Annotated in this window: 50 protein-coding genes and 1 pseudogene (1 of these 51 running past the window's edge); 33 read left to right on the top strand and 18 right to left on the bottom strand. The window is 71.9% G+C overall.

Annotated elements, in window-relative coordinates:
* Nucleotides 1-2329: the 3' portion of a DNA polymerase III subunit alpha gene (locus ACIBQ6_RS05540; protein WP_397210387.1), read on the top strand. The gene continues 1325 nt to the left of window position 1, outside the view; only the last 2329 of its 3654 coding nucleotides appear in the window; its start codon lies beyond the left edge, outside the window; it ends in the stop codon at nt 2327-2329.
* 22 nt (nt 2330-2351) lie between these two features.
* On the opposite strand, the gene ACIBQ6_RS05535 is transcribed toward ACIBQ6_RS05540, so the two are convergent.
* Together ACIBQ6_RS05535 and ACIBQ6_RS05530 are read right to left on the bottom strand one after the other, a co-directional pair.
* Nucleotides 2352-3023: a DUF4328 domain-containing protein gene (locus ACIBQ6_RS05535; RefSeq protein WP_397210386.1), complete on the bottom strand. Its 672-nt coding sequence runs from the start codon at nt 3021-3023 to the stop codon at nt 2352-2354.
* 115 nt (nt 3024-3138) lie between these two features.
* Entirely contained in the window at nt 3139-3786 is a 648-nt protein-coding gene (locus ACIBQ6_RS05530; protein WP_352323489.1) for a response regulator transcription factor, read from the bottom strand.
* Between the two features lie 91 nt (nt 3787-3877).
* On the opposite strand from ACIBQ6_RS05530, the gene ACIBQ6_RS05525 reads away from it, so the two are divergent.
* A complete protein-coding gene (locus ACIBQ6_RS05525) occupies nt 3878-4555 on the top strand; it encodes an ABC transporter ATP-binding protein (RefSeq protein ID WP_352323488.1) in 678 nt (225 codons plus the stop codon).
* Nucleotides 4552-6489: an FtsX-like permease family protein gene (locus ACIBQ6_RS05520; protein WP_397210385.1), complete on the top strand. Its 1938-nt coding sequence runs from the start codon at nt 4552-4554 to the stop codon at nt 6487-6489. The genes ACIBQ6_RS05525 and ACIBQ6_RS05520 overlap by 4 nt, the downstream gene beginning before the upstream one ends.
* Before the next feature lie 31 nt (nt 6490-6520).
* On the opposite strand, the gene ACIBQ6_RS05515 is transcribed toward ACIBQ6_RS05520, so the two are convergent.
* Nucleotides 6521-7522, bottom strand: coding sequence for an LLM class F420-dependent oxidoreductase (locus ACIBQ6_RS05515; protein ID WP_387678918.1), 1002 nt, complete (start codon nt 7520-7522; stop codon nt 6521-6523).
* A 74-nt stretch (nt 7523-7596) separates the two neighbouring features.
* Here ACIBQ6_RS05515 and ACIBQ6_RS05510 point away from each other — a divergent pair, with 74 nt between their 5' ends.
* Entirely contained in the window at nt 7597-9027 is a 1431-nt protein-coding gene (locus ACIBQ6_RS05510; RefSeq protein WP_358294810.1) for a sulfatase, read from the top strand.
* On the opposite strand, the gene ACIBQ6_RS05505 is transcribed toward ACIBQ6_RS05510, so the two are convergent.
* Nucleotides 9021-9710: a FadR/GntR family transcriptional regulator gene (locus tag ACIBQ6_RS05505; protein WP_358294808.1), complete on the bottom strand. Its 690-nt coding sequence runs from the start codon at nt 9708-9710 to the stop codon at nt 9021-9023. The genes ACIBQ6_RS05510 and ACIBQ6_RS05505 overlap by 7 nt on opposite strands.
* 84 nt (nt 9711-9794) lie before the next feature.
* Between ACIBQ6_RS05505 and ACIBQ6_RS05500 the strand changes: the two genes are divergently transcribed.
* From ACIBQ6_RS05500 to ACIBQ6_RS05490, 3 genes are read left to right on the top strand one after another with little or no spacing between them, the layout of a single operon-like run.
* Entirely contained in the window at nt 9795-10526 is a 732-nt protein-coding gene (locus ACIBQ6_RS05500) for a (Fe-S)-binding protein (RefSeq protein ID WP_352322455.1), read from the top strand.
* Nucleotides 10523-11920, top strand: a complete 1398-nt coding sequence (locus ACIBQ6_RS05495) for a lactate utilization protein B (protein ID WP_397210384.1) — start codon at nt 10523-10525, stop codon at nt 11918-11920. Before ACIBQ6_RS05500 ends, ACIBQ6_RS05495 begins: the two co-directional genes overlap by 4 nt.
* Complete coding sequence (locus ACIBQ6_RS05490) at nt 11907-12494, top strand: lactate utilization protein C (protein ID WP_358294804.1); 588 nt, start codon at nt 11907-11909, stop codon at nt 12492-12494. The genes ACIBQ6_RS05495 and ACIBQ6_RS05490 overlap by 14 nt, the downstream gene beginning before the upstream one ends.
* Nucleotides 12495-12552: 58 nt before the next feature.
* Here ACIBQ6_RS05490 and ACIBQ6_RS05485 read toward each other — a convergent pair whose 3' ends face one another.
* Together ACIBQ6_RS05485 and ACIBQ6_RS05480 are read right to left on the bottom strand one after the other, a co-directional pair.
* A complete protein-coding gene (locus ACIBQ6_RS05485; protein ID WP_352360607.1) occupies nt 12553-13563 on the bottom strand; it encodes a Vms1/Ankzf1 family peptidyl-tRNA hydrolase in 1011 nt (336 codons plus the stop codon).
* Nucleotides 13564-13566: 3 nt separating this feature from the next.
* On the bottom strand, nt 13567-13974 hold the full coding sequence (locus tag ACIBQ6_RS05480; protein WP_358294801.1) for a DUF2795 domain-containing protein: 408 nt from the start codon (nt 13972-13974) through the stop codon (nt 13567-13569).
* A gap of 76 nt (nt 13975-14050) precedes the next feature.
* Here ACIBQ6_RS05480 and ACIBQ6_RS05475 point away from each other — a divergent pair, with 76 nt between their 5' ends.
* The 10 genes from ACIBQ6_RS05475 (at nt 14051) to ACIBQ6_RS05430 (ending at nt 28741) form a co-directional block, all read left to right on the top strand.
* A complete protein-coding gene (locus tag ACIBQ6_RS05475; RefSeq protein ID WP_397210383.1) occupies nt 14051-15139 on the top strand; it encodes a GNAT family N-acetyltransferase in 1089 nt (362 codons plus the stop codon).
* 81 nt (nt 15140-15220) lie between these two features.
* Complete coding sequence (locus ACIBQ6_RS05470) at nt 15221-16396, top strand: precorrin-6Y C5,15-methyltransferase (decarboxylating) subunit CbiT (protein WP_397210382.1); 1176 nt, start codon at nt 15221-15223, stop codon at nt 16394-16396.
* Nucleotides 16397-16462: 66 nt separating this feature from the next.
* A complete protein-coding gene (locus tag ACIBQ6_RS05465; RefSeq protein WP_358294795.1) occupies nt 16463-17308 on the top strand; it encodes a sirohydrochlorin chelatase in 846 nt (281 codons plus the stop codon).
* A gap of 61 nt (nt 17309-17369) precedes the next feature.
* The gene (gene cobT / locus ACIBQ6_RS05460) at nt 17370-18437 is read left to right on the top strand and encodes a nicotinate-nucleotide--dimethylbenzimidazole phosphoribosyltransferase (RefSeq protein WP_397210381.1); all 1068 of its coding nucleotides are present in this window, start codon (nt 17370-17372) and stop codon (nt 18435-18437) included.
* A gap of 55 nt (nt 18438-18492) precedes the next feature.
* Nucleotides 18493-19488 (top strand): agmatinase, encoded by a 996-nt coding sequence (speB, locus tag ACIBQ6_RS05455; RefSeq protein WP_358294793.1) that lies wholly within the window; start codon nt 18493-18495, stop codon nt 19486-19488.
* 79 nt (nt 19489-19567) lie between these two features.
* Nucleotides 19568-20800, top strand: a complete 1233-nt coding sequence (gene cobA / locus ACIBQ6_RS05450; protein ID WP_358294791.1) for a uroporphyrinogen-III C-methyltransferase — start codon at nt 19568-19570, stop codon at nt 20798-20800.
* An 806-nt stretch (nt 20801-21606) separates the two neighbouring features.
* Nucleotides 21607-23814 carry a dynamin family protein gene (locus ACIBQ6_RS05445; RefSeq protein WP_397210380.1) on the top strand — a complete coding sequence of 736 codons (2208 nt, stop codon included), beginning with the start codon at nt 21607-21609 and terminating at the stop codon, nt 23812-23814.
* On the top strand, nt 23811-25436 hold the full coding sequence (locus ACIBQ6_RS05440) for a YfjP family GTPase (RefSeq protein WP_397210379.1): 1626 nt from the start codon (nt 23811-23813) through the stop codon (nt 25434-25436). The genes ACIBQ6_RS05445 and ACIBQ6_RS05440 overlap by 4 nt, the downstream gene beginning before the upstream one ends.
* 165 nt (nt 25437-25601) lie before the next feature.
* Nucleotides 25602-26390, top strand: a complete 789-nt coding sequence (locus ACIBQ6_RS05435; protein WP_397210378.1) for a single-stranded DNA-binding protein — start codon at nt 25602-25604, stop codon at nt 26388-26390.
* A gap of 1058 nt (nt 26391-27448) precedes the next feature.
* Nucleotides 27449-28741: a GGDEF domain-containing protein gene (locus ACIBQ6_RS05430; protein WP_397210377.1), complete on the top strand. Its 1293-nt coding sequence runs from the start codon at nt 27449-27451 to the stop codon at nt 28739-28741.
* Between the two features lie 109 nt (nt 28742-28850).
* Here the strand turns inward: ACIBQ6_RS05430 and ACIBQ6_RS05425 are convergent, their stop codons facing one another.
* The gene (locus ACIBQ6_RS05425; protein WP_358294781.1) at nt 28851-29063 is read right to left on the bottom strand and encodes a hypothetical protein; all 213 of its coding nucleotides are present in this window, start codon (nt 29061-29063) and stop codon (nt 28851-28853) included.
* On the bottom strand, nt 29060-29578 hold the full coding sequence (locus tag ACIBQ6_RS05420) for a carboxymuconolactone decarboxylase family protein (protein WP_387678961.1): 519 nt from the start codon (nt 29576-29578) through the stop codon (nt 29060-29062). The genes ACIBQ6_RS05425 and ACIBQ6_RS05420 overlap by 4 nt, the downstream gene beginning before the upstream one ends.
* A gap of 90 nt (nt 29579-29668) precedes the next feature.
* On the opposite strand from ACIBQ6_RS05420, the gene ACIBQ6_RS05415 reads away from it, so the two are divergent.
* Together ACIBQ6_RS05415 and ettA are read left to right on the top strand one after the other, a co-directional pair.
* Nucleotides 29669-30268 carry a TetR/AcrR family transcriptional regulator gene (locus ACIBQ6_RS05415; protein ID WP_397210376.1) on the top strand — a complete coding sequence of 200 codons (600 nt, stop codon included), beginning with the start codon at nt 29669-29671 and terminating at the stop codon, nt 30266-30268.
* Between the two features lie 377 nt (nt 30269-30645).
* A complete protein-coding gene (gene ettA, locus ACIBQ6_RS05410; RefSeq protein ID WP_358294775.1) occupies nt 30646-32310 on the top strand; it encodes an energy-dependent translational throttle protein EttA in 1665 nt (554 codons plus the stop codon).
* 176 nt (nt 32311-32486) lie between these two features.
* Here ettA and ACIBQ6_RS05405 read toward each other — a convergent pair whose 3' ends face one another.
* Complete coding sequence (locus ACIBQ6_RS05405) at nt 32487-33803, bottom strand: MFS transporter (RefSeq protein WP_358294773.1); 1317 nt, start codon at nt 33801-33803, stop codon at nt 32487-32489.
* A gap of 168 nt (nt 33804-33971) precedes the next feature.
* Here ACIBQ6_RS05405 and ACIBQ6_RS05400 point away from each other — a divergent pair, with 168 nt between their 5' ends.
* The 5 genes from ACIBQ6_RS05400 (at nt 33972) to ACIBQ6_RS05380 (ending at nt 37099) form a co-directional block, all read left to right on the top strand.
* Nucleotides 33972-34484, top strand: a complete 513-nt coding sequence (locus ACIBQ6_RS05400; RefSeq protein WP_358294771.1) for a VOC family protein — start codon at nt 33972-33974, stop codon at nt 34482-34484.
* A 69-nt stretch (nt 34485-34553) separates the two neighbouring features.
* Entirely contained in the window at nt 34554-34961 is a 408-nt protein-coding gene (locus tag ACIBQ6_RS05395; protein ID WP_397210375.1) for a Zn-ribbon domain-containing OB-fold protein, read from the top strand.
* Nucleotides 34958-36085 (top strand): thiolase C-terminal domain-containing protein, encoded by a 1128-nt coding sequence (locus ACIBQ6_RS05390; RefSeq protein WP_397210374.1) that lies wholly within the window; start codon nt 34958-34960, stop codon nt 36083-36085. Before ACIBQ6_RS05395 ends, ACIBQ6_RS05390 begins: the two co-directional genes overlap by 4 nt.
* Nucleotides 36086-36199: 114 nt before the next feature.
* The gene (locus tag ACIBQ6_RS05385; RefSeq protein WP_125636368.1) at nt 36200-36451 is read left to right on the top strand and encodes an SCO4226 family nickel-binding protein; all 252 of its coding nucleotides are present in this window, start codon (nt 36200-36202) and stop codon (nt 36449-36451) included.
* A gap of 168 nt (nt 36452-36619) precedes the next feature.
* Nucleotides 36620-37099, top strand: a complete 480-nt coding sequence (locus ACIBQ6_RS05380; protein ID WP_397210373.1) for a hypothetical protein — start codon at nt 36620-36622, stop codon at nt 37097-37099.
* Nucleotides 37100-37122: 23 nt separating this feature from the next.
* On the opposite strand, the gene ACIBQ6_RS05375 is transcribed toward ACIBQ6_RS05380, so the two are convergent.
* Complete coding sequence (locus ACIBQ6_RS05375) at nt 37123-39255, bottom strand: acetate--CoA ligase family protein (RefSeq protein WP_397210372.1); 2133 nt, start codon at nt 39253-39255, stop codon at nt 37123-37125.
* A 3-nt stretch (nt 39256-39258) separates the two neighbouring features.
* Nucleotides 39259-40440: an acyl-CoA dehydrogenase family protein gene (locus tag ACIBQ6_RS05370; RefSeq protein WP_358294759.1), complete on the bottom strand. Its 1182-nt coding sequence runs from the start codon at nt 40438-40440 to the stop codon at nt 39259-39261.
* Between the two features lie 80 nt (nt 40441-40520).
* Between ACIBQ6_RS05370 and ACIBQ6_RS05365 the strand changes: the two genes are divergently transcribed.
* A complete protein-coding gene (locus ACIBQ6_RS05365) occupies nt 40521-41132 on the top strand; it encodes a TetR/AcrR family transcriptional regulator (RefSeq protein WP_358294757.1) in 612 nt (203 codons plus the stop codon).
* Here ACIBQ6_RS05365 and ACIBQ6_RS05360 read toward each other — a convergent pair.
* Both ACIBQ6_RS05360 and ACIBQ6_RS05355 read right to left on the bottom strand, forming a co-directional pair.
* Nucleotides 41119-41943 (bottom strand): MaoC/PaaZ C-terminal domain-containing protein, encoded by an 825-nt coding sequence (locus tag ACIBQ6_RS05360; protein WP_397210371.1) that lies wholly within the window; start codon nt 41941-41943, stop codon nt 41119-41121. The genes ACIBQ6_RS05365 and ACIBQ6_RS05360 overlap by 14 nt on opposite strands.
* Before the next feature lies 1 nt (nt 41944).
* Complete coding sequence (locus tag ACIBQ6_RS05355) at nt 41945-42844, bottom strand: SDR family oxidoreductase (protein ID WP_397210370.1); 900 nt, start codon at nt 42842-42844, stop codon at nt 41945-41947.
* A gap of 76 nt (nt 42845-42920) precedes the next feature.
* Here ACIBQ6_RS05355 and ACIBQ6_RS05350 point away from each other — a divergent pair, with 76 nt between their 5' ends.
* The 3 genes from ACIBQ6_RS05350 to ACIBQ6_RS05340 all read left to right on the top strand — a co-directional run bounded on the left by ACIBQ6_RS05350 (nt 42921) and on the right by ACIBQ6_RS05340 (nt 46017).
* A complete protein-coding gene (locus tag ACIBQ6_RS05350) occupies nt 42921-44351 on the top strand; it encodes an MFS transporter (protein WP_397210369.1) in 1431 nt (476 codons plus the stop codon).
* A 77-nt stretch (nt 44352-44428) separates the two neighbouring features.
* Nucleotides 44429-44812, top strand: a complete 384-nt coding sequence (locus ACIBQ6_RS05345; protein ID WP_352360768.1) for a thioesterase family protein — start codon at nt 44429-44431, stop codon at nt 44810-44812.
* A gap of 50 nt (nt 44813-44862) precedes the next feature.
* Nucleotides 44863-46017, top strand: coding sequence for an MFS transporter (locus ACIBQ6_RS05340; RefSeq protein ID WP_364336305.1), 1155 nt, complete (start codon nt 44863-44865; stop codon nt 46015-46017).
* Here the strand turns inward: ACIBQ6_RS05340 and ACIBQ6_RS05335 are convergent.
* The 4 genes from ACIBQ6_RS05335 to ACIBQ6_RS05320 form a co-directional block, all read right to left on the bottom strand.
* Entirely contained in the window at nt 46012-47520 is a 1509-nt protein-coding gene (locus ACIBQ6_RS05335; RefSeq protein ID WP_397210368.1) for a glycoside hydrolase family 13 protein, read from the bottom strand. The genes ACIBQ6_RS05340 and ACIBQ6_RS05335 overlap by 6 nt on opposite strands.
* Before the next feature lie 16 nt (nt 47521-47536).
* On the bottom strand, nt 47537-47917 hold the full coding sequence (locus ACIBQ6_RS05330; RefSeq protein ID WP_352360551.1) for a globin: 381 nt from the start codon (nt 47915-47917) through the stop codon (nt 47537-47539).
* Between the two features lie 9 nt (nt 47918-47926).
* Complete coding sequence (locus tag ACIBQ6_RS05325; RefSeq protein ID WP_387679000.1) at nt 47927-48814, bottom strand: mechanosensitive ion channel family protein; 888 nt, start codon at nt 48812-48814, stop codon at nt 47927-47929.
* A 544-nt stretch (nt 48815-49358) separates the two neighbouring features.
* A complete protein-coding gene (locus ACIBQ6_RS05320; RefSeq protein ID WP_352360547.1) occupies nt 49359-49643 on the bottom strand; it encodes a hypothetical protein in 285 nt (94 codons plus the stop codon).
* 272 nt (nt 49644-49915) lie between these two features.
* Here ACIBQ6_RS05320 and ACIBQ6_RS05315 point away from each other — a divergent pair, with 272 nt between their 5' ends.
* The 5 genes from ACIBQ6_RS05315 to ACIBQ6_RS05295 all read left to right on the top strand — a co-directional run bounded on the left by ACIBQ6_RS05315 (nt 49916) and on the right by ACIBQ6_RS05295 (nt 56016).
* Nucleotides 49916-51472, top strand: a complete 1557-nt coding sequence (locus tag ACIBQ6_RS05315; protein ID WP_397210367.1) for an XRE family transcriptional regulator — start codon at nt 49916-49918, stop codon at nt 51470-51472.
* On the top strand, nt 51469-51957 hold the full coding sequence (locus ACIBQ6_RS05310; protein WP_358294741.1) for a GNAT family N-acetyltransferase: 489 nt from the start codon (nt 51469-51471) through the stop codon (nt 51955-51957). Before ACIBQ6_RS05315 ends, ACIBQ6_RS05310 begins: the two co-directional genes overlap by 4 nt.
* Nucleotides 51958-52342: 385 nt before the next feature.
* Nucleotides 52343-53614, top strand: coding sequence for a DMT family transporter (locus ACIBQ6_RS05305; RefSeq protein ID WP_397210366.1), 1272 nt, complete (start codon nt 52343-52345; stop codon nt 53612-53614).
* Between the two features lie 196 nt (nt 53615-53810).
* Complete coding sequence (locus ACIBQ6_RS05300) at nt 53811-55511, top strand: tetratricopeptide repeat protein (RefSeq protein WP_358294737.1); 1701 nt, start codon at nt 53811-53813, stop codon at nt 55509-55511.
* A 52-nt stretch (nt 55512-55563) separates the two neighbouring features.
* Nucleotides 55564-56016, top strand: a complete 453-nt coding sequence (locus tag ACIBQ6_RS05295; protein WP_387679008.1) for a hypothetical protein — start codon at nt 55564-55566, stop codon at nt 56014-56016.
* Between the two features lie 59 nt (nt 56017-56075).
* Here the strand turns inward: ACIBQ6_RS05295 and ACIBQ6_RS05290 are convergent.
* A pseudogene (locus tag ACIBQ6_RS05290) lies at nt 56076-56342 on the bottom strand (IS110 family transposase); the annotation flags it as partial.

Below are 56342 nucleotides of genomic sequence, written 5' to 3'. Positions count from 1 at the left end.
GGCCATCTTCGAACGCTACGGCGAGGCCCGCGTGGCCTGCGTGTCCATGATGGAGACCTACCGCGCGCGCAGCGCCATCAGGGACGTCGCCGGCGCGATGGGCCTGCCGCCGCACGAGATCGACGCCATCGCCAAGGCGTTCCCTCACATCAGGGCCAGGCAGATCACCGCGTCCCTGGCCGACCTGCCCGAGCTGCGCGAGAGCCGGCTCGGCGAGGCCGGGCTCGACCGGGTGTTCCGGCTGGCCGAGAAGCTCGACGGCCTGCCCAGGCACATCGCGCTGCACCCGTGCGGCGTGCTGGTCGGCAACTCGGGCCTGCGCGACAGGACGCCGGTGGAACGCAGCCTGCTGGAGTTCCCGATGTCCCAGTTCGACAAGGACGACGTGGAGGAGGCCGGCCTGCTCAAGCTGGACGTGCTGGGCGTGCGGATGCAGTCGGCCATGGCGTACACGCTGAGCGAGATCAAACGCGTGGACGACATCGAGGTCAGGCTGGACGAGCAGGCCGGCGACGACCCCGGCGTCGAGTACGTCCCGCACGACGACCAGGAGACCTACGACATGATCTGCGCCAGCCGCACGCTCGGCTGCTTCCAGATCGAGTCGCCGGGCCAGCGGGAGCTGGTGGCCAAGCTGGAGCCGCGCCGGATGCACGACCTGATCGTGGACATCTCCCTGTTCCGGCCGGGGCCGGTCAACTCCGACATGGTCACCCCCTACCTGGAGGCCAGGCACGGGTGGCGGCAGCCGTACTACCCGCACGCCCGGCTGCGCGAGGCGCTGAAGGAGACGCACGGCGTGGTCGTCTTCCACGAGCAGGTGCTGAAGATCATCTCGGTGATGACGGGACGCGACCTGTCCTTCGCCGAGACCCTGCGGCGCACCCTCGGCACGCCGGAGGGCCGGGAGCGGGTGCGTAAGGCGTTCGTGCCGCTGGCCAGGGCCAACGGGTTCGGCGACGCGGCGGTGGAGCGGGCCTGGAAGGTGCTCGACGCGTTCGGCGCCTTCGGGTTCTGCAAGGCGCACGCGGCGGCGTTCGCGCTGCCCACCTACCAGTCGGCCTGGCTCAAGCGGCACCACGCGGCGGCGTTCTTCGCCGGGGTGCTCACCCACGAGCCCGGCATGTACCCGCCGCGCGTCATCATCGACGAGGCCCGGCAGTGCGGGGTCGAGATCCTGCCGCTCGACGTCAACGGGTCCGGCAAGGACTGGCGGGTGGAACGGCTCGGCCCGCGTCCGCCGCTGCGGCTCCGGGTGAGCCCGTCGGAGCTGGGGGAGGAGCGGCGTCCGGTGCGGCAGGAGTTCAGGATCGGGGAGATCGGCCGCGGTTACGCGCTGCGGGTGCCGTTCTCGGCGATCAAGGGGGTGAGCGAGGCCGAGGTCGAACGCATGGTGGCCGGGCAGCCGTACACGTCGCTGGCCGACTTCTGGGACCGGGCCAGGCCCTCGCGCCCGACCATCGAGCGCATCGTCCAGGTCGGCGGCCTCGACGCGCTGCACGGCCTGCGTCCCGGCGGCCCCCGCTGGCGTCCGGGCGAGCTGACCCGGCGCGACCTGATCGCCCAGGTGGGGGCGCTGGAGCGGGCGTCGTCGATCGGCGTGCGCTCGGCCGCGCCCCGGTCCAGGCGCTACACCGCGGCGCCGCCGCGCCCCCGGGCCGAGCCGCCGTCCACGCAGCTGCCGCTCGGCTTCGGCGAGCACCTGCCGCCCGGCGAGCTGCCCGAGATGACGGAGACGGAGATGGTCGAGGCCGAGCTGGAGATCCTCGGCATCGACGTCAGCCGGCACGTCATCAGCTTCCACGACGAGCTGCTCGACGCGCTCGGGGTGGTGCGCTCCAAGGACCTGCTCGCCCAGCGCAACGGCGCGGAGGTGCTGGTCGCGGGGGTGAAGGTGGCCACCCAGACGCCCGCCGTGCGCTCGGGGCAGCGGGTCATCTTCACCACCCTCGACGACTCGACGGGGCCGGTCGACCTGACCTTCTTCGAGTCGGTGCAGGGCAGGTGCGCGGCGACGGTGTTCGGCTCGTGGCTCATGCTGGCCAGGGGGGTGGTCCGCCGTACGGGGGCCCGCGCGGTCTCCATGCGCGCCGTCGACTGCTGGAACCTGACCGACCTGGACGCGCTGTGGCGGGCGGAGGGCGTGGAGGCCGTCCGCGCCCTGCTCGACCGGGCTCCCGAAGAGCGGCCCGGCGTCGGCGGACGCAGCATCGAGTACGCCAACGGCTTCCGGCTCTCGCCCTACTCCGACCTCGGCCCCGCCGTCGCCGCCCCGCCCCGGCAGCTCTGGCACGCCAGCCCCGGCAGCTCCGGCCCGACGGCGGCCTGACCCCGTACCCGGCCGGCGGCCGTCAGCCGGTGTGGCCGAACGGGGCCGAGCCCTGGGCGGGCCGGGTGGTCAGCCGGGTCACGACCTCGGGGCCGGGCGCGGACTCGGCGACCGCCGCGCGCAGCCGTCCGGCCACGTCGAGCCGCTGGACGCGGGTGACCTCGCGGACGGTGGCGGCGCACAGCAGGGCCGCCACCACCGCGCCGCCCAGCTCCAGCAACCCCACCCCGGTCAGCCCGTCGGAGGCGGACTCCAGCGGGAGGCGGACCGTGACCAGCGTCAGCATGCCCAGCCAGCTCAGCCACCACGCCGTCAGCAGCGCCAGCCACCGCCCGCGCCGCCCGGACGGCGGCTTGGCCCGCCGCCAGATGTCGTCGACCAGCAACGCGGGCGCGACCAGGTTGACGACGGGGATCAGCCACGCGGCCGCGACCGGCCCGGTGGGGCTGGCACGGTCCTTCACCTGACGGGCGCGCACCAGCCAGGTCACGTAGGCGGCCCCGGCGGCGACGGAGGTGCCCGCGACCAGCATCATCAGCACCGCGAACGTCGTCACCGCCCCCACGACCGCCTCCGCCTGCGCCCCGTGGGGACGGCCGCCGAACGCGGCGAGCTGGACGGCGAGATGACGGCCGCGGGACCGCTCGAAGACCACGAGGGCGCCCAGGGAGAGGACCTGCGCGGCAAGCGTCACATATACGGCGGAAGCAGCTTTGGTTGGCGGTGCCTGGGCGTAGCGCACGATGTTCTCCCCCCGGGCCATGCGCTGAGGTTCTGACTCACTTGTATCCCGTGAGCACCACTGTTAATCAGCTCACCACGCCGGATTCCCACGCCCAAGCTGCGATTCCCACCCGATTGCGGACACCGAGTTTCGCCTGGATGCTGCCCAGGTGCGTCTTCACCGTCGACAGCGACACGAACAGCTCGGCGGCCACCTCCTGGTTGGTGCGTCCCCTGGCCACCAGGCGCACGACGTCGAGCTCGCGGTCGGTCAGCGGGCCGTTCGGCGGCTCGGCCGCCCGCCTGGGCTGGGTCAGGTGCTGCAGCAGCCGTACGGTGACCGACGGCGACACCAGCGCGTCGCCTCCGGCGGCGGCCCTGACCGCCTCGATGAGCAGCGTGGGGCCGCTGTCCTTGAGCAGGAAGCCGGTGGCCCCGGCGCGCAGCGCGCCGTAGACGTACTCGTCGAGGTCGAAGGTGGTGACGATGACCACCCGCATCGGGTTCTCCACGCCCGGCCCGGCCAGCACGCGGGTCACCTCCAGCCCGTCGAGCTTGGGCATCCTGATGTCGAGCAGGCACACGTCCGGCCGCAGCCGCCTGGCCTCGGCCACGGCCTCGGCGCCGTCGGCCACGGCGGCCACGACCTCCATGTCCGGTTGAGCGTCCAAGATCATTTGGAAGCCGGTGCGCACCAGCTGCTGGTCGTCGGCGATGAGAACCCGAATAGTCACGGCTCAACTCTAAGGATCAGCCGTTCGGCCGAGGCCGAAATGGACGCACGGCCGATCCGCCGCCACCCCCCGCCGCGGAAGGGTTGGGGCCATGAACGACGTGCTTGTTGGACGAGCCCTGGCCAAGCGGTTCGGGCAGACGGTCGCCCTGGGCGGCGTGGACATCACGGTACGGGCGGGAGAGGCCGTGGCCATCATGGGCCCGAGCGGTTCCGGCAAGTCGACCCTCCTCCACTGCCTGGCCGGGATCATGAAGCCGGACGACGGCGAGGTCCACCTGCTGGGCCAGCGCATCGACGCCATGGGCGAGCGCCAGCGCAGCGCCCTGCGCCGCACCCGCTTCGGCTTCGTCTTCCAGTTCGGCCAGCTCCTGCCGGAGCTGCCCGCCGAGGAGAACGTGGCGCTCCCGCTCATGCTGGGCGGCGTGCCGCGCGCCCAGGCCGTACGGCAGGCCCGCGAGTGGTTCCCGCTGCTCGGCCTGCACCAGATGGAGACCCGGCGGCCCGGCGAGCTGTCCGGCGGCCAGGCGCAGCGCGTGGCCATCGCCAGGGCGCTGGTGAGCAAGCCGGCCGTGGTCTTCGCCGACGAGCCGACCGGCGCGCTCGACCAGCAGACCGGCCAGGACACCATGCGCCTGCTCACCGAGGCGACCAGGCACAACGGGGCCTGTCTGATCGTCGTCACGCACGACCCCAACGTGGCCGCCTGGTGCGACCGCACGGTCGAGGTCCGCGACGGCCGCCTGCTCGCCCACGGGGTGACCGCGTGAACCTCGACCTGACCTGGCGGCTGCTCAAGGGCGGCGGCCGCAGGGGCATGCTGGGCACCTGGCTCACCTTCGGCGCGGTCGCGGTGGCCACGGCGCTGCTGCTGTTCGCCGTCGCCGCGAACGTCGCCTTCGGCGCCAGGGCCGACCGCAGCGCCTGGCGCAACCCCGTGGCGGCGGCCCAGAAGGACGCGGTGGCCGTCGAGGCCTCCCGCTTCGACTACGTGGACGGCAAGACGATCACCGTCGTCGACCTGGCCGCGCTCAAGCCGGGGGCGCCCGCCCCGCCCGGCATGCCGCGCTTCCCGGCCCCCGGCGAGGTGTGGCTGTCGCCCGCCCTGTCCGAGCTGGCCGCCGAGTTGCCCGCCGACCGGCTGGCCAAGCGCTACCCGGCGCCCAAGGGCGTGCTCGGCGACGAGGCGCTGGTCCAGCCCGAGGAGCTGGTCGCGGTGGTCGGCCACGCGCCGGACGCGCCCGCGATGACCGCCGAGCGCAGCGACGACTGGATCCTCGGCAAGCCGCCGGTCAAGGTCGCGACCCTGGCGGGCACGCCCAGCGAGGACGCCCAGGCGTACCAGGTGCTGGCGCTGATCGCCAGCGTGCTCATGGTGGTGCCGCTGCTGGTGTTCGGCGGCGCGGCGGCCAGGCTCACCGTCGCCCGGCGCGACCAGCGGCTGGCCGCGCTCAGGCTGATCGGCGCGACGCCGGGCCAGGTGGTCGGCATGACGGTGGCCGAGGCCGTGCTGGTCGCCTTCGCCGGGGCCCTGGCCGGGGCCGTCGTGTTCGGGGCGGCCGTGCCGCTGCTGGCGCGCATCCCGATCCAGGGCGGCACCTGGTTCGTCGCCGACCTGTTCCCGAACCTGCTGATCCTGGCCGGCGTACTGGTCGCGGTGCCGCTGCTGGTGGGGCTGTCGGCGGTGGTCGGGCTGCGCCGGGTCGTGGTCAGCCCGCTCGGCGTGGCCAAGCGGGAGACGCCGCCCGGCATGCGGTTCGTCCGCGTGCTCGCGCTGCTCGCGGTGCTGGCCGTGTTCCCGCTGCTCACCAGGGGGACCAGCGTGGCGATCGTGGCCGTGGCGCTCGGGCTGGCGTTCCTGTGCCTGAACCTGGCCGGGCCGTGGGTGGTCGGCCTCATCGGCAAGGTGGCGGCCGGGACCGCGCGCCGGCCCGCGCGGCTGCTGGCGGCCCGCAGGCTGGTGGACGATCCGCGCTCGGCCTGGCGGACCGTCAGCGGCGTGGCCCTGACCGGCTTCGTGGCCGGGTTCCTCGGCCTGCTCAGCCCGGGCGCGTTCGGCGGGGACGCCGGGCCCGCCCAGCTCAGCGTCGTGGCGCCGGTGGGGGAGACGGCGAAGGTGGCCGACCAGGCCCGCGACCGGCTCGCGCGGGCGGGCATCACGGCCACGGTGAAGGCCGTCAAGCACACCGTGGTCGCGGCGCTCGGCAGCGGCGCCGACGACGTCGTGGTGGACCGGGCGCGCACCGCGCTGAGCGACCTCGTGCCGGGGCGCACCCCGACGACGAAGGCCGACGACCAGCGCTTCGGCCTGCAGATCCTGGCCGACGTGCGGGTGGGCACGATCGTGGTGCTGTCGGTGTCGTTCCTGGTGGCGATCGCCAGCGCGGGCATCACCGCGGCCTCGTCGGTGCTGGACCGGCGGCAGACGTACGCGCTGCTGCGGCTGGCGGGCACGCCCCTGGAGGTCCTGGACCGGGCCCGGCGGGCCGAGACGCTGATCCCGATGGCCGTGATGGGCGGCGGCGCGATCCTGGTGGGCGCGTTCTGCGCGATGCCGTTCATGATCGGCGGAGTGAGCACGAGCGGCGTGGTCACGCTGCTGGTCTGCGTGGGCGCCGGCTTCGCGGGCGTGATCGGCGCGGGCGCGCTGAGCCGGCCGCTGCTGCGCTCGGTGACCGAGGACCCGGCGCCCCGGCCGGACTGACCGCCCGGCCGGGCGGTCAGTCCGGCGCGGATCAGCCGAGCACGAGGTCGCGGACCGTGCGCAGCGACTGCTCGTCGCGCGGTCCCATCACCAGCAGGCTGGTGACCGGGCTCTTGTGCCACAGTTCGAGCCGTTCCCTGATCCGGCCGGGCGGGCCGACGAGCGAGATGCCGTCGGCCAGCTCGTCGGGGATCGCCCGGAACGCCTCGTCCTTGCGGCCGGCCAGGTAGAGCGCCTGGATGTGCTCGGCCGCCGCGGCGAAGCCCATGCGGCCGATGATGTCGGCGTGGAAGTTGCGCTGCTTGGCGCCCATGCCGCCGATGTAGAGCGTGAGCATCATCTTGACGCCGTCGAGGGCGGCCCTGACGTCGTCGGAGATGACGACCATCACCATGGCGGCGATCTCGAAGCCGGGGTCGCGGCCCGCCAGCGCGTCGCCGTACATCTCCTCGATCTTGCCGGGGAAGGCGAACAGCGGCAGCCAGCCCTGCGCGACCTCGGCGGCCAGGGCGACGTTCTTCGGGCCCTCCGCGCCGAGGTAGACGGGGATGTCGCGGCGCAGCGGGTGGGTGATGAGCTTGAGCGGCTTGCCCAGGCCGCCCGCCAGGGGCAGCGGGTAGTGGGCGCCGTCGCTGGTCACGGGCTCCTCGCGGCGCCACACGCGGCGCATGATCTCGACGTACTCGCGGGTCCTGGCCAGGGGCCTGGCGAACGGCTGCCCGTACCAGCCCTCCACGACCTGCGGGCCGGAGGCGCCGATGCCGAGCAGCAGCCGGCCGCCGGTCAGATGGTCGAGCGTCATCGCGGTCATCGCGGTCGTGACCGGCGGGCGGGCCGAGATCTGCGCCACCGACGTGCCCAGCTTGATCCGGCTCGTACGCGCCCCGTACCAGGCCAGCGGGGTGAACACGTCACTGCCGTACGCCTCGGCGGTCCACACCGAGTCGTAGCCGAGGCGTTCGGCGGCGAGGACGGTCTCCGTGGCGTCGTCGGCGTCGCGCTGCCAGTAGCCGAGGTTCAGGCCGAGCTTCATACGCACCTCCGGAATAAAGTTCCATTACCGAGGCCGCAGTGTCAATGCGTGATCAGCCGGGGAGATCAGACATTGTGCTCAAGAGTCTCTGCCGTCTCTTCTGCCTGCTGCTCCTGCTGTCGCCGGCGGCCGAGCCGACGATGGCCGTGAGCGCCTCGCGGCCGAACATCGTGTTCGTGATGGCCGACGACCTGGAGAGCGGCACGCTGCCCTACTTCCCTGCCATCAACTCGGAGCTGGTGGCGAAGGGCACCTCCTTCAGCCGGTTCTTCGTGACGAACTCCTGGTGCTGCCCCTCGCGCACGTCGATCCTGCGCTCCCAGTACGTCCACAGCCATGGCGTCCTGACCAACACCGCCCCCGAAGGGGGGTTCGACCGCTTCCACTCCCTCGATCTGGAACGTTCCACGATCGGCACCTGGATGCAGCAGGCCGGCTACCGCACCGCGCTGATGGGCAAGTTCCTCAACCACTATCCCGGCGCCACCGCCGACGCCGCCTACGTGCCGCCCGGCTGGGACGAATGGGACGTCCCGGTCCGCAAGCTCTACGAGGAGTACGGCTACCGCCTCAACGAGAACGGCGACCTGTACGACTACGGCTGGTCGGAGGAGGACTACCTGTCCGACGTGCTGGCCGACAAGGCCCGCGACTTCATCACCGGCGCCGACGAGCCGTTCTTCCTCTACCTGACGCCCATCGGCCCGCACAACCCGGCCAACCCGGCGGTCCGGCACGTCGCCGACCTCCCCGAGGTCACCGCGCCGCGCACACCGTCGTTCAACCAGGCCGACGTGAGCAAGGAGCCGCTGTGGCTGCGCTCCCTGCCCTCGCTGACGCAGGAGGACATCGACCGGGTCGACGAGCGCCACCGCAGGCGGCTGCGGTCGATGCTGGGCGTGGACGACCTGGTCCGGTCGGTGATCGAGGCGCTGCAGGCGTCCGGCAAGCTCGACAACACCTACATCATCTTCACCTCCGACAACGGCTTCCATCTCGGCACACATCGGCTTCCCCAGGGCAAGACGACGCCGTTCGAGGAGGCGATCAAGGTTCCGTTCGTGGTGCGCGGGCCGGGGATCCGGGCGGGGGCCACGATCGGGCAGCTCGGCGCGACCGTCGACATCGCGCCGACGATCGCCGAGCTGGGCGGGGCCGCCGTGCCGGCGTTCAGCGAGGGGCGCTCGCTGGTGCCGCTGCTGCGCGGCAGCCCGCCCGCCCAGTGGCGCAAGAACGTGCTGGTCGAGTTCAACAGGCCGGTCAACCGGTCGTCGGCGGCCCAGACCCCGGTGCCCTCCTACCAGGCGCTGCGCACCGAGCGTTACACCTACGTCAGGTACGACACGGGGGAGCGGCAGCTCTACGACCTGGCCGCCGACCCGTACCAGCTCGACAACCTCGCGGCCACCGCCGAGCCGGCGCTGCTGGCCGGCCTCGACGCCCGGCTCCAGGCGATGCGGGCCTGCTCCGGGGCGGGCTGCCGGGAGGCCGACGCGCGTCAGTGACCGGGGAACAGGGCGGGGTAGGCGTGCGCCAGGTGATCGGTCACCGCCCGCTGGGCCTCCTCCGGGTCGCCCGCCGCGATGGCCGCGCGGATGCGCTCGTGGTCCGCGCGCAGCACGGACGGGTCGCCGAGGCGTTCGACCGCTTCGATGGCGTTCCTGCGCATCGCGTCCCGGAGTGAGCGCATGATGGCGGCGATGAGCCGGTTGCCCGAGGCGTCCGCGATCGCGCAGTGGAAGGCGGTGTCGTGCTCCACGAACTCCTCGGCCGTGGCCGCCCGGTCCATGCCCTCGATCGCGGCGGCCAGCTCCGCGACGCCGGCCGCCGGGGAGCCGGTCGCCGCCGCGTGCGCGGCCGACCAGCGTTCGATCATCAGCCGGGCGTCCACGACCTCGCGCTGCTCCAGGGTGGCCAGGCCGAGGTTGAGCCGGAGCAGGTCGGTGAGCGCCGTGTCGGGCCGCGAGGTCAGCACGGCTCCCGCGTCCGGACCCCGTCCCACCTGCGAGGACACCACGCCCAGGGTCTCCAGGACGCGCAGCGCCTCCCGCACGGACGAGCGGCCGACGCCCAGTTGCTCGGCGAGCTGGCGTTCGCCGGGCAGCCGGTCGCCCACGGTCAGGCCGTCCTCGGCGATGCGTCGTTCGATCTGGGCGAGCACGTCCTCGAACGCCCGTGTGCGTTTCACCGATGCCTCCCCGGTGCTGGCCCGGAACTGTGTGGTTAGGTATGGTCTGACCATACAGTGGTCGGACCATTCGTTGGGAGAGTCGTGCGAGTCGCCCTGTTCATCACGTGCGTGAACGACACGCTCTTCCCGGGCACCGGCAAGGCCGTCGTGTCGCTGCTGCGCAGGCTGGGCTGCGACGTGGACTTCCCCGTCGCCCAGACGTGCTGCGGGCAGATGCACGTCAACACCGGTTACCGGGCGGAGGGCGTGCGGCTGGCCAGGAAGTTCACCGAGGTGTTCGCCGGGTACGACGCCGTCGTGGCGCCGTCCGGGTCGTGCGCGGCCATGGTGCGCGAGCAGTACCCGAAGCTGGTGCGGCCGGGCAGCAGGGGCGCGGCGGCCGTGGCCGAGGTCGTGCCCAAGGTGTACGAGCTGAGCGAGTTCCTGCTGGACGTCCTGAAAGTGGACGATGTTGGGGCATATTTCCCGCACCGGGTGACATATCACCCGACGTGCCATTCGCTGCGCGGGTTGCACCTGGGCGACCGGCCTACCCGGCTGCTGCGGAAGGTCCGAGGTCTGGAGCTCGTGCCGCTGCCCGGCGCGGAGGAGTGCTGCGGCTTCGGCGGCACGTTCGCGGTCAAGAACCCGGCGGTGTCGGCCGCCATGGGGGCCGACAAGGTGCGCGGCATCCTCGACACGGGCGCCGAGGTCATCTGCGCGGCCGACAACTCGTGCCTGATGCACATCGGCGGCACCCTGAGCCGTCAGAAGACGGGGGTCAGGACGATGCACCTGGCGGAGATCCTCGCAGCCACGGAGGAGACCCGATGAGCGCGACATTCCTCGGCATGCCCGGAAATTTCCCGAAAAATGCGGCGAAAGCCGTGGAGGACTCGCAACTGCGGTTCAACCTGCGGAAAGCCACTCACACCATTCGCGGCAAGCGCGCCGGCGTCGTCGGCGAGCTGCCCGACTGGGCCGAGCTGCGCGCGGCCGGCAAGGCCGTCAAGGACCACACGCTCCGCCACCTCGACCGCTACCTCCTCCAGCTGGAGGAGGCCGTCCGGCGGGCGGGCGGCACCGTCCACTGGGCCAGGGACGCCGAGGAGGCCAACCGCATCGTCGGCGACCTGGTCGCGGCCACCGGCGAGACCGAGGTGGTCAAGGTCAAGTCGATGGCCACCCAGGAGATCGGGCTCAACGAGGCGCTGGCCCGGCGTGGCATCACCGCGTACGAGACGGACCTGGCCGAGCTGATCGTGCAGCTCGGGGACGACTTCCCCAGCCACATCCTGGTCCCCGCGATCCACCGCAACCGCTCGGAGATCCGCGAGATCTTCCTCGACCGCATGCCCGGCGTGCCCGACGGCCTCACCGACGAGCCGCCCGCCCTGGCCGAGGCCGCCCGGCTCCACCTGCGCGAACGTTTCCTCCGGAGCAAGGTCGCCGTCTCCGGGGCGAACTTCATGATCGCCGAGACCGGCACGCTGGTCGTGCTGGAGTCGGAGGGCAACGGCCGCATGTGCCTGACCCTCCCCGAGACGCTCATCAGCGTCGTCGGCATCGAGAAGCTCCTGCCGACCTGGCGGGATCTGGAGGTCTTCCTCCAGCTTCTTCCGCGCAGCTCCACAGGTGAGCGGATGAATCCGTACACCAGCACGTGGACCGGCGCCACCGAGGGCCAGGACTTCCACCTGGTGCTGCTCGACAACGGCCGCACCGACGTGCTCGCCGACGAGGTGGGCCGCCAGGCGCTGCGCTGCATCCGCTGCTCGGCCTGCCTGAACGTGTGCCCGGTCTACGAACGCGCGGGCGGCCACGCGTACGGCTCGGTCTACCCCGGGCCGATCGGGGCCATCCTCACCCCGCAGCTCAGGGGCATGTCCTCGGACCTGGACGCCTCGCTGCCGTTCGCCTCCAGCCTGTGCGGGGCCTGCCTGGAGGTCTGCCCGGTGGCCATCGACATCCCCGAGGTGCTGGTGGACCTGCGGGCCAAGGCGCCGCACGCGGCGGCCGAGCGCGCGGGCATGAAGGCCGCCGGCTGGGTGCTGGACGACCAGGCCCGGCTGGCCAGGGCGCAGCGGCTGGCCGCCCGGCTGCGCAGGCTGGTGCCCAAGCGGCGGCTGCCCGGCCCGCTGGCGGCCTGGACCGACACCCGGGACGTGCCCGACATCCCGGAAGAATCCTTCAGAGACTGGTGGGAGCGGAACGATGGGCGCGCGTGAGGAGATCCTGGCCAAGGTCAGGAAGGCGGTCGCGGACGCGCCCGAGACGGAGATCGCCCGGCACTACCGCACCCGCCCGGACGTGGACGACGTGGTGGGCCTGTTCGCCGAGCGGGTGCGCGACTACCGGGCCGTCGTGCACGTGCTGCCCGACGCGGACGTGCCCGGCAAGCTGGCCGAGCTGGCCGCCGGCCGCCGCGTGATCGTCCCGGACGGCTTCGCCTGGGCGGCCCCGAGCAGCCCGGACGCCGGGACCGACCGGCGCTGGGCCACGCTCGACGCCGCCGACGGAGTGATCACCGCCTGCGCGGTGGCCATAGCCGAGACCGGGACCATCGTCCTGGACCACGGGCCCGGCCAGGGCGCCAGGGCGCAGACGCTGATCCCCGACCACCACGTGTGCGTCGTGCGCGCCGACCAGATCGTCGCGGGCGTGCCCGAGGCGGTGGCCAGGCTCGACCCGGCCCGCCCGCTCACCTGGATCAGCGGCCCGTCGGCGACCAGCGACATCGAGCTGAACCGGGTCGAGGGCGTGCACGGCCCCCGGACCCTCGAAGTGATCATCAGCACCTGAGCACCGGCGCCGCGCGGCGGATCGTCGGCACCTGGCACCGCAGCGACGGCGCGGGGCGTCAGTACCTGAGGACGGCCGCCACGTCCTGCACGTCGTCGGTGAACCACAGTTCGGCGTCCGTCATGGCGGCGGCCCTGACCACGGCCGAGTCAGCGCGCTCCTCGACGGGCTGCTCGACGCCCCAGCGCCGCAGCTCGCCCTGGTCGGTGGAGAGCTGGGTGCCGCCCTCGCCGGTCCACACGGTCCGGTCGAGCTGGGCGGGCATGAGCACCGCGTGCACCCTGCCCTCGCGCAGGGCGTGCGCCACCTGGGACAGGCCGGCCGGGCCCGAGGACTCGCGGTGGCGGTCGAGCAGCTCGGCGCGGCGGCGTTCGAGCCAGTCGTCCAGCGCGCGCTCGACGTCGGCCTCGAACTGGCCGTGGTCGGAGCGGCTGCCGTGCTCGACCATCATCACCCGGTCGGCGGACTTGGTGCTGAGATGTTGCAGCAGGTAGGAGCGTGACTTCGGCTCGCCGGCCACGATGATCAGCTCGGCGCCGATCCTGCGGACCTGCTCGTCGATCTCGCGGGCGACGGCGACCGCGTTCTTCTCCCACGTCTCCTCGGCGCCCCGCTCGTACCGCTTCTGCGACCAGCCGCCCTGGGCGGTCTTCTGCAGCGGCCAGTCGGCCGCCTCCACGGTGGTCGTGCGCGGCGCGCCGCCGCCGAACACCGACAGCTCGGCCCCGGCGTGGTCCACGATGACGCGCAGGTGCGGCACGTTCTCGCCGCGCTGCCTCAGCATCGGCGTGACGTGCGGCAGCGGCGACACGGTCGCCATCTCGTACGGCGCCCGCGCCAGCGGCTCGGCCAGCACCACCGCGCCGTGCGTGGCGAACAGCGCCTGGCCGGGCGACGGCCGGTTGGCGGCCACCTCCAGGGCGTCGATGGTCTCGGGGTCGGTCCCGTCGAGCTGGTCACGCACGCTGTGCCAGTGCGTCTCCCGCTGCGGCTCGGTGAGCGCGCCCAGATAGACCGACGCGTACGGGCCCCGCCGCTCGTACAGCGGCCTGATGAAGTCGAGACGCACAGGTCACCACCTCCGCTCTTCGATGCCGAGGCCGAGCGCCTTGGCCACGTCGGCGATGTTCACAAAACGGCGGTCGGGAAGGGATCGCACCATGTCGGCCACCTGGTCGGGGGCGTCCACGTCCTCGGCGTGCTGGAGCAGGTCGTCCTTGGAGGCGGGCCAAGGGGTGTCGCTGAGCCATTTGGCCAGGTCGCTGCGGATGTCGACGCCGCGCTGGGTGATGCCTTGGGGGGTGCCGGGCTCGTGTCCCGGGGGGTACGACTGCCCTGACTCCTCGCCGGGCCCGGGCATGGACTCGGTCTCCTTCCACTCCTCGGCGTGCGTGCTGCCGCCGCCGCGGACCATGCCCTCGGTCTCGTGCTTCTGCTGATCGTCCAGGCGCGGACCGTGCTTGTCGCTCCCACGTTCCATAGTTCCCTCACTCCTCTCGAATCGGCCCCTACCCCCGCTTTCGTGGGCAAACATCGTGAGTGTGTAGGGTGCGCACGTGTTCGATCCCGATGCGCGCATCGCCGCCGGACGGCTCGTGCTGCGGCCGTTCGACCCCCGTGACGCCGCCCGCGTGCGGTCGGTGGTGGAGACGGTGGATCCCGGCGACCGCTTCCTCCCGCCGGGCGCGCCCGTCCACGCCTCCGGCGTCGGCCAGTGGCTCGCGCACGGCGTGCACGAGCTGTACCGCTCGCAGCAGGGCCTGCACCTGGCCATGACCGAGGCCGACGACCGCATCGTGGGCGCCATCAGCCTGTTCAGGACGTCGTGGACGGCGGGCACCACCGAGGTCGGCTACGGCGTCCACCCGACGTACCGGGGCCGCGGCTACGCCACCGAGGCCGTACGCGCCCTGACCGCCTGGGTGTTCGCCACCACCGCCCTGCGCAGGGTGGACCTCACCGCGAACCTGGACAACCCGGCCTCCCTGCGCGTCGCGCTGAAAGCCGGCTTCACCTGGGAAGGCGTGCTGCGCGCCGCCGTGCTGGAGGAGGACGGCCCGCACGACCTGGTCGTCCTCGGCCTGCTGCGCGAGGACTCCGGCGAGCCCGCGCCCGCCCTGCCGAAGACCGAGCTGCGCACGCCCCGGCTGCTGCTGCGGCAGCCCGTCCTCGCCGACGTGCCCGGCCTGGCCGCCACCGGCGCCGACCCGCTCACCCAGGCCAGGACCGGCGTCCCCCGCGACTACACCGAGGAGCACGCCCGCGCGTTCGTCGGCATCTGCGAACGGATGCGGATGAGGGGCGCGGGCATCGCGTTCACCGTGGAGGAGTTCACCACCACCCGTTTCGTGGCCAACGTGGACCTCAGGGACCTCGACTGGCGCAACCGTACGGCCGAGGTCGGCTACATGACCGCGCCCTGGGCCCGCGGCCGGGGCTACGCGGGCGAGGCCGTGACCGCGATCGCCCGCTGGCTGTTCGAGCGCCACGGCTTCCGCCGGCTGCAGCTGCGGGCCGCGGTGTCGAACCCGGCCTCGCAACGCGTGGCGGAGAAGGCCGGCTTCACCCGCGAGGGCGTGGCCCGCGCCGCGCTCGACGGCGAGGACCTGGTCGTCTACAGCCTGGTCCCGTCCGACCTGGCCTGAGGGCACAGCGGACTGGCCTGGCCGGCCCATGGTGAAACCCGGCCGGAACCGTCACCCTGGGGATGAGGACGGTGAGGCTGAATGATCACGGTTGTCGGCTGGGACGGGATCGAGCTGCCGGCCGGGGCCGCGGGCAGGCTGCGTGAGGCGGAGCTCGTCGTGGGCCCCGCCGCCATTCTCGGCCGGCTCGGGCTCGACGGACGCGCCGCGGACGACGGCGACGTGCTCCAGGCCCTCGACGGCCATCTCGGGCAGGACCGGGGCCCGGCCGTCGTGGTCGCCGACGGCGATCCCGGCTTCTTCGGAGTCGTCCGCACCTTACGGGCGCACGGCCTGCGGCCGGACGTCCTGCCGGCCACCTCGCTGATCAGCCGCGCCTTCGCCTGCGCCGGGCTCAACTGGGAGGACGCCCTCGTCGTCGCCCCCTCCGGCCCCGGCCGGCTCGCCCGCGTGGTGAACGCCTGCCGCGCCCACCCCAAGGTCGCGCTGCTCGTAGCGCCCGGCGTCGGCCCCGCCGAGATCGCCAGGGAGCTGGCGCCGACCACGCCGCGCGCCCTGATCGTCTTCGAGGACCTGGGCGGCCCGGGACAGCGCGTCACGCACAGCCGCATGGGGGAGGCCACCACCCGGCCGTGGAAGGACCCCGACGTGGTCCTCGTCATCGACCCGCTGCACCGGCCCGGGCAGCCGGGCTGGGTGGCCGGGGCGCAACCCGGCCCGGCGGAGTGGGCGCTGCCGTGGGAGAGCGGGCTGCCCGCCGAGGCGCGGGCGTTCGTCCTGGCCAAGCTGGGTCCCCGGCTCGGCGACCTGGTCTGGGACGTCGGCGCGGGCGAGGGCGGGATCGCCGTCGAGTGCGCCAGGCTGGGCGCGGCCGTCGTGGCGGTCGAACGCGACCAGTCCGCCTGCGCGCGGCTGCGTGCCAACGTGCTGGCCCACGGCGTCAAGGTGGCCCTGACCAGGGGGCACGCGCCCGCCGCGCTCGAACCGCTGCCCGACCCCGACGCCGTCTTCGTCGGCGGGGGCGGTGACGACGTGGTCGCGGCGTGCGCCGCCCGCGGCCCCCGCGCGCTGGTGTGCGCGCTCGGCACGGCCGAGCGGGCGGTGGCCGTGCTGGAGCTGCTGCGCGAGCTCGGCTACCGTGGCGAGGGCACGCGGATCCAGGCGTCCGCGCTGACGCCCGGCGCCGGCGGTTCCCACCGTCTGACCGCGGCGGATGCCGTCTTCGTCGTGCACGCCAAGCCCGCGCACGCAGCGTGACCTGTCCCCCACGGGCACGTATCGGTTATCCTCGCGTGACTTTGTCTACGCACCGGAGATCCCTCAATGAAGCCGCCGCTCCTGCTGATCGGGCAGGGCTCGAACGATGACGCCTACGCCGCGGAGTTCGGCAGGTTCGTCCACCGGCTGCGCTGCCGCCTCGACCACACGGCCGTCGACGTCTCCGGCGGCTACCTGGAACGCGCCACGCCGCGCCTGAGCGACTCCGTGGCGTCCCTGATGGCGCGCGGCCACCACCGTCTCGTCGCGCTGCCGCTCAGTCTCAGCAAGGTGGATGCGGAGTTCCCCGCCGCGATGGCGCTCGAACAGCAGCGCCACCCCACCCTCATGTACGACTACGGCCGCCCCCTCGGCCCCGACCCGCGCGTGCTGGCGCTGCTGGCCGACCGGCTCGGCGAGGCCGCCGCCGAGATGGCCAGGCCGCGCCCCCTGGAGCTGGTCGGCGCCCGGCCCCGGCTGCGCGCCGTCGACACCCCGGCCCTCGACGACGTCCCCGGCCAGGTCGAGCCGGGGGAGACGGCGGTCGTGCTGGTCGGCGAGGGCTCGACCGACGCCGCCGCCAACGCCGAGGTCCACCGGGTGTCGCGGCTGTTCTGGGAGACGCACGCCTACGACTACATGACCGTCGAGACCGCGTTCGTCTCGGTGACGCCGCCCGGCGTGCCCGGCGGGCTCGAACGCTGCCGCCGGCTGGGCGCCAAGCGGGTGATCGTGGTGCCGTACCTGCTGTTCGCGGGCGGCCTGCTGGAGCGCGTGTGGGCGCAGGCCCTGGCGTACGGCGCGGGCCACCCCGACCTCGACATCCGCTGCGCCGAGGTGATCGGCGACTGCGAGACGCTGGCCGACGTCGTGATCGACCGGTACGAGGAAGCGCTCCATCTCGTCCACTGACGCTCCCCTCGTCCATCAACGCCCCACCTCGTCCATCAAGTGTCACCAAGTGGAGGTGTCCGTGCTCGCCGAGACCCTGGCGGCCATCCGTCCCGCCGACCCCGAGGCGCTCGCCGAGGCCCGCGCCCACCAGGACCGGCTCACCAAGCCGCGCGGGGCGCTCGGGGCTCTGGAGGAGGTGGCCGTACGGCTGGCGGGCGCGTCCGGCGTCTGCCCGCCGCCCATGCCCGAGCCGGCCGCCCTGGCCATCTTCGCGGCCGACCACGGCGTGCACGCGCGCGGCGTCAGCCCGTGGCCGCAGGAGGTCACGACGCAGATGGTCGCCAACTTCCTGGCCGGCGGCGCGGTCGCCAACGCCTTCGCCGCCCAGGTGGGCGCGTCCGTGACGGTGGTGGACGTCGGCGTCGCCACCGACCTGCCCGACGCCCCCGACCTGGTCAAGCGCAAGGTCGCGTACGGCACCGCCGACCTGTCGCGCGGCCCCGCCATGAGCGTCGACCAGGCCGTCAGGGCGCTGGAGGCGGGCATCGCCGTGGCGCAGGAGCTGATCGACGGGGGCGCCCGCTGCCTGATCACCGGCGACATGGGCATCGCCAACACCACCGCCTCGGCCGCGCTGATCGCGGTGTTCACCGGCAAGGGCCCGGCCGAGGTGACCGGCAGGGGCACCGGGATCGACGACGCGACCTACGACCACAAGGTGGAGGTCGTCCGCGAGGCGCTGCGGGTGAACGGCCTGCCCGGCGGCACCGGGCCGAGCGACGCCCTGCGCGCGCTGGCCGCCGTGGGCGGCTTCGAGCACGCGGCGATCGCGGGCTTCGTGCTGTGCGGCGCGGCGAACCGGGTGCCGGTGATCCTCGACGGCGTCATCGCCGGCTCGGCCGCCCTGGTCGCCGCCGCCCTCGACCCCCACGTCAGCGGTCACTGCGTGGCCGGCCACCGCTCGGCCGAGCCCGGCCACGCCGCCGCGCTCGACCATCTCGGGCTGCGCCCGCTGGTGGACCTGGAGCTGCGGCTCGGCGAGGGCACCGGCGGCCTGCTCGCGCACCCGCTGGTGTGCGCGGCCGTACGGGTGATGCACGAGGTGGCGACGTTCGACTCGGCGGGGGTCACGGAAAAGCCCGTGTGATGATGGGGGACATTCGAAACAGCACGTGAGGTGAGCAGTGTCCCGGTACGGTCCCATGTTCGGCCCTGACATCACGTTCCTCGGCGTGGACCGCTGCGACGTCGCGGACCCGGCCAGCTACGCCGGAGCCGACGTGGTGATCATCGGTGCGCCCTTCGACGGGGGCACCTCCAACCGGCCGGGCGCCAGGTTCGGGCCGATGGCGCTGCGCCAGACCTGCTATCTGCCGCACAACGGGTCCCGTCCGAGCCTGGCCCTGCGCGTCGACGCCCTGCGCGACCTGCGGGTGCTCGACGCGGGCGACGTCGAGTGCTACTCCGGCGACGTCGAGGGCTCGCTGGCCGCCATCGAGGACGCGGTGCACCGGATCGCCTCCTCAGGGGCCGTGCCGGTGGTGCTCGGCGGCGACCACACCGTCGCGCTGCCGGACGCGCGGGGCACCGCCAGGGCGTACGAGCCGGGCCGCACCTCGATGATCCACTTCGACGCGCACGCCGACACCGGCGACATCGAGTTCGGCCACCTGCACGGCCACGGCCAGCCGATGCGGCGGCTCATCGAGTCCGGCGCCATCCGGGGCGACCGGTTCCTGCAGATCGGGCTGCGCGGCTACTGGCCCGAGCCCGAGACGCTCGACTGGATGGCGGCGCAGCGCATGCGCTCGTACGAGATGACCGAGATCGTGACGCGCGGGCTGGAGGAGTGCCTGACGGAGTCGTTCGGGATCGCGCTCGACGAGTGCGACCAGGTCTTCCTGTCGGTGGACATCGACGTCTGCGACCCCGGGCACGCCCCCGGCACCGGCACGCCCGAGCCCGGCGGCCTGTCGGCCAGGCAGCTCCTCGACGCCGTGCGCCGGATCTGCTACGAACTGCCCGTGGCCGGGATGGAGGTGGTCGAGGTCTCGCCGCCGTACGACCACGCCGACATCACCGCGTTCCTCGGGAACCGCGTTATTCTTGAGGCACTCTCGGCCATGGCCAGACGCCGCAAAGACGCTCAGGGCGGGCCACGCTGGGACCCGTCGCAGCCTCTTCTTGACGGCCGTTGAGCCATGCGCAGCGAACGACGCACGGTGAGCCGGTAGGTTTACCTCCAAACACAACCTTCGCGAACGGGAGATTCCCCCCATGGGTCCCTACCTCCTCGGCCTGCGGCTTTCCGGCCGCCGGGTGCTCGTCGTGGGCGGCGGCCGCGTCGCGCAGCGGCGCGTCCCCGCGCTGCTCGAGGCCGGTGCGGAGGTCACCGTGGTGTCCCCGGCCGTCACCCCGGCCCTCGACGACCTGATCGCGACGGGCCGGGTCACCTGGCACGCGCGGCCGTACGAGGTGGGCGACTGCGACGGCGCCTGGCTCGTGCAGGCGTGCACCGACGTCAGGTCCGTCAACGCCGCCGTCGCCGCCGAGGCCGAGGCCAAGCGGGTGTGGTGCGTGCGCGCCGACGACCGCGACGCCTCCGCCGCCTGGACCCCGGCCACCGGCCGAGTCGACGAGATCAGCGTGGCCGTCACCGCGGGCGGCGACCCGCGCCGGGCCGCGGGCATCCGCGACGCGGTCGTCGGCGCGCTGCGCGACGGCACGGTCGACGCCCGCCGCAACCGCACCAAGCCCGTCGGCGTGGCCCTGGTCGGCGGCGGCCCCGGCGACCCCGGCCTGATCACCGTGCGCGGGCGGCAGCTCCTCGCCCAGGCCGACGTCGTGGTGGCCGACCGGCTCGCGCCCCGGGCGCTGCTCGACGAGCTCGCCCCCGACGTCGAGCTGATCGACGCCGCCAAGGTGCCCTACGGCAGGTCGCTGTCCCAGGAGAAGATCAACGAGCTGCTGGTCGACCGGGCCAGGCAGGGCAAGTTCGTCGTCCGGCTCAAGGGCGGCGACCCGTTCGTGTTCGGGCGCGGCGGCGAGGAGATGATCGCCTGCGCCCAGGCCGGCATCCCCGTGCTCGTCGTCCCCGGCATCACCAGCGCCGTCGCGGTCCCGGCCGCGGCCGGGGTGCCGGTGACGCATCGCGGGGTGAGCCAGGAGTTCCACGTCGTGTCCGTGCACGTCGCGCCCGACCATCCGGCCTCCACCGTCGACTGGCCCGCCCTGGCCCGATCCCAGGGCACGCTGGTGCTCATGATGGCCGTCGAACGGCTGCCGAAGGTGGCCGAGGCGCTGCTTCGAGACGGACGTGCGCCGGAGACTCCCGTAATGGTGGTACAGGACGGTACCCTTCCGACCCAGCGGGCGGTAATCGCACCGCTTTCCACCGTGGCCGACCGCGTGTCCGCGGCTGGGATACGGCCTCCGGCGATCGTCATCGTCGGCGACGTCGTGCGGGTCGGCCAGGAGGTCGAGATGGTTCGAGCGGAGCGCTTGCCGTGAACACCGCCATGGATGACGGGCGGCACGAGTCGCTGGGGGAGCAGACGTTGAGCTTCCGCCCGGTGACGGACGACGACCTGCCCGATTCCCGGCCCCCCGCGCCTTCGCCACCCGCCGCTCCCTCAGGCCCGCCGTCCGCCTCTCCTGCGGGCCCGTCGTCCGCGGCTGCCGCGGGCTCGCCGTCTTCGGCTTCCTCCGGTCCGCTGTCTGCGGCTCTCGCGGGCTCGCCGTCTTCGGGATCCGGTGGTCCGTCAGCCTCGGGCGAGCCGTCGTCCTCCGCTGCCCGGCCATCGCTCTTCCAGCCGTCGGCGCGCGCCGACGAGCCCGTCCTCCCTCGGCGGCCCACCGCCCCGCGGCTCCCGGCTGCTTCGCAGGAGCCCTCCGCCGGTACGGACGAGCCCGGTCCGTCCACGGGGCCCAGCCTCTTCACGCCGTCCCGTCCGGCCGACCGTCCGAGTCTGTTCACCCCGGCCCGTGCCGCCGACCCGCGTGAGGGGAACGAGACGCGTCCGAGGCCCGCCGCCTTCTGGGAACGAGCCGTCCAGGAACCGGACACCGCCCCGTCCCCGGAGACCGAGCCGACGCCCGCGACCCCGAACGCCACCGCCGCCGACAGCGGAGAAGCGCCTTCCGACGCCGAACAGGCGCCGCCCCCGGCGGCCGCCGCCCCCGACGCCGACGCCGGGAACTCTGCTCATGCCGATGCCGGCTCGGAGGGCGACGACGTTCCCCGGCCTGACGACGATCCCGCTCCTGAGGCCGAAGCGGCGCCGTCTGCGGAAGGCGACGGCGACCCCAGCGAGGCGATGGACGCTGACGACAGCCGCGCCGTCGGCGACGCTGACGCCGACCCCAGTGACACCGCCACCTCCGTGGCCACCGACACCACCACCGGCTTCGACGCCTTCTCCCCGGCCTCCGACGTCCCCGCCGGCGCCGATTACCCCACCGACCCGGGAGACCTGGCGGAGGAGGAACCCGACTCCGAGGCCGACGCCGACGACGTCGCGTCCACCGTAGAGACCGATGACGCCGAAGCGGCCGCCGACGACCGCTCCGACGCCGTAGGCAGCAGCGGCGAGACCGTCCCCGACGCCGACCCGAACACCGAGGCGGACACCGACACGGGAGCCCCCGCCCAGATCGACGCCGAATCCGACAACCCCGCCGACGCAGGCCCGGACACCGACGCGGACGCCCTCGTCCGGGCGAACGCCGAAACCGAAGTCGAAACCGACGACCGCTCCGACGCGGACACGAACGCCGACGCCGACACGAACGCCGACGCCGACGCCTACGCGGAGACCGACGCGGATGGCGACGCCGCGGCGGAGCCGGAAAGCGCGCCGGAGGAAGGGCCGCGGGTCGAGGAGTTGCCGGCCGAGGTCGTCGAGGCGATGACGTCGGCGCTGAGCGCGCTGCGCGAAAGCGTGTCCGACCTGCGCTTCAGCCTCGACCTGCCGGGAGCCGAGGAGGCCAGGCAGGCGCGGGCCGACCTGCTGGCCCAGCTGGAGAACTACGTCCTGCCCAGGGTGCGCACCAACACGGCCCCCGCGCTGATCGTGATCGCCGGCTCCACCGGCGCGGGCAAGTCCACCCTGGTCAACTCCCTGGCCGAGCGGAACGTCTCCCGCACCGGAGTGCGCCGCCCGACCACCGGCACCCCCATTCTGGCCTGCCACCCCGACGACAGGAAGTGGTTCGCGGAGGGCGAGCTGCTCAGCGGCCTCGAACGGCTGGACCGGCCCTCGCCCGACAGCGAGACGAGCGGCCTGGTCGTCGTGACGACCGAGAAGCTTCCGCAGGGCGTCGCGCTGCTGGACACCCCCGACATCGACTCGGTCGTCGAGGAGCACCACGAGATCGCCCACCGCATGCTCGACGCCGCCGACCTGTGGATCTTCGTGACCACCGCCGCCCGCTACGCCGACGCGCCCGCCTGGAGCCTCCTGCGCCTGGCCAAGGAGCGCGGCGCCCGCCTGGCCATCGTGTTGTCGCGGGTGCAGCCCCGGTCGGCCGACGTCGTGCTCAAGCATTTCGTCCGCATGCTGACCGAATACGGCCTGGGCGACATCGACCGGTTCGTGATCCACGAGGCGACGGTGACCGACGGCAGGCTGCCCGACAGCGAGGTCACCGACCTGCGCATGTGGCTGGCCGAGCTCTCGGTCGACGAGGGGCGCCGGGCGCAGGCCGTGCAGGAGACCCTGAACGGGGTGCTCAACAGCTTCCGCACCCGCGTGCCCGCGCTGGCCAGGCATCTGGAGGGCCAGGCGGCGTTCCGCGCCGAGCTGCGCAGCGACGTCGAGGCCGCCTACCTGGGCGCGCTGGCCGAGATCGACAAGGCGTCCAAGAACGGCTCGCTGCTGCACGGCGAGGTGCTGGCCCGCTGGCAGGACTTCGCGGGCTCCGGCGACCTCATGCGCTCGTTGCAGTTCGGCAAGAGCGGCAAGGCGGGCAGGCAGACGCCCGAGCGGGTGACGGCGTTCAAGGCGGCGATCCGGGCCGGGCTGGAGTCGGTGATCGTCGCCGCGGCCAACCGCGCCGCCGAGGAGGTGGTCGCGCGCTGGCGGCACCGTTCGGAGCTGGGCGCCAAGCTCGCCGACGGGCTCGACCGCCCGTCGGACAACCTGCTGCGGCACGCCGGGCGCGCCATCGCGTCCTGGCAGGACCACCTGAACGAGCTCGTACGCACCGAGGGCGTGACCAAGCGCTCGGTGTCCAAGCTCGTCTCGTTCGATCCCGACGCGCTCTCCCTGATCTTCACGGTCGCCATGTTCAGCGGCGGCGACGGGTCGGGCGTGCCGCACCGGCTCGTCAACGCGCTGCTCGGCGCGGAGTCGCTGCGCGGCATCGGCGCCAAGGCGCTCAGTGACCTGCGAGCCAGGATCGGCATGCTGTTCGACGAGGAATCCATGCGTTACGTACACGCTCTCGACTCGGCGGGCATCCCGGACGAGTCCGTCGCGACCCGCCTCTACCAGGCGACGTACAACCTTGAGGTCGCCCGATGACGACGACCACGCCCCCGAGGGCGGGCCTCGCGCCCAGGTTGTCCGCGCTCAACAAGGTGGTGGAGCTCGGTCCCGGGCGGCTCGACCAGAAACTGCTCACCGAGGCCGGCGCGCTGCTGACGCGGGCCGGCGACCGGCTCAAGCTGTCGTCCGAGCACACCGTGGTCGCCCTCGCGGGCGGCACCGGCAGCGGCAAGTCGTCCCTGTTCAACGCCATTTCAGGGCTTGAGCTGTCGCCCACCGGCGTACGCCGACCGACGACCGCCCGTACCCACGCCTGCGTGTGGGGGCTGGAGGGCTCGGCGCCGCTGCTCGACTGGCTGCAGATCCAGCCGCGCCACCGCTTCTCCCGTACCAGCGCGCTCGACAAGGGCGACAGTCAGCTCCACGGGCTGATCCTGCTCGACCTGCCCGACCACGACTCGATCCGGGCGCTCAGCGACAACGAGGCCGACCGGCTCATCGGGCTGGCCGATCTGGTGGTGTGGGTGCTCGACCCGCAGAAGTACGCCGACGCCTCCACCCACCGGCGCTACGTGACCGAGCTGGCCGGGCACGACGCGGTGACCGTGTTCGCGCTCAACCAGGCCGACAGGCTCTCCGCGGCGGAGCTGGCCGAGCTGGTCATCGACCTCAACGACCTGCTGCGCAGGGAAGGCGTCGAGCATCCCAGCGTCGTACCGACCTCGGCCGTCACCGGGCGCGGCGTCGAGAGCCTCAAGAGCGTGATCGCGACCGCCGTCGGCCGCCGCCGCGCCGCCGTCCAGAAGCTGGAGGCCGACCTCCAGCGGATGGAGCAGCGGCTCGGCGAGGCCATGCCGCTCGGCGACGCGCTGCTCGTGCCGTCGTCGGTCGACGAGGCCCGCAGGATGGGGCTCACCGATGCGCTCTGCGACGCGATCGGCGTCCCCGCCGTCGGCGAGGCCATGGAGAACGTCTACGCCGAGCGTTCCAGCCAGTGGGTCGGCTGGCCCTATCCGCGGTGGTTCGCCAAGTTCCGTCCGGATCCGTTGAAGAGCCTGCGTCTCGAAGACGTCGGCGACGAGATCCGGGGCATCACGACCGGCTCGGTGAGCGCGCACTCCGCCGAGGTGGCCAACGCCGTGCAGGCGCTCACCGACGGCTTGTCGGCCGGGATGGACCCGGTGTGGCGGACCGCGGTGCAACAGGCCGCGCGCTCGCACGCGTCCCGGCTGCCGAAGGCGCTGACAGAGGAGCTCGCGGAGGTGGCGCCGCGCCTCGACCGGGTGCCCGTCTGGTGGCGGCTGCTCAAGGTCTGGCAGTACCTGCTGGTGGTGGCGTTCGTGGCCGGGGTGGTGTGGCTGGTGGCCGGGCTGACCGTGCCCGCGCAACTGCCCGCGGCCCTGCAACTGGTCGGCGACGGCGCGGCGCTGCCGTGGGTGGCGCTCATGATGGCCTCCGTCCTGGGGCTGGGCGCGTTGTCGGGCATCGCCTCGCGCAACTTCGTGGAGCTGGGGGCCTCGCGGGAGCGGGAACGTCTGGAGCGGGAGATGCGCCGCAGAGTGGCGACGGTGTCGGCGAAGATGGTGGTGGAGCCGGTCGAACGTGAGCTCGGCCGCCACCACGCCTTCTACACGGCCCTGCGCGACCTCTCGGGCTGATCCCCCTCTTCTCGTACGCTCCCTGCACGACCGGCCTTCATCCACAGCCCTCCTCCGTCGCCGTCCCCTCATCCACAGAACGGCGTTCGCCCCGCCCCACCCGGCCTGCTTCAGGCACCGTGTTCCCAGGTCGCGGGCAGTCCGCCCGCCGCATGGGAGGCACGGATGAACGACATCTACATCACGCTCACCGGAAACGTCGCAGCAGAGCCACGGCAGTACAGCTTCGACGACGGCACCAGGGTCACGTCGCTGAAGGTGTTCACCTCGCACCGCTACTTCGACAGGAAGACCGGGCAATGGACCGACGGTGAGCGCGTCTGCTTCACGGTCCGCTGCTGGCGTGCGCTGGGCGACAACGTCGCCGACTGCGTACGGGCGGGGCAGCCCGTCGTCGTGTCCGGCAAGCTCCGCATCCGCGAGTTCGGCGCGGAAGGCGACCGCCGGTTCATGCCGGAGATCGAGGCCAGCGCGGTCGGGCACGACCTGCGCTGGGGCACCGGCGTCTTCACCAAGCCGGAGCGCGGGGGCGGCCTGGGTTCGATGACCAAGGAGATGCGCGAACGCCTCGACGAGGAGACCCAGGACTGGGCGATGGGCACCAAGCCCGTCCGTCCGTCTTCCCTCCACCCGACCGCCGACCCGTCGGTCCCCGCGACCGCCGACGCCCTCCGAAGCGCGCCCGCGCAGCCTCACGACGACGACGCCGGGCCGGACGCCGACCTCACGACGCTGGCCATAGCCGCTACCGACCCCGACGCCGCCACCCCGCAACCCAGCGCACGTCCCGAGCCCCGGCCTGACACCGCCGTGGAGGACGACACCGCTCCTGGCACGGTCACACCAGAGCAGCCGGGCCGCGGTTCGTCAGCCAAGGCCGCCACGGTCCGCGTCCTGGGCGCGTCCAGCAAGCCCCGGACGAAGACGCAGACACCGGAGAAAGCCGCAGCCTGACACCATCGCCACCTGACGGCTGAGCACCTGCGCCAGTGGATGCTTCCGCCGTGACGCACACGTGGCCGCTGCCCACGAGGGCGGGTGTCTTCATGCCCACCTACGCAACCCGCCTTGAAGACACCCGCCCCAACCCGACCGGCCCGCTCGCCTCGACGCCCCACAACCACACCCGCCAGGTGCGCCCACAACGAGGACGCAGTGGGCGGCCGATCAAGCGAAAAGCCCGCCCCCGGCACAGCGCCCAACCCGCCGGCTGCGCACCCACCTGCACGGGCCACTCGCGCGCTGCGCAACGTACCCACCCGTCTGGACGGGGTTGCCCGTTGTCTGCATGGGCTCCTTAACCGCCTGAACGGGGCACCCACGCAACTGTTAATCCACCCAAGGGGGCGCATGCATGCGGAGGCGCACTGGCCCGGTTCGTCTCACGGTGATCCACCGCAGGGGTAACGACGCCCGGAGGCGCGCTGCCCAGGTGGGGGTTGGTGCCGCTTGCCTCCTGGCGGTGCTCGGGTTCGGGGACGCGCAGGCGTCGAGGCGGACGGCATCGCGTGAAGGACATGCAGCGTCCTCAGGCGGTGACGCGACGCGCGTGCGGGCAACGGCGGGCAAGCGCGACGTGACGGCAGTCGTATGTGTGATGCACTCCTTGATTGCGCAGGCCCAGACGCGCTGGTCAGAGTTCCTCGATGGACCGGACGAAGGAGTGGTACGACCGATGGTTCACCGGCCATCGGTCAGGGGGAAAGCGATCGGGGCGGAGGGCAGCAGCCGATGGGTCGGCGCCCCGCGCAGGGGACGGCCAAGGGGAGGGGGAGGGGCATCGGCTGATGGCCCCGATGTCACCCCGAAGGGGGCTAGTGGGGTGTTTGTCCGTGTCAGATACCTAGAGCATGGGTCATGTCCAGGTCACGCCCCGCACCATGGTTGCTCCTTTCCGGCACTGCCCGCTCGCGGAGTGAGCGGGCGTGGTCGTTTCAACGTAGCGGTTCCCATCGCATAACGCACACTCCGCAATTATTGTGTTACACATCGTTAGTCAGGGAGGAGACGAGATGGCGGCGACCAGTCACGCCACGATCAAGTCTCGCGACGGTGTGTCAAGAATGGCCGGTCGTTGGCCATTGCTCGGGCAACGGCGCCCGCTTGTGGCGTATCTGTGCGCCATTGTCGCCCTAGATGCCGTCGCGATCACCTTGTTCACGAGATCTACCGATTTCCACTGGCCGGATTTGCTGACCTTTGCCGCTCTCATGGCGTGCGGCGCGGTCTGCATCGAGGCCAGCAGGCGTCTGGGCATGCCCGCCGGAGTCTCGCGTGACCTGTTGTCGGCCTGGTGGCTGCCGGTCGCCCTGCTCCTGCCGCCGGTCTACGCCCTCTTTGCGCCGATCGTGCTGCAGATCCTTCTCCAGGTGCGCGTGCGCGCCACAGTTCTCTACCGTCGGGTGTTCAGCTCGGCGGCCATCGGTCTGGCCGGCTGCACGGCGTCGGTCGCCTTCCACTGGGTCGTCCCCGACCCCTGGGTGCTGACGCGGGGGAGTGGGCCGCCGATCGCTTACGCGGTTGCGGCCGCCGTGCTGTTCTCCCTGCTCAACATCGGTCTCATCGCGGTCGCGGCGCACACGTCCGATCCTGAGGGGTCGTGGCAGGAGGTGTTGTGGAACCGGGAGAGCGTCCTGCTGGACGTCGTCGAGCTGTGTCTCGGGGTCACGGTCTCGATCGGGTGCGGGCTCAACCTGGCTCTGCTGGTGCTCGCGTTGCCGCCGGTCGTCCTGCTGCAACGCAGTCTGTTGCATGCGCAGTTGCAGGCCGCCGCCCGTACCGACTCGAAGACCGGGCTGCTCAACGCGGCCGCCTGGCAGCGGGAGGCCGACACCGAGATCCTGCGGGCGCGTCGCAGCGGTGACACGCTGGCGCTGCTGATCATCGACATCGACCACTTCAAGCGGGTGAACGACGCCCACGGGCATCTGGTCGGCGACGAGGTGCTGGCCGGGGTGGCGGCCATGTTGCGCAGGGAACTGCGGGAGTCCGACGTGGTGGGGCGGTTCGGGGGCGAGGAGTTCGTCGTCCTGCTGCCGGGGGCGGACGTCGACGAGGCGCGGCAGGTCGCCGAGCGACTTCGTACCCACATCGGGCACATGGCCATCCCGGTGGACGACGCTCTGATCCGGATCACGATCTCGGTCGGGGTCGCGTTGATGTGCGTGCACGGCGACGATCTGATCGACCTGCTGGCCGCCGCCGACCTGGCTCTCTATCGGGCCAAGGAACTGGGCCGGGACCGTGTCTGCATCCCCGTCGTCCAGCCGCCGCAACCGCCGTCGCCCGAGGAACAAGCCGTGTGACGTGCCGTCGCGCACGCCGTGTGGTGCGCGGTGGGATATTCGGCGAATGCGGGCAGGCGCCTGAGGGACGGATGGGTCAGGGGCCTGCCCTCGGGTTGTGGCCTGACAGTCAGGGCGTGGTGACGCCGTCGCAGGTGACGAGCCGGACGGCGGGAGCCGAGACGATCTGGACGTGGGGTACGCCGGGGACCTCGACGTTGAGATACCCGCCCTCGATGGCGAACCGCACTCCTTCCACGGCCGACACCCGGCGGCCCTCGGAGTTCGTCAGCGTGTAGCCGTCGAGGAGTTCGACAGTGCCGTTTCTCCAGGTGGGGTTCATGCCTGCACCTCCGGGAAGTCCAGCTCGGGCTGGGCGAGGTGGTTGAAGTAGTTGGACAAGGTGTTCAGGGCGATGTGGCCCACGATCTCGGCGAGTTCCGCGTCCGAGACGCCGGCGGCCCGTGCGGCGTCCAGGTCCGCGTCGCTCACCGCGCCGCCCGTGTGCATGATCGCCTGAGTGATCGCCAGCACGGCGGCCGCGTGCGGCTCGTCGTCCGCGCCCTGCCGGGTCTTGAGAAGTTCCTCGTCGGACATGCCCATGCGGCGTCCGCGCATGGTGTGGGCGCTCACGCAGTACGTGCAGTGGTTCTCCTGGGCGACCAGCAGGGCGATCTGCTCCCGCAGTCTCGGGGTGAGGACGCCCGAGCTGAGGTGTTCGCGCATCGCGAGGTAGCCGGCCAGGGCGGCTGGGCCGTTGGCGAGGGCGGCGTACAGGTTGGGGACCTTGCCGAGCTGGCGGCGGGTCTGGTCGAGCAGACCGTCATTGTCTTCTGTCAGTTGTGGAAGGCGGGGCATGAGGTCTCCAAAACGGTACTGGTCGGTTCCATCTGGGCAAGACGATACCGAACGGTTCCGTTTTAGGGAAGTTCGGGATAGCTTGGCGGTATGCCCACACGTGCACGTGAACGACTGCTCGACGCCGCCGAGGACCTTTTCTACGCGGAGGGGATCAGAGCGGTGGGCGTCGAGCGGATCCTGAGTGTCTCGGGGGTGGGCCGCGCCTCCTTCTACCGGCATTTCCCGAGCAAGGACGACCTGGTCGTGGCCGTACTGCGGCGACGGGACGAGCGGTGGCGGGCCTGGCTGGCCGAACGCGTGGAGGCTCTGGGCGGGCATCCGCTGGACGTCTTCGACGCTCTGGCCGAACGGTTCGCGCGGGCGGATTTCCGTGGGTGCGCCTTCATCAACACCATGATCGAGACGGCGGATCCGGACAGTGCGGCACATCGGGTGGCGGCCGAGCACAAGGAGCGCGTGCGGGCGTACGTCTCGGGATTGATCGAGCGCGACGGTCGTCGCGCCGATGCCGCCGAGCTGGCGCACCTGTTCGTCCTGCTGGTGGACGGGGCCATCGTCACGGCGGTACGTGAGCGCTCGACCCACCCGGCGCAACGGGCACGAGCCGCAGCCGCCGCCCTCCTCACAACGGCGCGGACCACCGCGGGGACCACCGCAGGAGCCGAGACTTCAGGGTCCGCGACCTAGGAAGCCGTGGCGGACGCGGCCGTGGAGGAAGGGGGGCCGTGGTGGAGGGGGCCGTGGTGGAGGCGGCCGTGGTGGAGGGGCCCTGGCAAAGGGGGCGCGGCGAGGGAGGCCGTGCCAGGGGGGCATGGGGGCGTGATGGGGATCCTGGTCGGCTGAGGTCGGGCGGTGAACGGCGTCCCTCCCCGAGGTGGGCTCGGGGCCTGGGGTGTCATGGGTGTTTCAGCGTGCGAGGGCGGCAAGAGGAGCGGCCCGGGACGTCACGGCGTTCGGGGGAGGTGGGGTTGGAGGGGCGGGGGCGCAGGGGCGAGCGGGGACGGGCGGAGGTGAAAGGGGCTGGGCGGCGGAAGCCTGCGTGTGCAGCCTCTAAGCTAGGGAGCATGCCGGAGTACATCTACACGCTGCAGCGCGTGCGCAAGGCGCACGGCGACAAGGTTGTCCTTGACGACGTCACGCTGTCGTTCCTGCCCGGAGCCAAGATCGGTGTCCTGGGGCCGAACGGCACCGGGAAGTCGACGCTGCTCCGGATGATGGCCGGCCTGGAGCAGCCGTCCAATGGCGACGCCAAGCTGATGCCGGGCTTCACGGTCGGCATGCTCCAGCAGGAGCCGCCGCTCAACGAGGAAAAGACCGTTCTGGGCAACGTGCAGGAGGGTGTCGCCGAGACGATGGCGATGCTCGAGCGCTACAACCAGATCGCCGAGCAGATGGCCACCGACTACAGCGACGAGTTGCTGGAGGAGATGGGCAAGCTCCAGGACCAGCTGGAGCACCGCAACGCGTGGGACCTCGACAGCCAGCTGGAGCAGGCGATGGACGCCCTGCGCTGCCCGCCGCCCGACGCCGAGGTGAGCAAGCTGTCCGGTGGTGAGCGCCGCCGCGTGGCGCTGTGCAAGCTGCTGCTTGAGGCCCCCGACCTGCTGCTGCTCGACGAGCCCACCAACCACCTCGACGCCGAGAGCGTGCAGTGGTTGGAGTCGCACCTGGAGAAGTACGCCGGCACGGTGCTGGCCGTCACCCACGACCGGTACTTCCTGGACAACGTGGCCAACTGGATCCTGGAGCTCGACCGCGGTCGCTGCTACCCCTACGAGGGCAACTACTCCACCTACCTCGACATGAAGGCCCAGCGCCTCAAGGTCGAGGGCCAGAAGGACGCCAAGCGCAAGAAGCGCCTGGAGGACGAGCTGGAGTGGGTGCGCTCCAACCCCAAGGCCCGCCAGACCAAGAGCAAGGCCCGTCTCCAGCGGTACGAGGAGATGGCCGCCGAGGCCGACAAGTTCCGCAAGCTGGACTTCGAGGAGATCCAGATCCCGCCGGGCCCGCGTCTGGGCACCACGGTGATCAAGTCCGACCAGCTCACCAAGGGCTTCGGCGACCGCCTGCTGATGGAGAGCCTGACGTTCGACCTGCCGCGCAACGGCATCGTCGGCGTCATCGGCCCCAACGGCGTCGGCAAGACCACGCTGTTCCGCATGATCACGGGTGGGGAGACGCCGGACGCGGGGTCGATCACGGTCGGCGACACCGTGAAGATCTCCTACGCCGACCAGAGCCGGGGCGGCATCGACCCGAACAAGAACGTCTGGGAGGTCGTCTCCGACGGGCTCGACCACATCAAGGTCGGCAACGTCGAGATGCCGTCGCGGGCCTACATCGCGGCGTTCGGGTTCAAGGGGCCCGACCAGCAGAAGAAGGCGGGGGTGCTGTCGGGCGGCGAGCGTAACCGGCTCAACCTGGCGCTCACCCTCAAGCAGGGCGGCAACGTGCTGCTGCTCGACGAGCCGACCAACGACCTCGACACCGAGACGCTGTCGTCGCTGGAGAACGCGCTGCTCGACTTCCCGGGCTGCGCCGTGATCACCTCGCACGACCGGTGGTTCCTCGACCGCATCGCCACCCACATCCTCGCGTGGGAGGAAGGCTCGAACTGGTTCTGGTTCGAGGGCAACTTCGCCGACTACGAGAAGAACAAGATCGAGCGCCTCGGCGCCGACGCGGCCCGTCCCCACCGGGTGACGTACCGGAAGCTGCACCGGGACTGACGTCTCATCCCGGCATCGGGACGAGCGTCTCATTCCTGCGACGAGCGGCGGGCCCCTTCGGGGGCGCGCCGCTTTCGCGTGTTCCGGCAGGGCCGATCAGTGTTCGGGCCCGGTTGGGACGGTTCGGCGTTCGCCCCGGTTGGGACGGTTCAGTGTGTGGGCTCGGGTGGGAGGGGTCAGCTTTCGGCCTCGGTGAGGGCGACCTGGACGGGGGTGGGGGCGGTGCGGCGCCATGGACCGTTGAACAGCAGGATCGCGGGGACGAACAGCACGAGGCAGCCCAGTGCCACGAACAGCCACGTCTGCCAGCTCGTGGCCGCCACGACGTGCGGGATGACCAGCAGCCCGACCACCGCGATCGCCTTGCTCAGGAAGCCGAACAGCCCCCAGGCCGTGCCCTGCAGGCGCGGGTCGGCGTCCTCGGCGTCCTCGGAGTAGTTGGCCATCCAGGGGGCGTAGGCGACGCCGAGTGAGCCGCCGAGCAGGGCGCCGACCACCATGAGCGTGCCGGTGGAGACGCCTTCCTGGCCGAGCGCGACGGCGAGGTAGGCGGTGACCAGCACCGCGGCGATCGTCCCGGCGAGCGAGAACGGCTTGCGCAGTTGCAGGCGGTCCGACAGGCGGCCGGTGAGGATCAGCGTGACCAGGTTCAGGCTCCAGAACGCGGCCATGATCGTGGACGCCTGCGCGCTGCTGATGCCGAGCGCGCCCACCAGCATCGTCTGGCCGAACAGCGACAGCGTGATGTAGAGGACCAGCCAGAGCGAGATGCCGACGACGTGGGCCCAGATGTTGCGCCGGGCGAACAACGACCGGACGGTGGGCGGACGCCGCAGGTCGACGACCTCCTCGGCGGCCCGTTCGGTGTGCTGGATCCTGGCCCGCAGCTCGGGGGACAGGTCGGCGATGTTGAACGCGATGACCACGGAGATCACCAGCGAGAAGCAGCCCATGATGACGAACTGCGACCGCCACGACTCGTCGAAGATCGGCAGCGTCCAGCCTGCCACGGCGGCGGCCAGGAAGTTCGCGCCCACCGGGCCCCACGTCCAGAACCCGAACGCCTGCGCCCGTCCGAGCCGTGGCGAGAAGTCGCGGATCAGCGGCGCGGTGGAGGCCATGGCGACGCCGTCCACGAAGGCCAGCAGGATGCGGGCGATCAGCAGGTCGCGCGGGCTGTGCACGAGCGTCATGGCGAAGCAGCACACGGCGGTGAGGGCCATGAGCGGGATGAGCAGGCGGACCCGGCCGACCCGGTCGGTGAGCCGCCCGCCCAGGATGGAGGCCACGGCACCGGCCACCGCCGCCGCCCCCGACACCGCGCCGTACGTGGCCAGGGACATGTTCAGGTCTTTGAGCAGCAGGGGTACGACGGGCGCGATCTGCCCTTCGTAGGAGCCGATGAGGATGGCCAGGACGGCCATGGTGAGGATCTTCATCCGGCGGGCGCCGGTCGGGTACTCGTCGAGCTCGCGGACGTAGGACAGCCTCATGACAAGCCTTTCTGTCGAGCCTAGGCCCCCCGTCATGAGTTCTAGAAGCTAGCTCTAGAATCCATTTCTGAGATGCTGCTCCTCGCATCGGCCGGCGTCAAGAGTGCGTACCCGGTATCAGATGATTAGAATTAAATTCTAGGATTCGTTCGTAGTGAGGAGCCGGGCGTGGACCTGGAACTTGACGGCCTCGACGTGACCTTCGACCACACGGCCGTGGCTGCTCCCCGGATCAGGGACCTGCTGCCGATCTATCGCGACCTGCTCGGCGGTCGCCATCTGGGCGGCGGCGGGGACAACCGGATCAGCGGGTACCGCACGCTGCAGCTCACCTACTCCAACGGGAGCAAGGTCGAGCTCATGGAGCCGCTGACCGGGTCCACGTTCTTCGACAGCTTCTTCGAGCTGACGCGGGGGCGGGGCGGCGTCCATCATCTGAACTTCCACGTCGGGGACATGGACGCGGCCGTCGCCCGGCTCACCGGGCGCGGCTACCGGCTGCACGGGCTCAACCGGGCCGACGTGCGCTGGCAGGAGGTGTTCCTGCACCCCAAGGAGGCGCACGGCGTGCTCATCCAGCTCGCCTGCCCGGGGTTCCGTGACCCGGACGAGGCCCGCCCGACGCTGGAGGAGGTGCTGGCGGGACGCGGCCGCAACGGCGACGGCATCCCCAGCCCCTGAATCGCGGAGGCTTCCCCGGAACCGAACCTAGCTCTAGAGTGCAATTCTAGAACTAGAGTGGGGAGGCCCATGAAACCGGCACCGAAGCCAACGCCCGAGACCCAGCCGTTCTGGGACGGCGCGGCCGCGGGAGAGCTCAGGATCCAGCGCTGTCAGACGTGCGCGCGGCACTACTTCTACCCCCGGCCGAGCTGCCCCCACTGCGGCGGCGGCGACGTGGAGTGGGTGCGCGCGACAGGCCGCGCGACCCTGTACTCGTACGTGATCAACCATCGCCCCGCGCCCGGTTTCGAGGCCGGCGGGCCCTACGCCATCGCCGTCGTGGAGCTGGAGGAGGGCGTGCGGATGATGACCAACATCGTCGGCGTGCCCAACACCCCCGAGAACCTGCCGCTGGACATGGAGCTGCGGGTGGTGTTCGAGCGGCGCGGCGACGTGCACGTGCCGCTCTTCGAGCCCGCGGAGGGCGCCCGATGAACATCGTGATCGCCGGGGCGGCCGAGACCGACGAGATCGGCCGCCTGCCGGACCGCTCCACCTTCCAGCTCCACCTGGAGGCCGCGCGCAACGCCCTCGCCGACGCGGGCATGACAAAACACGACATCGACGGCATCGCCACGGTCGGCACGCCCGGCCCGATCCAGGTCGCCCACGCCCTCGGCATCACGCCCTCCTGGCTGGACGGCACGGGCGTGGGCGGGTCGTCGTTCCTGTTCCACGTGCGGCACGCGGCCGCCGCCATCCGGGCCGGGCTCTGCCGTACCGTGCTGATCACGCACGGCGAGTCGGGACGGTCGCGCGTCGGCGCCGGCCGGTGGGGGCTGGGCGCGGACTCGCTGCTCGGGCAGTTCGAGCTGCCGTACGGGGTGGTCGGGCCGCCGACGTCGTTCACCGTCACGGCGCTGCGCCACATGAAGGAGACCGGCCTCACCCACGAGCAGCTGGCCGAGGTGGCGGTCGCGCAGCGCCGCTGGGCCTCCAGGAACCCGCGGGCCATGTACCGCGACCTGATCACGGTCGAGGACGTGCTCGCGTCCAAGCTCGTCGCCTACCCCTTCCACCTGCTGGAATGCTGCCTGGTGACGGACGGCGGCGGCGCGCTGGTCGTCACCTCCGAGGAGCTGTCGCGCCGCCCGCCGGTGTACCTGCTCGGCTCCGGCGAGGCCATGGACGCGCCGATGGTCTCGCAGATGGAGGACTTCACCACCTCCAAGGGCTTCCGCCTGTCCGGCCGGGCCGCCTTCGCCGAGGCCGGGATCTCCCACGACGACGTCGACCACCTGATGGTGTACGACGCGTTCGCCCACGTGCCCGTCTACGGCCTGGAGGACCTGGGCTTCGTCGGCCGGGGCGAGGCGGGGGCGTTCATCTCCGAGGGGCACACCTCACCCGGCGGCCGGCTGCCGATGAACACCAACGGCGGCGGCCTGTCCTACACGCACACCGGCATGTACGGCATGTTCGCCATCCAGGAGTCGGTGCGGCAGCTCCGGGGCGAGGCCGCGGCCCAGGTGCCGGACGTGGAGGTGAGCGTGGTGCTGGGCAACGGCGGCATGTTCGCCTCCGCCGCCACCCTCGTCCTGGCCTCTCGGTTGCCCTAGGTTCCGCATCCGGCCGTCCGGGCAGGCGAGCCCGGACGGGCCGATGGAACGGGATGGAACGGAATGGAACGCCTCTCCATCGGAAGCGGAAGATCCTGAGAAGAGGAGACGGCGATGCCGAAGTTCATGGACGTGCACAGTGGTTTCGTCGGCGTCACCGAGGAGCAGTTGCGCGAGGCCCACGAGCGGGACCTGGCGGTCGAGGGGGCCGAGGGTGTGCACTTCGAGCGGGCCTGGCTCGATCCGGACTCGGGCAAGGTGTTCTGCCTGTCGTCGGGGCCGTCGAAGGAGGCGGTGATGCGAGTGCACGAGAAGGCCGGCCATCCCACGACGGAGGTCTACGAGCTGCCCATCGAGGTCGAGTAGCCACGACCCGGCCACCGGACCGGTGACGGCCGCCCGCGCTGCTGCGGACGCGGGCGGCCGTCACCGAGACGCCCGGAGCCACGAGGCCCCGGACAAGGCCGCGAAAAACCGTCCGGGCGGGCGCGTCGGGCGCCGGGCCGCGCGCGAGGGCCGTACTAGATTCGTCGGGTGAGCACGGGAGCCGCGCGCGGGGTGGGGCGGTTCGTCAACGGCGAGTCGGTCTACGGGACCATCCTGACGGCCGGCGTCGTCTCCGGGCTCTCGCACTGGATCGCCGACCCGGCCGAGCTGCTGGCGACCGCGATCGGCACGGTCATCGTGTTCTGGATCGCGCACGCGTTCGCCGAGATCGTCGGCGACCGGTCGCCGGACGTGCGCAAGGCGGTGCGGGGCGCGGTGACGCGGTCCACGGGCATGTTGTGGGGGCTGGTCCCGCTCACGGTGATCCTGTGCGTGGCGATGACCGGCGTGATGTCCGTGGACGCGTCGGTGTACCTGGAGATCGGCGTGTCGGTCGTCCTGCTCACCGTGCTCGGCTTCTTCGCGGCCGCGCCCAAGACCGACCGGCTCTGGATCCGGCTGCTCTGCGGAGCCGGCTCGGGCGCCCTGGGAGCCGTGATGATCCTGCTGAAGAGCCTTGAGCACTGAGCAGGAGCGTCCGAGCGGGCAGGTCAGGAGGGCGGCGGGCGCCAGGTGATCAGCGCGTCCAGGGCCTCGACGCGGGAGCCGGTGACCAGGAGCGGGTTGATCTCCAGGGACTCCAGGTCGTCGCCCAGGCTCTCGGCGAACGCGGCGATCCCGGCCACCACGTCGGCCACCGCGTCCAGGTCGGCGGGCTCGGTGCCCCTGGCGCCGTCCAGCAGGGCCGCGCCGCGCAGCTCGGACAGGGCCCGGCGGACCTCGCCGGCGTCCACCGGGAGCACGCGCAGGGCCGCGTCCCGCAGCACCTCCACCCAGACGCCGCCGAGCCCGACCGCCAGGGTGAGCCCCCAGGCCGGGTCGCGCACCACGCCCGCCAGCAGTTCGATCCCGCCGCCGCGCTGCGGCTGGACCAGGACGCCCGCGTCGGGGGCGTGCGCCCGCGCCGCGGCCACCACCTCCCGGTACGCCTGCCGCACCTCCTCCGGGCCGGACAGCCCGAGCCGCACCCCGCCGATGTCGCTCTTGTGCCCGAGCCCTTCGGCGGCGGCCTTGAGCACCACCGGGTAGCCGAACCGCTCGGCCGCGGCCACCGCCGCCGCCTCGTCCGCGGCGATCTCGGACGGCACCACAGGCAGCCCCGCGGCGGCGAGCAGGGCGGCTGCCCGGTGCTCGGCCCACACGCCGTGCGCACCCTCGGGCGCACCCCTGGATGCGCCCCCGGATGCGCCGCTGACCGCCGCCCGCCCGGCCGGGCCGCCGCCGGTCAGGGCCCTGCGGTGGGCCTCCGACCAGCGCACCGCCGCGCCGAGCGCGGTCAGGCCGTGCTCGATCCCGCCCATGACGTACGGGAAGCCGGTCTCCCGCTGCACCTGGCGTCCGAACTCCGTGACGTCGGTCAGCACGTTGCTCACGACCACGACCGGCACCGGCGACTCGGCGATGCGCCGCGCGCTGGCCTCGTACATGGCCAGGACGGGCGCGGGGTCCGCAGGGGCGATCCTGGGCGGTTCGGACAGCAGCATGACCAGGTCGATGCCGGGATCGGCGGTCACCGTCTCCAGCGCGCGGCCGAGCAGGGTGCGGTCGACGAGGACGTAGCCGGTGACGTCGAGCGGGTTCTGCACGGTGCCGAACGACGGCACGATCCCGGCCAGCTTCTCGACCGTGGCCGCGGCGAAGGGCGGCAGCTCCAGGCCCTCGTCCTCGGCCCGGTCCGCGATGATCTCGGACGCGCCGCCGGACGGGGTGACGACGCCCACCCGGCGGCCGGGCAGCGGGCCGGTGGCGGCCAGCAGCCCGGAGGTGATGATGAGGTCCTCCAGCGAGCGCACCCTGATCACGCCGAGCTGGCGCATGGCGGCGTCGATGACGTCGTCGTCGCCCACGAGCGCGCCCGTGTGGGCCTGCGCGGTGTGCGAGGCGAGCCGGCTGCGGCCGATCTTGAGCGCGACGATCGGCTTGCCCGCCGCCAGTGCCCGGCGGGCGACCCGGGAGAACTCGGCCGGGTTCCTGATCGTCTCCAGGAACAGGGCGATGACCCGGGTCGCCGGGTCGTCCACGAGGTAGTCGACGACGTCGGTGACCGTGACGACCGACTCGTTGCCCATCGAGGTCAGCAGGCTGACGCCGACGTTGCGGGCCTGGGCGAAGCCGAGCACCGAGCTGGCCAGCGCGCCGCTCTGCAGCACCACGCCGACCGACCCGCGCAGCAGCGGCTCGGGGATGGGCAGCCCGTACGGGGTCACGTCGGCGGCGGCGTTGATGTAGCCGTTGCCGTTCGGCCCGAGGATGGTCAGGCCGTTCTCGCGGGCGAACCCGGCGATCTCCGCCTCCAGCCGCGCGCCCTCCGCGCCGGCCTCCCCGAACCCCGCCGTGAGGATGACGTAACAGCCGATGCCCAGCTTGGCGCCCTCCTTCAGCACGCCGAGCACGGCGGCCGTCGGCACCATGACGTAGGCCAGGTCGACGGGGGAGGGGATCTCGGTCAGGCTGCGGAAGGCCGGCGATCCGTGCACCACCCCGCCCCTGGGGTTGACCAGGTGGACGGGCCCGGAGAAGCCGTGGGTGCGCAGGTTCAGCAGCGTGCTGACCGACCAGCCCGACTTGTCCGTGGCCCCCACCAGGGCGATCGAGCGCGGGTTGAACAGTGCCTCGACCGACATGGGCTACTCTCCGATCAGGCCGAGCCTGGCGTGGCCCTTGATGAGGTTGCGGGCGATCGTGCGGCGCTGGATCTCGTCGGTGCCCTCGAAGATGCGCAGCAGGCGCAGCTCCCGGTACCACCGCTCGACCGGCAGCTCCTTGGTGTAGCCCATGCCGCCGTGGATCTGCAGCACCCGGTCCACGACCTGGTTGGCCATCACGGCGCCGTTGAGCTTGGCGATGGAGGAGGCGTGCCGGGCGTCCATGCCCTGCTGCACCTGCCAGGCCGCGTGGAGGGTGAGCCACTTGGCCGCCTCGATCTCCACCTGGGAGTCGGCGATCATCCACTGGATGGCCTGGTACTCCGAGATGGTCTGGCCCATCGACTTGCGGATCTTGGCGTAGTCGATGGCCATCTGGAGCATGCGCTCGGCGGAGCCGATGGCACGGGCCGGGATCATGTACCGTCCTTGCCCGATCCACTGCATGGCAAGCTCGAAGCCCTTGCCGAGCTCGCCCAGGATGTTCTCCTCGGGCACCCGCACGTCCTGGAACACCAGCGCCGCCGGCCCCCACTCGCCCATGGTCGGGATGGGCTCGGACGTCCAGCCCATGTCCCGGTCGACCAGGAAGCACGTCACGCCGTGGCCCTCGGCCACCGCGAACACCATGACGAAGTCGGCCTCGCTGCCGCCGGTGATGAACGTCTTCTCGCCGTTGATCACCCACTCGGCGCCGTCGCGGGTGGCGCGGGTGCGGATGTTGCGGGCGTCGGAGCCGGCGCCCGGCTCGGTGATCGCGAAGCAGGACCGCCGTTCGCCCTCGATGGTGGGGACGAGGTAGCGCTGCTTCTGCTCGTCGGTGCCGGCGTAGAGGATGTTGTCGGCGCTGCCGCCGAAGGAGAAGGGCACGAACGTGCGGCCCATCTCCATGGCGATGATCGCGGACATGATCGGGCCGAGCGCCGCGCCGCCGTACTCCTCGGGGGTGTTGATGCCCCAGAAGCCCGACTTCCTGGCCTTGGCGCGCAGGTCGCGCACGACCTCCGGGTCGAGCCCCGGACGCCCTTCGCGCTCGTTGCGCAGGACCTCCGGCTCCAGCGGCATGATCTCTTTCTCGATGAAGGCACGCACGGTGTCGCGGATCTGCCGTTCCTCCGGGCTGAGCGAGAAGTCCACGGCCGCCTCCTGAATTTCTAGAATCATTCTCTAGTACGCGATTCTAACCCCTGCGCGGCACTGGTCAAGAATCAGATTCTAGAATTCGGCGGGATAGAATGCCTGGCATGGCACGCAAGTCCTCGTGGGAGTGGAGCCGTACGGCTCAGACGCGCAAGAGCATGTTGCAGGCGGCCCGTGAGGTCTTCAGCGAGCACGGCTTCGCCGACGCCAACGTCTCGGAGGTCGTGGCCCGCGCCGGCTCCAGCGTCGGCAGCCTCTACCACCACTTCGGCGGCAAGACCGAGCTGTTCCTCGCCCTCTACGAGGACCACCAGGCGGCCCACGAGCAGGCGTCGGCCGCCAGCGTCGCCAAGGCCAAGAAGGAGGGCGTCAGCGACCCCGTCGAGCTGCTGATCGCCGGGGCCCGCGCCTACCTCGACGGCGCCTGGGACCGGCGCGACCTGGTCAGGCTCTTCATCGACGGCGACGGCCCGCCCGGCTTCGAGCTGATCCGCCGCACCCGCGGGCGCGAGTGGGTGCGCCAGAACGCCGTCCTGCTCGGCGCCGGGGGAGACCCCCTCGACCGGTTCACGGTCGCGGTGCTGACCAGCATCATCGGCGAGGCCGCCCGCGAGGTCGCCACCTCCGACACCGAGGAGGAGGCCAGGGAGATCATCGAGGCGGCGATGAAGCTCATCCACCGCCTCGATCCCCTCAGGGGGCTCAGCGACGACTGATCGTCGCCCGGCCGCGGTCGATCACCACCGTCCCGTCGTCCTTGGCGGTGCGGAACAGCACGTCGTCGCCGTCGGCCCAGATGGAGACGGTCAGCGGTTCGCCGGGGAACACCGGGCTGCTGAACCGGCCGGACATCGCCCGGAACCGCGACGGGTCCGACCCGGCGAGCGTGTGCAGCAACGCCCGCCCGGTCACCCCGTACGTGCACAGCCCGTGCAGGATCGGCCGGTCGAACCCGGCCCTGGCGGCGAACTCCGGATCGCTGTGCAGCGGGTTGCGGTCGCCGGACAGCCGGTAGAGCAGTGCCTGGTCCGGCCGGGTCGGGTAGGTCACCTCGTGGTCGGGCGCCCGGTCCGGGACCGCCCACTCGTCGCGGGGCCCCCGGTCGCCGCCGAAGCCGCCCTCGCCCCGGATGAACACCGAGCTGCGCGAGGCGATCACCAGCTCGCCGGTCTCCAAATCCACGGCCCTGGCCTCGGTGGTCACCAGCGCGCCCGAGCCCTTGTCGTAGATGCCGGTCACCTTCGACGTCGTCCGTACGCCGCCCGCGGGCGGCAGCTCGCGGTGCAGCTCGAAGCCCTGCTCGGCGTGGACCAGCAGGGCCGGGTCGAAATCGCCCAGCCGCCGCCCCGGCGACTGCGCCGCCAGGACCGCGAACGTCGGCAGCACCCGCTGCCCCTTCTCGGTGGCGAACTCCAGCTCGTCGAGGCCCGAGCCGACGCCGAGCGCGTACAGCATGGTGTCCTCGGCGGTCCAGGAGCGCTCGTGGGCCGGGCCCTCGACGCCGATCAGCGAGTGGTCGAGCGGCATGTCAGTCCTCCCGCCCGGGGACGCGGCCGTTGGTCAGGGCGTTGGGGGCGGCCTTGTCCACCAGGGCGGGGATGACCGCGCCCAGCTCGGCCGGGTCCCAGCGGCCGCCCTTGTCCACCCCGGGGCCGGCGTGCCAGCCCTCGGCCACGCTGATCATGCCGCCGCGCACGTTGAACACCCGCCCGGTGACGCCGCGCGCCTCGGCGCTGGCCAGCCAGACCACCAGCGGCGCGATGTCGTCGGGGTCGGCGCCGGTCGCCCCGGCCGGGATCAGGTTCTCCGTCATGCGGGTGAGCGCGGCGGGCGCGATGGCGTTGACCGTCACGCCGTAGCGCTCCAGCTCCCTGGCGGCGATCACGGTCAGCCCGGCGATGCCCGCCTTGGCCGCGCCGTAGTTCCCCTGGCCCGGATTGCCGTAGATGCCGGAGGACGACGTCGTGTTGATGATCCGGGCGTCGACCCGCTCGCCGGACTTGGCCCTGGACCGCCAGTAGGCGGCGGCGTGCCGCAGGGGCGCGAACGTGCCGCGCAGGTGCACCCTGATCACCGCGTCCCACTCGTCGGCGGTCATGTTGACCAGCATGCGGTCGCGCAGGATCCCGGCGTTGTTGACCAGCACGTGCAGGTCGCCGAAATGCTCGACGGCCGCCCCGATCAGGCGCTCGGCGCCGTCGAAGTCGGAGACGTCCTCGCCGTTGACGATCGCCTGGCCGCCCATGGCCTCGATCTCGGCCACCACTTCGGCGGCGGCCCCGGACGAGCCGGTGCCGTCCACCTCCGCGCCCAGGTCGTTGACCACCACCTTCGCGCCCTGTCTGGCGAACTCCAGGGCGTGCCCGCGCCCGATGCCCCTGGCCGCACCCGTGACGATCACCACGCGACCTTCGACGATCCCGCTCATCCGACACCTCGATCCTTGACCGGCCGATGATTTGAACTGGATTCTAGTATCAAAATCTAGAAAGGACAGGCCCTTGGTGACGACGACCACCGCTCCCGTCGGCCACGCCTGGCGCACGCTCTCGGTCGTGAGCCTGGCCAGCGTGCTGACCGGGCTGGGCGGCAGCGCGATCAACGTCGCGCTGCCCGAGATCGCCCGGCACACCGGGGCCGACGCCACGGCCGCGGGCTGGATCCTGCTGGGCTTCCAGTTGACCACGACCGTCCTCATGGTGGTGTTCGGTCGCTTAGCCGACATGTTCGGCAGGCGCAGGATGTACCTGATCGGGCTGGCCGTCTACACCGGGGCCGCCCTGCTCGCCGGGCTGGCTCCCGGCGCGTGGGTGATCGTGGCCATGCGGGTCGTGCAGGCCGCCGGCGCCGCGATGTTGCTCACCAACAGCGCCGCCCTGGTCAGCGACGCCTTCCCGCGCGAGCGGCTGGGCGAGGGCATGGGCGTCTACGTGGCCTCCTTCTCCATCGCCGGGCTGATCGGCCCGACGCTCGGCGGCGTGCTCGCCTCGAACCTGGGCTGGCGCTGGGTGTTCTGGTTCAACGTGCCCATCGGGGTGGTCTGTCTGGTGTGGGGCGCGCTCACGTTGCGGCGGGTCGAACCGGCCGGGCGCGAACGCGGGCTCGACCTGCCGGGCAGCGTGCTCGTGCTGGTCACGCTCGGCGGGCTGCTGCTGGCGTTGTCGGAGTTCGGCAGGCTGGGGTGGGGGCATCCGGTGGTGGCCGCCGGGCTCGCCGCGTTCGCCGTGGGGTTGCCGCTGTTCGCAGCCAGGGAGCGGCGGGCCGCCCATCCCGTGGTGGACCTGCGGCTGTTCCACGACCGGGCCTTCGCCTTCGGCACGCTCGCCTCCTTCCTCAACGCCGTCGCGCGGATGGGCATGGTCTTCCTCGTCGCGCTCTACTTCCAGGCCGTGCGGGGGGACGATCCCGTACAGGCCGGGCTGAAGGTGCTGCCGTTGGCGGTGGCGGCCATGGTCGCGTCGGTGACGTCGGGCTTCCTCCAGCGGCTGACCAGCGCGCGCACCCTCGCGGTGGCCGGGGCCGCCACCACGAGCTGCGGCCTGCTGGCGCTGCTCGGCACGATGTCGGCGACCACCCCGTACCCGGCGGTGGCCGCCGGGCTCGTGCTCATCGGCCTCGGCTCGGGCGTCTTCCTGCCCTCCAACACCACCGCCATCCTGGACGGCCTGCCCTCCGAACGCCTCGGCATCGTCAACGCCATGCGCCTCATGCTCCAGAACACCGGCAACGTGGTCGGCACCGGCCTGGTGCTGTCGATCATCACCGCGCCGCTGCCCGCCGCGCTGCACCGGCGCGTCTTCGCCGGAACCCTGTCGCAGCTCTCCGGCGACGCGGTCGGCCTGCTCGTGACCGGTTACCGCTGGGCGCTCACCTGCATGGCCGCGATCTCGGTGCTGACCGTGCTGGCCTGCCTGGCCCGCCGCAAGGCCCGGTGACCGGCCGGCCGGACGGTACGGGTACCGTGGCGGACGTGGCAGAACCCTCCCCGGCGCACCGGCACGTCTTCCTCCGCATGGTCAGATTCGCCGACATCGACTCCCAGGGGCATGTGAACAACGTGCGCTTCCTCGACTACCTGGAGGACGCCCGCTTCGGCATGTTCGCGATCGATCCGGTCAGGGCGGGCGAGGCGCCCTTCGGAGGGCTCGTGGTCACCCGCCACGAGATCGACTACCGCCGCCCGCTGGGCCTGCGCCCCGAGCCGGTCAGGGTCGAGACCTGGGTCACCCAGCTCAGGCCGGTCCGCTTCACCCTGGCCTACGAGATCCGCGACGACGACGAGGTCTACGCGACCGCCACCTCGGTGATCGTGGCCTACGACGTCGAGCGGGCCGCGCCGCGCCGGCTCAGCGAGGACGAGCTCGTCCTGCTCAAGCGTTACTCGGCCCAGGGCTGACCGCCCTGGAACCGCAGCCGCCCTCCGGTCCGGGCAGGAAGCGCTGGCTGATGCTCGCACTGGGGGTCAACGCCCATGCGAGCGTCACTTTAGGACTGTTCGGCCTGCCTCTCGTCATGCCGGAAATTGAGCGACATTTCGGTGTTCCGCTGGCAGTGGCCGGAGTCATTGGAAATGCCCCGGGAATCGGTGTTCTGGTGGCGCTCGTCGCCTGGGGCGCGCTGGCCGACCGGCACGGCGAGCGCCTGGTGCTCGGCATCGGCGTGAGCCTGGCGGCCGTGCTGCTCGCCGCCGTCGCCTTCGCCGGGCCCGCCTGGGCGGTCATCGCGCTGCTCGCGCTGGCGGGCGCGGCCGGCTCGGCGGCCATGGTCGGCGGCGGCCGGATCGTCCTGCGCTGGTTCCAGCCGCCCGAGCGCGGGGTCGCCATGGGCCTGCGCCAGGTGTCCTACACCCTCGGCATGGCCGTCGCGGCGTTCGTGCTGCCGCCGGTCGCGCGGGCGCACGGGCTGCCCGGCGTGCTGCTCGTCTGCTCCGCCGTGAGCCTGCTGGCCGCCGTCCTGGCCGCGCTGTTCCTGGCCGAGCCGCCGCACTCGATCGCCGGGGGGAGCGCGGGGCCGGCGCGGTCGCCGTACCGGCAGCCGGCGCTGTGGCGGGTGCACGCGACCAGCGGGCTGCACGCGGTGCCGCAGATCGTGGTCAGCACGTACGGCGTCACCTGCCTGGTCGGCCTGTACGGCTGGGACGCCGTGGCCGCCGGCCAGCTCTTCGGCCTGTCGGCCGTCGCCGGGGCGGTGGTCCGGGTGGCCGTCGGCCGCTGGTCCGACCGGGTCGGCCTGCGGATGCGTCCCCTGCTGCTGCTCACCTGCGCCTGCCTGGCCGTGCTCGCCCTGCTGGTCGTGGGCACGGCGACGGACAGCCTGCTCGGCCCGGTGGCGCTCGCCACGGCCTCGGTGCTCACCGTGTCCGGCAACGGGCTGGCCTACCTGAGGGCGGGCGAGCTGGCCGGCCCCGCCTGGGCGGGCAAGGTGCTCGGCACCCACAACACCGTCCAGAACGTCGTCGCCCTGGGGGTGACGCCGCTGGCCGGAGCGCTGATCACCGGGACGGGGTACTGGGCGGCGTACGCGGCCGGCCTGGCCTGCGCGCTGGTGTCGCTGCCCGTCATCCCCGTCCGCGGCGAGCAGCGGGCCGGTTCCCGGTCATGACTCCCGGCGCAGCCACACGGCGGTGTCCGGCGGCAACGTCCCGGCCTGGACGGGGCCGCTGGACAGCAGCACCGCGTCGTGCGCCGGCAGCCGTAGGGGCTCCATCCCGCAGTTGATCGCGCAGATCAGCGGACCCCGGGAGAAGAAAAGCGCTCCCTCGGGGGAGTCCAGCCACTCCAGGGTGTAAGGAATCACACCCGCCAGCTCGCGGCGGCAGGCCAGGGCCCGGCGGTAGAACTCCAGCGTCGAGTCCGCGTCGCCCTCCTGCTTCTCGGCCGTCAACTCGGCGAAGGCGGCCGGCTGCGGCAGCCAGGGCCGCACGCCGGGTGGCGAGAACCCGTAGGAGGGCGACTCCGCCGACCACGGCAGCGGCACCCGGCAGCCGTCGCGGCCCGGCAGCTTGCCCTCCGACTGGAAGAACACCGGGTCCTGCCTGGCCTCGGCCGGCAGGTCGGTCACCTCGGGCAGGCCCAGCTCCTCGCCCTGGTAGAGGTAGGCCGAGCCGGGCAGCGCCAGCATCGTGAGCAGCGCCGCCCTGGCCCGTGCCAGGCCCGTGCCGGGATCGGCGGTCCCGTAGCGGGTGCGATGGCGTACGACGTCGTGGTTGGACAGCACCCAGGTGGCGTACGGGACCGAGGCCAGGGTGTCGTCGATCACCTTCTTGAACGCGGTCGGCGACCACGGCGCCTGCAGCCAGGCGAAGTTGAAGCTCTGGTGCAGCTCGTCCGGGCGTACGTAGAGGGCGAGGTCCTCGGCGCTGTCGGTCCAGACCTCGCCGACGGCCATGCGCTCACCGGGGTAGGCGTCCAGCACCTTGCGCCAGTCGCGGTAGACGCCGTGCACCTCCGGCTGCCCCCAGACCGGCGAGACCGACGTGAACGACTGGTCGCCGACGTCGGGCAGCCCCTCGGCCTTGTACAGGCCCATCGCCACGTCGATGCGGAACCCGTCCACGCCCTTGTCCAGCCAGAAGCGCAGGACGTCGAGGAACTCCGCGTGCACCTCGGGGTTGCGCCAGTTGAAGTCGGGCTGTTCGGGGGCGAACAGGTGCAGGTACCACTGCCCGTCGGGGACCTGGGTCCATGCCGGGCCGCTGAACGTGGACTGCCAGTTGTTGGTCGTGTCGCGGAAGATGTACCGGTCGCGCTTCTCGCCCCGCAGCGCGGCCTGGAACCAGGGGTGCTCGGAGGAGCTGTGGTTGGGGACGATGTCCACCAGCACCTTCAGCCCGTGCCCGTGGGCCTCGGCCACCAGCGCGTCGAAGTCGGCCAGCGTGCCGAACAGCGGGTCGACGCCGCGGTAGTCCGCCACGTCGTAACCGCCGTCGGCCATCGGAGAGGGGTAGAACGGCGTCAGCCAGATGGCGTCGACCCCCAGCCTCCTCAGGTACGGAATCCGCTCCCGCACCCCGGCCAGGTCGCCGACGCCGTCTCCGGAGGCGTCGGCGAAGCTGCGAACGTAGATCTCGTAGACGACGGCATCACGCCACCAGGGGATATCCATGTGGGCGTCATGCCCGTTATGTCGGCGAGTTCACCAAGCTGTGGGCCGCATAGACCAGATAGTCCCAGAGCCTGCTCGCCTGATCGTCGGGCAGGCCGAGCGAGTCGACCGCGTCACGCATGTGCCGCAGCCAGGCGTCGCGCTCGGCCTCCCCGATCACGAACGGCACGTGCCGCATGCGCAGCCGGGGATGACCGCGCTCCTGGCTGTAGGTGTTGGGGCCGCCCCAGTACTGGATCAGGAATCCGCGCAGCCGGTCCTCGGCGCCCGTCAGGTCGGGCTCGGGGTAGAGCGGCCGCAGCAGGGGGTCTTCCGCGACACCTTCGTAGAAACGGTGGACGAGGCGGCGGAAGGTCTCCTCGCCGCCTACGGCGTCGTAGAAGGAGGTCTCTGTCACGTTCTCACCTTATGCAATGGCGACCATGGGGATTCCGGCGGAGTCCAGGGCGGCCTTCACCCTGAGCCGGATCTCCCGGGCGACCTCGGCCTGGCGGGAGGGCAGCGTCTTGGCGGTGATGCGGAACACCAGCGCGCTGTCGGAGAGCTGCTCCACGCCGTACACCTGGGGCTCCTCCACGATCACGCTCTCGCGGAACTCGGGGTCGGCCCAGATCTCCTCGGCCACGATCTCCAGCGCCGCGCGCACGGCGGTGATGTCGGCGTCGTAGGCCACCGGGACGTCGAAGTAGGCCCGCGACCAGCCCTGCGACTCGTTGCCGACGCGGGTGATCGTGCCGTTGCGCACGTACCAGACGCGGCCGTCGGCGTCGCGCAGCCGGGTGACCCGCAGGGTGACCGCCTCGACGGTGCCCACGGCGGCGCCCGCGTCGATCACGTCGCCCACGCCGTACTGGTCCTCCAGCAGCATGAACATGCCGGCGATGAAGTCCTTCACCAGTTCCTGCGCGCCGAAGCCGATCGCGACGCCCAGGATGCCGACGCTGGTCAGCAGGGGGGCGATGGGGATCGTCAGCCGGTCGAGCACGGTCAGGATGGCGGTGCCGAGGACGACGATGGAGGCGATGTGCTTGAGCACCGACCCCATGGTCTCGGCCCGCTGCTTGCGGCGCTCGTGCAGCAGCGCGTCGATGCCGTCGGTGGCCGCGTTGCGGCGGAACCTGTTGGTGAGCGAGCCGCCGGTGGCCGCCCGGTTCACCACCTTGGTGATCAGCCGGTGCGAGATGTTCCGCACGACGAACCCGAACACCAGGATCAGGACGATGGTGATCAAGCTGGCCAGCAACGGCGCCCATGACACGTTGCCCAGCCAGTCGACCAGGGGACCACAGATCACCGTGTCACCTTGACAGGCTTGCGCCATCTGCGAGCTCACTTTGTCCAAGTCCTGCACGAGCGACGACTCTGCCGGCGTGGGCGTAGGCGATGGCCCTGATGTCACCAACAGGAACACTGGGTGGATTCCCCCTCAGGAAGCGGTTCGGTCAGCGGCAAATCAGTCCAATTGGATCTAAAAATACCGCTGACCGAACCGGCCGCCGTCACATCACGCCGGGGAAGACGGGGTCGCCCGGTCTCTGGGCCGCGGAGGGAGAGACCGGACGCTCCGATGACGGTCGGCTCGGACGGGCCACACACCCGGAAGCATGGCCCGTTCCGGTTCCAAGGGGGGAGGTGATCCCCCCGGCACCCGGCGGGCGCACCCGCCGGGCTGATCTGCGCGCACGGGCGTGCGCCCGTGCGAAGGGGCTGGAACCGGCGGGACGATCAGGGGCCCGGCAACCCGGACGCCCTCCGCACCGATCGTCCCGCCGGCCCCGCGGGGCCGCCGTGGGGGCGGTGACCCGTGGTGGCTGCGCTCCACCCGGATCACCGCGTGGTCACTCTCCCACCGCGGCGAGCACGCGTGCGACCTTGGTCGCGGCACCGGCCGGGTCGTCGGCCGTGTGCATGGGTTCGCCCCAGGACCAGCAGTACCACCAGTCGGGAAGGTCCGAGGCGTTCGCCGGCCGGCAGGTGACGTTCTCGGACAGGCTCGTCGCCTTCGGGTTGATGACGCGTACGAACTGCCGGCCGCTCTGGGTCTGGACCACTCGTGCGAGCAGACCGCGAGCGCCGAGCTCGGATACGAGGCGCTGCAGATGTCCGATCTTGTCGTCCGTCACCTTCTCGTCCTCCTTGGGAATCGTTGCTGGTGGGCCAAACATGGCTCAAGTCAACAGCACACGCAACGCCACTCTGCTGATCACAGGGAGTGGCTATTCCCTCATGGGTTGTAAGAAACAGTCCCTCGGAGGACGATCCTTAACCGTAGGCTTGATGAGCACGTTTCCAAACAGCCCTCACTGCTTCATAGTCATCTCTAGGCGAAGAGCTACCTGAGGGCTACGCTGAGTCACCAGTCTTGACGGGTCGAGACATCGGGAGAGGGGCCGGGATGTCCGGCAGGCAGCACAGGGAAACGGAGATCGCCCGGCGGATCAGGGCCAAGGGCCTTGCCACCGGGCGCACCTCCGCCCAGATAGCTGAAGAGATCCACGAGGCGTGCTCGCCGCAGTTCAGCACGACCCGCATCAAAGCGCACCGCCTGTCCTACGGCATCGCGCTGGCGGACGTGATCGAGCAGGTGCGCGCGTTGTTCGAGCGCGACGCCAAGGCGCCGCCGGGCATCGGCGAGACGTTGCTGTCGGCGTACGAGAGCGGGCTCAAGCGGCCGGGCCCCGAATACCTCCACTACCTGTGCTCGGTCTACCGGGTCGAGCCCATCGAGCTCGGCTTCGACGGGCCCTGCATCTGCGGCCACGGCCACCGGATGCCCGGCGTGCTCGGCGAGCCCGCCAATCGGCTGCAGGGGTCGGCGTCGCTCCCGCGCGACCTGGTGATCCATCCGATGACCGTCGAGGCCGACGCCCAGGAGGACGAGAACATCCTGCGGCGCACGTTGTTAAACCTGCTCGACACCGACGTCTCGTTCAAGCAGCAGTTCGACGGGCCGGTGCTGGGGGCGTGCGAGGGCATCCGGCGGCGGATGGACGAGACGCTGGTCTCGGCCACCGTGTCGGGCGGCATGCTCGACCAGTGGGAGGAGGCGACGCTGGCCTTCGGCCGCCAGTACACCACGACGCCCCCGCTGCGGCTGCTGTGCGACGTGCTGCTGGAGCTGAGCGCGGTCCGCACGGCGTTGTCCAGGCGTCAGCCGATCGACCTCCAGGACCGGTTGTGCCGCATGGCCGCGCAGCTGGCCGGCCTGAGCGGCATGGTGATGATCAACCTGGGCGACCACCGGCTGGCGCGGTCGTTCTTCCGCACCGGCCGCATCGCCGCCGACGAGACCGGCGACCGCGCGCTGCGGGCCTGGATCACGGCCAGGGAGTCGCTCGTCCCCCTCTACTACGGCGACGCCCGCGAGGCGCTCAACCTGGCCAAGAAGAGCCGCGACCTGGCGGGCGCCACGCCGTGCGTGGCCCAGGCGATGGCGCCGGTCGTCGAGGCGCGGGCCCTGGCCATGCTCTCGGGCACCGACAGCAAGAAGGAGGTCGTCGACCAGGCCAAGCGCGCGCTGGCCCGGGCCAGGAGCGCTTTCTCGCACATGAAGAGCGAGGAGCAGGAGGACATGGCCTTCGGCTACACCGAGAAGCAGCTCTACTTCTACCAGGGCGACGTGCTCACCAAGCTCGGCCAGACCATCGAGGCCGAGGTGGTGCTCGACCAGGCGCTCGGCAAGTACGAGGACCACGTCCTCGATCAGACCCTGATCAGGCTCGACCAGGCCCAGTGCCGCCTCCTGGAGGGTGACATCGACGAAGCCCTACAAATAGGTACGAACGCCTTGCGCAATCTGGGGGATGAATACCTTACGGACCTCATCATCCGCCCAGCGCTCGCGTTGGAGCAGCAGATCATGAAAAAGAACGACAAACATCAGATGCTGGCTGAATTCAGCGCCCAGCTGCGGCGTCGGAAGTTGGCCCAGAAGGAAGGGAGCGGTGGATGACGTTGAAGATCCGGCGGTACCGCTGGTCCGATCTCGACACCATCCTCGCGCTGCACCGGATCTGCCTCGCCGAGGTGGGTCTCCAACCCGGCGACGGCGTCTACTACGACGACGACTTCCCCCGCATCCAGGAGATCTACCTGGCCTGCGGCGGTGACTTCATCGTGGGCGAGACCGGCTCGCGGGTGGTCGCCATGGGCGGCCTGAAGCCCGTCGACCGGGAGACCGCCGAGGTGTGCAGGCTCAGGGTCCATCCCGAGTTCCAGCGGCGCGGCTACGGCGGCGTCATGCTCTCGGCCCTCGAAGACCGCGCACTGGAGCTCGGCTTCAGCAGCCTGCGCGGCGACACCACGCTCAACCAGGGCGCGGCCCTCGCGCTGTACGCCCGTCAGGGCTGGCGTGAGCTGTCGCGCCGCCAGGTGGGCGACCTCGTCGTCATCTACGGCGAGAAACGGCTGGCGCGCACGCCGGCCATGGAGCTCTAGCTCCGGCGACGACGCCGCGGTCCGACGCTTCCGGATCCGGCGGCCACGCCCCATCCCCTCCTGGGGCCATGGCTTGTTTCCCCTTTCCGCCCCCGCGGCGTTCCTGCGACCTCTACGCTCAGGCGTGACCACACCGCCGCGCGATGATCGCAGAGAGTGACGATCTTCGAGGTGAGGCATCGGCCCGTTCGCACGGTACGCGCACGCGTCCGTACGCAGTGCGAATGTGGAGAGCTCGGCCGTACCGGGCAGTAACCGCAGAAAGAGCTGTTTTCGCCGCCGCCGGTATGGATGTTTCGGGCCTGGAGTGAGGGTCTTAACTCCAAGTGGAACAGTAACCTCACCGGCTTCGCCGCGTGCTCTGGCGAATGCATTTAGTAGTGGCATGCTCTGCTCCATGGCAGGCATGCCCGCTCCCCGACCCCTCCTGGGAGCCGTGCTTCTGTTGTTCGTCAGCGCCGCTTGGGGGTCGGCGTTCCCGCTGATGAAGGATCTCATTCTCCGGTTACCGGTCGAGGATCTGCTCGCCGAGCGGTATCTCATCGCCGCGGTGACGCTGCTCGCCATCCGGCCGGGCTCGCTGCGGGGGCTGTCGCGCCGGACGTGGGTCAACGGGCTCGTGCTGGGGCTGCTGTTCGGCGTGGGGCAGACCGCCCAGGCGCTGGCGCTGCACAGCCTGCCCTCGGCGGTGTCGGGGTTCGCCGTCGGGTGCAGCGTGGTGATCACTCCGGTCCTGGCCCTGGTGATGTTCAGGAGCCGGGCGCCGCGGCGGGTGTGGGCCGGGGTGGTGCTCGCCATGGCGGGGATGACCGTGTTCACGCTGCTGCGCGGGGTCGAGGACCACGAGGTCTCGCTGCTCGCGCTCGGCGTCACGCTCACGGCCGCGGCGCTCTACTCGGCCCACACGCTCATGCTCGCCGAGCTGTCCAAGAAGGGCGAACGCTTCCACGCGTACGCGCTGACCACGATCCAGCTGTTCACGATCGGCATCCTCACCGGGGGCTTCGCGCTGCGCGGCGGGATCACGCTGCCGTCCAGCCTGCCCGACTGGGCGATCCTGGCGCACCTGGCCGTGGTGTCGTGCGCGCTGGGGTTCCTGGCCCGCTCGTACGGGCAGAAGCACGTGCCGGCCGTGCCCAGCGCGATCATGATGTCCTCGCAGCCCCTCTGGGTGGCCGCCATCGCGGTGATCTGGTTCCACGAGCAGGTGGGCTGGAGCATGGTGATGGGCGGCGGGCTGATGGCCGCGGCGATGCTGCTGGCCCTGCCCGAACGGGCGGCCGGGGGAAAAGTGAGCCGGCCGGGCAGGCGCGACCTGCTGGAGGTCTCCCGCCGTGCCGCGCTGGTGCTGGCCGACCTGCGGATCAAGCGTGAGGACCGGCTGCGGTTCGAGCCGGGGCCGGCGCCGTTCATCGCCAAGAGCGCGTGCAAGGACGTCGAGGCGTGCCCGTGGAACGCCCACGCGCTCAAGGGCGGCGGGGAGCCGAGCCTGGAGCGGTTGATCGAACGGGCGACCGCGATCGTGCGGGCCAAGAAACTGCCCGGACCGGGCTGCTGCCAGTCCGTCACGCTGGTCGGTCGGTGCCTGTGCACGTTGATGGAGGAATCGGAGCAGGCGCGGGTGGCGGCGGTCGATCATTGGTTTCGGTCTCAATAGGCTGCGGGACGCACCCAAATGCCAGGTGCTTCTTATTCGTTAAACCGCCACTTATTCACCATAAATCTTGATATCCGGTTGGGTGTCCGAATAATGGATAGTCACACCCATCGGAGAGGCACGTCATGAAGCGCATCGTCGTCCGTAAGCCAGGCACCGCGAGGCTCGCAGGGACCGCAGGCGTCATTCACAAGGGGTGACCGAGGACAGGTCCCACCTCAGCGTCCAGGGCGGCCCACCCGCCCGATGGGGGGCCGTGCGGCTGCTGATGCCGGTCATCGACGCGCATCGCCGGCCGCGCGGCCCCTACACCGTGGGCGCCGCGCTGCTGCGGCACCTGGTGCCGGACGCCCCGCGCGAGCTGGTCGCGGCCCACGACATCGAGATCCGGGCGGTCGCGCCCGAGCTGGCCGGTCAGGTGCCCGTCCGGCGGACGACCATCGACGCCGGGCTGCCGGACGAGGAGCGCATCCTGGTGCCGGCGCCGCGCCGTACGCTGAGGCTGGCCAACGGGATCGCCGAGTTCGTCCGTGCGGCCGTGCGGCCGGGCGCGAGGCTCGCGGTGTGCAACGGCGCGCACGCCGACCCCACCGACACCGAGCTTCTCGACGTCCTGACCCGGCGGGTCCCGGCCGGCACGCTGGCCGTCACGGTCTACGCCGAGGGCCCCGAGCCGCCTGCCGACGAGCGCGGCGCCGACGAGCTTTGGGCCCTGGTGGACCGCTGCATGCGCGAGGGCTTCCTGCACGCCGCGGCCGAGCTGGGGCGGCTCGGCCTGGCCCGGACGGAACCGGGGGAGCCTGCGTGGTGGCGCTTCGCCCAGCGCACCGCCACCGCGCTCGGCGGGCTCGGCCGCGTCCAGGAGGCGCGGGAGCTGTGGGACCGGGCCCGCGCGGCCAGCCAGGACCCGGTCGTGCACGCCGCCGCCGCGTACGGCACGGCCATGCTCGACGCCCGCCACCCCGACCCGGCGCAGCGCGACCTGGGCCGGGCCCGCCGCTGGCTCAACGAGGCCATCGCCATCTCCGGGCTGCTGCCCGACCCCCTGGAACGGGCCTTCAAACTCGGCTTCGACCGCAACGGCTTGGCCCTGGTCGAGCTGCGGCACGGACGGCTGGAAGCCGCGCTGTCGCTGGTGGAGTCGGCCGTCGAGCTGGCCGGCGAGCTGGGCGACCGGCACCCGCTGCACCGGATGGTGCTGCTGACCAACCGCGCCCAGCTGCTCGGCGCGCTCGGCCACACCAAGGAGGCTCTGGAGGACTACACCGCCGCCATCGCCCTGGACCCCGGCTTCCCCGACACCTACCTGGAACGCGGCAACCTGCTGTTCCGCCTGGGGCAGCCGGAGGAGGCGCTGGCCGACTACGAACGGGCCATGCGGGCCGGGCCGCCGCTGCCCGAGGCGTACTACAACCGGGCGGAGCTGCGTACCGTGCGGGGCGACGTGGAGGGGGCGCTCGCCGACCTCGGCACGGTGATCGAGCTGGACCCCGGCTACCTGGACGCCTACGTCAACCGCGCCGGGCTGCTGGCGGCGGCGGAGCGGGACGAGGAGGCCAGGGCCGACGTCACGGCCGGGCTCGCCCGCGCGCCGGAGAACCCGCACCTGCTCACCGTGCTCGGCCAGCTGGAGACGGCGGCGGGCCGCTTCGACGAGGCCGCGGCGGCCCTCGACCTGGCCCTGGAGCGCGCCCCCGAGCTGGCCGCCGCCTGGGGCAACCGGGGCGTGCTGCGTTACGCCACGGGCGACGCCGAAGGCGCGCTCGCCGACCTGACCCGGGCCGTCGAGCTGGACCGGCAGCCCGACCTGTACGCCAACCGCGCCGTCGCCCTGCGCGCCCTGGGCAGGACCGCCGAGGCGGAGGCCGACGAGCTCCGCGCGGCCGCCTCCTCCTGACAGCGGCCTCCTCCTGACAGTGGCCTCTTCCTGCCAGTGGGACGATTAATGCATGACGGGGCGTATTGGGCGAGCCGCGGGGGTGTGCGGGGCACTGGGGGTCTTGTGGTGGGCCACCGCCCGGCTGGCGTGGGCGGGCGTCGGCTGCGCCGACTGGGACTGCCTGGCCCCGGCCCTCGGCACGCTCCTGGCGATCAGCCTGGTCATGCTCGCCGGAGCCGCGTACGTGCTGGAGCGCGTGGACGTGCGGCCCGCGCGGCGCGCCGCCCTGGTGGCCGCCGGGGCGGCGGTGGCGTTCTGGGCGGCCGGGAAGCTGCTGCCGTCGGTGCCGTACACCGCCGCGCAGGCCGTGGGCGCCGCGGTCGTGTTCGCCGGGGCGGGGGCCGTCGCGGCGTTCGTGACCGGGCCGGGGCTCGCGTTGCGGTGGCGGGTGCTGATCGCGCTGGCGCTGGCCGGCGTGCCGTGCGGGGTGTTCGCCGTGCTCTGGTTCGGGCTCGGCGGCTGACGCCCCGGCCCCGGGACCGGCGGCCCCGTGCCGGGTCAGACATCCCTGGACGTTGAGTGTCAAGCGGTGAGGTCGTAGTCGTGGTGTGACCAGGCGGTTGCTTGGTCGTAGTGGCTGTGGGTTTTGAGGCAGCCGTGGAAGATGCCGACCAAGCGGTTGCCGACTTGGCGCAGGGCGGCGTTATGGCTGATGTCGCGGGCTTTGAGCTGGTCGTAGTAGGCGCGGACTGCACGGTCGTGGAGGATGGCGCAGGACGCCTGGAGATGGAGGGCGTCGACGAGCCGGTCGTTGTGAACGAACCGGGCCTGCACGACCCGTGTCTTGCC

This window comes from Nonomuraea sp. NPDC049655, assembly GCF_044465465.1.
Taxonomy (GTDB): Bacteria; Actinomycetota; Actinomycetes; order Streptosporangiales; family Streptosporangiaceae; genus Nonomuraea.
The sequence above is the reverse complement of the archived record's forward strand: the minus strand, read 5'-3'. Positions and strand labels throughout refer to the sequence as shown.

What these genes read in the sequence shown, in the direction of transcription:
- ACIBQ6_RS05440 (WP_397210379.1), top strand. Translation starts at nt 23,811, where the DNA reads ATGACGACGACCACGCCCCCGAGGGCGGGCCTCGCGCCCAGGTTGTCC.
- ACIBQ6_RS05355 (WP_397210370.1), bottom strand. Translation starts at nt 42,844, where the DNA reads ATGAGCGGGATCGTCGAAGGTCGCGTGGTGATCGTCACGGGTGCGGCC.
- ACIBQ6_RS05465 (WP_358294795.1), top strand. Translation starts at nt 16,463, where the DNA reads ATGAAGCCGCCGCTCCTGCTGATCGGGCAGGGCTCGAACGATGACGCC.
- ACIBQ6_RS05305 (WP_397210366.1), top strand. Translation starts at nt 52,343, where the DNA reads ATGCTCTGCTCCATGGCAGGCATGCCCGCTCCCCGACCCCTCCTGGGA.
- ACIBQ6_RS05490 (WP_358294804.1), top strand. Translation starts at nt 11,907, where the DNA reads ATGGGCGCGCGTGAGGAGATCCTGGCCAAGGTCAGGAAGGCGGTCGCG.
- ettA (WP_358294775.1), top strand. Translation starts at nt 30,646, where the DNA reads ATGCCGGAGTACATCTACACGCTGCAGCGCGTGCGCAAGGCGCACGGC.
- ACIBQ6_RS05430 (WP_397210377.1), top strand. Translation starts at nt 27,449, where the DNA reads ATGGCGGCGACCAGTCACGCCACGATCAAGTCTCGCGACGGTGTGTCA.
- ACIBQ6_RS05385 (WP_125636368.1), top strand. Translation starts at nt 36,200, where the DNA reads ATGCCGAAGTTCATGGACGTGCACAGTGGTTTCGTCGGCGTCACCGAG.
- ACIBQ6_RS05470 (WP_397210382.1), top strand. Translation starts at nt 15,221, where the DNA reads ATGATCACGGTTGTCGGCTGGGACGGGATCGAGCTGCCGGCCGGGGCC.
- cobA (WP_358294791.1), top strand. Translation starts at nt 19,568, where the DNA reads ATGGGTCCCTACCTCCTCGGCCTGCGGCTTTCCGGCCGCCGGGTGCTC.
- speB (WP_358294793.1), top strand. Translation starts at nt 18,493, where the DNA reads ATGTTCGGCCCTGACATCACGTTCCTCGGCGTGGACCGCTGCGACGTC.
- ACIBQ6_RS05360 (WP_397210371.1), bottom strand. Translation starts at nt 41,943, where the DNA reads ATGCCGCTCGACCACTCGCTGATCGGCGTCGAGGGCCCGGCCCACGAG.
- ACIBQ6_RS05315 (WP_397210367.1), top strand. Translation starts at nt 49,916, where the DNA reads ATGTCCGGCAGGCAGCACAGGGAAACGGAGATCGCCCGGCGGATCAGG.
- ACIBQ6_RS05435 (WP_397210378.1), top strand. Translation starts at nt 25,602, where the DNA reads ATGAACGACATCTACATCACGCTCACCGGAAACGTCGCAGCAGAGCCA.
- ACIBQ6_RS05480 (WP_358294801.1), bottom strand. Translation starts at nt 13,974, where the DNA reads ATGGAACGTGGGAGCGACAAGCACGGTCCGCGCCTGGACGATCAGCAG.
- ACIBQ6_RS05415 (WP_397210376.1), top strand. Translation starts at nt 29,669, where the DNA reads ATGCCCACACGTGCACGTGAACGACTGCTCGACGCCGCCGAGGACCTT.
- ACIBQ6_RS05295 (WP_387679008.1), top strand. Translation starts at nt 55,564, where the DNA reads ATGACGGGGCGTATTGGGCGAGCCGCGGGGGTGTGCGGGGCACTGGGG.
- ACIBQ6_RS05425 (WP_358294781.1), bottom strand. Translation starts at nt 29,063, where the DNA reads ATGAACCCCACCTGGAGAAACGGCACTGTCGAACTCCTCGACGGCTAC.
- ACIBQ6_RS05310 (WP_358294741.1), top strand. Translation starts at nt 51,469, where the DNA reads ATGACGTTGAAGATCCGGCGGTACCGCTGGTCCGATCTCGACACCATC.
- ACIBQ6_RS05445 (WP_397210380.1), top strand. Translation starts at nt 21,607, where the DNA reads ATGGACGCTGACGACAGCCGCGCCGTCGGCGACGCTGACGCCGACCCC.
- ACIBQ6_RS05395 (WP_397210375.1), top strand. Translation starts at nt 34,554, where the DNA reads ATGAAACCGGCACCGAAGCCAACGCCCGAGACCCAGCCGTTCTGGGAC.
- ACIBQ6_RS05340 (WP_364336305.1), top strand. Translation starts at nt 44,863, where the DNA reads ATGCTCGCACTGGGGGTCAACGCCCATGCGAGCGTCACTTTAGGACTG.
- ACIBQ6_RS05375 (WP_397210372.1), bottom strand. Translation starts at nt 39,255, where the DNA reads ATGTCGGTCGAGGCACTGTTCAACCCGCGCTCGATCGCCCTGGTGGGG.
- ACIBQ6_RS05345 (WP_352360768.1), top strand. Translation starts at nt 44,429, where the DNA reads ATGGTCAGATTCGCCGACATCGACTCCCAGGGGCATGTGAACAACGTG.
- ACIBQ6_RS05420 (WP_387678961.1), bottom strand. Translation starts at nt 29,578, where the DNA reads ATGCCCCGCCTTCCACAACTGACAGAAGACAATGACGGTCTGCTCGAC.
- ACIBQ6_RS05495 (WP_397210384.1), top strand. Translation starts at nt 10,523, where the DNA reads ATGAGCGCGACATTCCTCGGCATGCCCGGAAATTTCCCGAAAAATGCG.
- ACIBQ6_RS05370 (WP_358294759.1), bottom strand. Translation starts at nt 40,440, where the DNA reads ATGATTCTAGAAATTCAGGAGGCGGCCGTGGACTTCTCGCTCAGCCCG.
- ACIBQ6_RS05515 (WP_387678918.1), bottom strand. Translation starts at nt 7,522, where the DNA reads ATGAAGCTCGGCCTGAACCTCGGCTACTGGCAGCGCGACGCCGACGAC.
- ACIBQ6_RS05390 (WP_397210374.1), top strand. Translation starts at nt 34,958, where the DNA reads ATGAACATCGTGATCGCCGGGGCGGCCGAGACCGACGAGATCGGCCGC.
- ACIBQ6_RS05365 (WP_358294757.1), top strand. Translation starts at nt 40,521, where the DNA reads ATGGCACGCAAGTCCTCGTGGGAGTGGAGCCGTACGGCTCAGACGCGC.
- ACIBQ6_RS05525 (WP_352323488.1), top strand. Translation starts at nt 3,878, where the DNA reads ATGAACGACGTGCTTGTTGGACGAGCCCTGGCCAAGCGGTTCGGGCAG.
- ACIBQ6_RS05405 (WP_358294773.1), bottom strand. Translation starts at nt 33,803, where the DNA reads ATGAGGCTGTCCTACGTCCGCGAGCTCGACGAGTACCCGACCGGCGCC.
- ACIBQ6_RS05335 (WP_397210368.1), bottom strand. Translation starts at nt 47,520, where the DNA reads ATGGATATCCCCTGGTGGCGTGATGCCGTCGTCTACGAGATCTACGTT.